This is a genomic window from Methylobacterium sp. 190mf (assembly GCF_900107945.1).
In the GTDB taxonomy this organism is placed as follows: Bacteria; Pseudomonadota; Alphaproteobacteria; order Rhizobiales; family Beijerinckiaceae; genus Methylobacterium.
Map to the genome: position 1 here is coordinate 223,767 of NZ_FNVI01000007.1, position 42,544 is coordinate 266,310.

The following is a 42,544-nucleotide window of genomic DNA, read 5'->3' on the forward strand; positions in this document are numbered from 1 at the left end:
AGCGGATGACCTCCTCGCCGCCCTCGATCGGGTCCTTCGAGTCGATGCGGATGCCGGTCCAGTCGCTGACCCAGTCGGGGGCGTTCGCCAGGAATCCGGTGGTTCCGTAGGTATCGGGCAGGATCACCAGCAGGTTGCCGCCGTAATCCTCCTGCCAGTCGGCGAGCACCGCGTAGGGCGCGGCGGCGAGCGCCGCGTCGTCCTCGGCGAGCGCCGCGTAGACCATCGGCAATTCGTGGGCGTTCGTCCCCACCGGCTCGACCTCCTGCCGGGCCGCGATCAGGCAGTTGGAGGTGCCGAGGAACGCGCCGTCCAGGCCCTCCGCCATGGCCTGGACGCACCAGTCCTGCCACAGGAATCCGTGGCGCCGACGCGTGCCGAAATCCGCCACCGACAGGTCCGGAAGCCTCTGCAGCCGCTCGATCTTCTCCCAGACCCGGGTCATGGCGCGGGCGTAGAGCACCTGCAGGTCGAGCTTGCCGAGGCCCCGCAGCACGGCCCGCGCCCGCAGCTCGTTCAGGATCGCGAGCGCCGGGACCTCCCACATGGTGGTCTCGACCCAGGGGCCGTGGAAAGTCAGCTCGTACTGGCCGTCATGGACGGCGAGCTCGTATTCGGGGAGCTGGAAGGTCGCGAACCAGGAGACGAATTCGGGGCCGAGGATGCGTCCCTGGCCGCGGAACACGTTGCCCCGCAGCCACGTGATCTCGCCCTTACTGAGGCGCAGCGTTCGGGCGTGGTCGAGCTGTTCCCGCAGCAGCCCGGCATCGACCTCGTCGGCGATCCGGATCCGGCGGGTGCGGTTGGTGATGCCGAAGGTGGTCTGGATGTCGGGGTGCCGGCGCAGGATCGTCTGCGCCATCAGGAGCTTGTAGAAATCGGTGTCGAGGAGCGACCGCACGATCGGGTCGATGCGGAAACTGTGATCGTAGACCCGTTTCGCCAGATCGAGCATTCGTCAGGCACTCTGCCGCGCTTGGAACGCGCAGAGCGCATGCCGGGACCGCACACGTCAAGAAGACGGGCGGCCTCCGCCCGGAGACCGCCCGCGAAAGCGCCGATCCTGACGACCGATCCTCAGGCGAGGTCGACCTTCTTGATCTCGGTCTTCGGGCTCTCGCCGGTGAGCGAGGCCTTCACGTAGCCGTAGAGGTGCAGCATCGTGCTGTTGGGGCTGTCCCAGTACTCGCCCTTCTCCGGGTGGACGCGGATCAGAGCGACCTCCGGGTCGTTCTTCCCGTTCGGGAACCAGGTCTTCAGGCTCTCATTCCACTTCGCGTCGATGATCGACTGGTCGCGGACGATCTCCGCCTTGCCGGCTACCGAGACGTAGTTCTGGCTCGACGGGTCGGAATAGGCGAGGTTGATCTGATTGTCCTTGCTGATCTCGGCCGTCTTGGGCGAGTGCAGCTTGGTGAAGAACCACAGGTCGCCGTTCTCGTCGGCGTCGTTGTTCCACATCGGGCGGCTGTTGAGCGTGCCGTCGGAGTCGACGGTGGTCATCATGGCGATCTTCACGTCCTTGATGAGCTCGAACAGCTTCTTCGCGCCCTCGTGGTCGCGGTGGTTGCCCTGATGCATGAAAGTGGTCTCCTACGCGTCGTTTCGGTCCCGGCGGGGTCTCCGGAGGGAGCCCCGCCCGAAGGCTGCCCCGACAACGGATCAGTCTCCGGTTGGTTCAGCTTGCCCGTGCGGTGAGGAGGTTCGGATGCGAGGTGTTCGGAGATTGGGGCGTACGGCCGCGGCGCTGGCGCTGGGCGCGCTCTGTCTCGGCGCTCGGCCGGCCGGCGCCGAGGTGCGCTTCGGCCCGGGCGTGCGCATCGGCGGCCACGACTTCTCGAACCGCCGCTACGGCAGCGTCCACATCGAGCGCGTGAAGCGCCTGCGCGGCCCCCTCGGCTGCCGTCGCCTGCGGCATGGGTTCTACCGGCGCGGCGACGGGACCGTGGTGCGCGGCCCGATGGAGGCGTGCAACCTCATCGCCCGGCCGCACTGACGCCGGCACGGTCCAGGCGGCGCCCCGCTCCGGCGCGGGATGGCCGCGGGGACGCGGGCCACCGGCGCGCGCCGATCTCGGGCCCGGGGTCTGGTGTTCTGGGCCCGCTCGGTTACATGCACTGGCATACCTGCTTGCCCCGGTGGAGAACGATTTTGGCGATCACCCGCGACGACGTGCTGAAGGCGCTCGCCGACGTCACCGTCGATGCCGCCGGCACCACCCTGCCCGGCTCGGGACGGCTGTCCCAGGTCGTGGTCGATCCGAACAGCCGCGTGATGTTCTCGATCCTCGTCGATCCCAGCGAGGCCGAGCGGTTCGAGCCGGTGCGGCGCCAGGCCGAGGGGCGCGTCCTGAAGATGCCGGGCGTCTCGGGCGTGTTCGCGAGCCTCACCTCCGAGCGGAACCAGAGCCACCCGGCCCAGAGCGGCGCCGCTCCCCGGCCCGTGACGCCGCCGCCGGTCGCGCCGCCGCGGCCCGGCGCGCCGCCGAACCAGGGCCCGCAGATCGCGGGCGTGCGCCACATCGTGGCGGTCGCCTCCGGCAAGGGCGGCGTCGGCAAGTCGACCACCGCCTGCAACCTCGCCCTGGCGCTCCAGGCGCAGGGGCTGAAGGTCGGCCTCCTCGACGCCGACATCTACGGCCCCTCCGTGCCGAAGCTGTTCGGGCTCTCGGGCAAGCCTAACGTCGTCGACAACAAGGCCATGGAGCCGATGGTCGGCTACGGCCTCAAGGTCATGTCGATCGGCTTCCTGATCGAGCCCGAGACGGCGATGATCTGGCGCGGCCCGATGGTGCAGTCGGCCATCACCCAGATGCTGCGCGACGTGCTCTGGGGCGAGCTCGACGTGCTGCTCGTCGACATGCCGCCCGGCACCGGCGACGCGCAGCTCACCATGGCGCAGGCGACGCCGCTCTCCGGCGCCGTGATCGTCTCCACCCCGCAGGATCTCGCGCTGATCGACGCGCGGCGCGGCGTGACCATGTTCAAGAAGGTCGCGGTGCCGATCCTCGGCGTGATCGAGAACATGGCGACCTTCGTCTGCCCGAATTGCGGCCACGCCTCGCACATCTTCGGGCACGGCGGCGCGCGGAACGAGGCGCAGCGGCTCGGCGTGCCGTTCCTCGGCGAGGTGCCGCTGAACATGACCATCCGCGAGACCTCGGATGCCGGTCGGCCGGTGGTGGCGACCGATCCGGAGGGGCCGCACGCCAAGGTCTACCGGGACATCGCCGCTCAGCTCTGGGCGAACCTGTCCGGCGCTCCGGCCGGGCGGACGGCGCCGAAGATCGTCTTCGAGTGATCCTGTGCCCTCCCCGCCTCTTCCGCCGCCGGTCCTGGGCCTGATCCTCGCCGGTGGGCGGGCGCGGCGGATGGGCGGGGGCGACAAGCCGCTGCTGCGGCTCGGGGGGCGGACCCTGCTGGAGCGGGTGGTCGAGCGGCTCGGGCCGCAATGCGGGGCGGGACTGGCGCTCAGCGCCAACGGCGACCCGGCGCGGTTCTCCGGCTTTCCCGGTCCGGTCCTGCAGGACCCCGTGCCGGATCAGCCGGGCCCGCTCGCCGGCATCCTCGCCGGGCTGGAGCACGCCGGCGCGCGGGGTATCGCGCGGGTGGTGAGCGTGTCGGGCGACGCGCCGTTCCTGCCGGAGGATCTGGTAGCGCGCCTCGGCGCGGCCGGACCAGAGACCGGCATCGCGCTCGCGGCCTCAGGGGAGCGGCAGCACTACACGATCGCGCTCTGGCCGACGGCTCTGAGCGACGCGCTTCGGGACTATCTCGAACGCGGCGAGCGGCGCGTCGGCGCCTTCATCGCGCGCCACGGGGCCGCGGTCGCGACTTGGCCGATCGAGCCGGTGGACCCGTTCCTCAACATCAATTCGCCGGCGGATCTGGCGGCGGCGGAAGCCCTGGACCGCGGGTGATGCGGCCCGCCGTCATCACGAGCGAAGCGAAGTGACCCAGGGCAGCGCGACGCGTGAAGACGCGGCGCTACTGGATTGCTTCGCTCCGCTCGCAAAGACGGTACAGCCGAAGCCATCGAGAGATGGCTTCGGCTGTGAGGCTTGATCCGAGCTCAGGCCGCCGCGACGGTCGCCTTCACGATCTTGTCCGGCGAGCGCGGCGGCTCGCCCTTGTTGATCGTGTCGACCACATCCATGCCTTCCACGACCTTGCCCCACACCGTGTACTGCTTGTCGAGGAAGCGGGCGTCGTCGAAGCAGATGAAGAACTGCGAGTTCGCCGAGTGCGGGAAGTTCGTCCGCGCCATCGAGCAGGTGCCGCGCACGTGCGGCTCGGCGTTGAACTCGGCCTTCAAGTCCGGCAGGTCGGAGCCGCCCGAGCCGGTGCCGGTCGGGTCGCCGGTCTGGGCCATGAACCCGTCGATCACCCGGTGGAACGGCACGCCGTCGTAGAAGCCCTGGGCGGCGAGCGTCTTGATGCGCTCGACGTGGCCCGGGGCGAGGTCGGGGCGCAGCGCGATCACGACGCGGCCCTTGGTGGTCTCCAGCACGATGGTCTCGTTGTCGGCCATAGTCTTTCCTTCCGGTTGGGGGAACTGTATCGGCGCGTGCCGGATCCGGCCAGCGCCCGTGTCGGTCTCGCCGGCGCTCAGGCCGGCGGGCGGTAGACGAAGCGGAGCGCCACCGGCCGCCCCGCGATCGCCCGGCCCAGACCCGGCGTGATGTGGACCGGGGTGCAGCGCGCGAGGGCGTCGAGGGTCCCGCGCACCAGGGTATTCCGCCGATCGCCCGCGACCCCCGCCGCGTAGGTGACGCGGGGCGGCCCGATCAGGCTGCCGTCGCGCCGCAGCGCGAGCCGCAGGGTGATCTCGATGTCGTCGGACCCGCCGCTCGGGCGGCCGAGGCCGCCCGGTGCCTGCCAGCAGGCGGCGAGCGCCGGGTAGAGCTCGGCCAGGGTGTCGGCGGGCTTGGTCGCCATCCGGGCGACCGGGACCGGGACCGTGGCGCGCAGGGTCTGGGGCAGGCTCAGCGGGTAGCCGCCCCCCGGCTCCTCGGCGTAGCCGTAGAACGGCGCGCCGTCATAGGCCGCGGCGGCCGCCGGGATCAAGCTCAGCAAGAGGATCGAGGCGGCGCGCCGGCCCGGCATGCGGCCGCTACTTGGCCTTCTCGGCGAGCGTCATGCTGACGATCTTGTCGGGATCCTGGACGGCCCCGCCCGGCGCGCCCGGGGCGGCCTTCTTGATCTTGTCGAGGACGTCGAGCCCGTCCGTGACGTTGCCGACGATCGTGTACTGGCCGTTCAGGAACGGCGCGTCGCCGAGGCAGATGAAGAACTGCGAGTTCGCCGAGTTCGGATCCTGCGAGCGGGCCATGCCCACGGTGCCGCGGCGGAACTGGGCCGACTGCGTGAACTCGGCCGGGATGTTCGGCAGGCTGGAGCCGCCGGTGCCTTTGCCCTTCGGGTCGCCGGTCTGGGCCATGAACCCGTCGATGACGCGGTGGAACTTGAGGCCGTTGTAGAAGCCCTGCGAGACAAGGGTCTTGATCTGCTTGACGTGCTTGGGCGCGATGTCGGGCCGCAGCTCGATGGTGATCCGCCCGTCCTTGGTCTGGAGATAGACCGTGTTGGCGTCGGCGGCCCGGGCCGCCTGAGCGGTGCCGAGCGTCAGGGCGAGCGCGAGGAGGGCGTGGCGTCGGTTCATCGAAGTCCTTCCAGGGTCGGGCCGGTGTCAGGAATGGGCGGCGAAGCGCTGCCGGAGGCGCGCGGCGACCGCCGCGGGCACGAAGGGCGAGACGTCGCCCCCCATGCCGGCGATCTGGCGCACCAGCGTCGCGGTGATCGGGCGGGCCTGCGTCGAGGCGGGCAGGAACACGGTCTGCACCTCGGGCGCCATGGCGCCGTTCATGCCGGCGAGCTGCATCTCGTAGTCGAGATCCGTGCCGTCGCGCAGGCCGCGGATGAAGATCGCGGCGCCGCAGCGCCGGGCGGCCGAGACGGCGAGATCGTTGAAGGTGACGATCTCCAGCGCCGCACCCTCGGCCTGGGCCACCGGCCCGCAGGTCTCGCTCAGCAGCGCCGCCCGCTCCTCGGCGGAGAACAGCGGGGCCTTGCCGGGGTGGACGCCGATGGCGATCACGAGGCGGTCCACCAGCCGGCAGGCCTGGCGGACCACGTCGAGATGGCCGTTCGTGACCGGATCGAACGAGCCGGCGTAGAGGGCAGTGCGGGTCATCGCGACCCGACCTAGAGCATTTTCGCGCCGGACGGAACCGGGCGGCGCCTCAGGCCTCCTCGCCGCCCTCGGGACCGGCCTCGGCGCCCTCGTCCTCGCCCTCGATGTGCTCCACCGAGACGACCTTCTCGTCCTTGGCGGTGTTGAACACCGTCACGCCCTGCGAGGCGCGGCCGACGATGCGGATGTCGTCCACCGGCACGCGGATCAGCTGGCCGCCGTCGGTGACTAGCATGATCTGGTCCGAGGCCTCGACCGGGAAGGACGCCACGAGGCTGCCGTTGCGGGCATTGACCCGCATCGCCGTGATGCCCTTCCCGCCGCGTCCCGAGGTCCGGTACTCGAACGACGAGGAGCGCTTGCCGAAGCCCCGCTCCGACAGGGTCAGCACGTACTGCTCGGCCGCGCCCATCTCGTTGTAGCGGTCGAGCGAGATCGCCGCCGCCTCGGCGCCGTCCTCGGGCTCCGCGTCGCCGTTCTCCTCGGCCTCGCCGGTCACGGCGCGGCGCATCTTCAGGTAGCCGGCCCGCTCCTCGGCGCTGGCGTCGAAGGCGTTCAGGATGGTCATCGAGATGACCCGGTCGTCCTTGGCCAGCAGGATGCCGCGCACGCCCGTGGAGTCGCGGCCCTTGAAGACGCGCACGTCCTCGACGGGGAAGCGGATGCACTGGCCGAGCGCCGTGGTCAGCAGCACGTTCTGGTCCGGACGGCAGATCTCGACGTGGACGATGTGGTCGCCCGGGTCGAGCTTCATGGCGATCTTGCCGTTGCGGTTCACCGTGGTGAAGTCCGAGAGCTTGTTGCGCCGGACGTTGCCGCGCGCGGTCGCGAACATCACGTCGAGCGTCTCCCAGGACGCCTCGTCCTCGGGCAGCGGCATGATCGTGGTGATGCGCTCGGAGGTGTCCTGCAACTGCAGGATATTCACCAGCGCCTTGCCGCGGGCGTTCGGGGCGGCCATCGGCAGCCGCCAGACCTTCTCCTTGTAGGCCTGGCCCTGGCTGGAGAAGAACAGCACCGGCGTGTGGGTGTTGGCCACGAACAGGCGGGTGACGAAATCCTCGTCGCGGGTCGCCATGCCGGAGCGGCCCTTGCCGCCGCGGCGCTGGGCTCGGTAGGTCGAGAGCGGCACGCGCTTCACGTAGCCGGCGTGCGACACGGTCACCACCATGTCCTCGCGGGCGATCAGGTCCTCGTCCTCGACGCTGCCGTCGAAGTCGACGATCTCGGTCCGGCGCGGGGTGGCGAACTGCTCGCGGACCTCGGCTAGCTCGCCCTTGACGATGCCCTGGATGCGGGCGCGCGAGCGCAGGATGTCGAGGTAGTCGGCGATCTCGTCGGCCAGCGTCTTCAGCTCGTCGCCGACCTCGTCGCGGCCGAGAGCCGTGAGGCGCTGCAGGCGCAGGTCGAGGATGGCGCGGGCCTGGGTCTCGGACAGGAGGTAGGTCCCGTCCTCGGCGACGCGGTGGCGCGGGTCGTCCACGAGCGCGATCAGCGGCGCGATGTCGTGGGCCGGCCAGTCGCGGGCCATCAGGGCCTCGCGGGCCGTGTTCGGGTCCGGCGAGGTCCGGATCAGGCGGATCACCTCGTCGATGTTGGCGACCGCGATCGCGAGGCCGCACAAGACGTGGGCGCGCTCGCGGGCCTTGCCGAGGAGGAACTTGGTCCGCCGGGAGACGACCTCCTCGCGGAAATCCACGAAGGCCTGGAGCAGGTCCTTCAGGTTCATCAGCTCGGGGCGGCCGCCGTTCAGCGCCACCATGTTGCAGCCGAAGGAGCTCTGCAGCGGCGTGAACCGGTAGAGCTGGTTCAGCACCACGTCGGCCATCGCGTCGCGCTTGATCTCGACGACGATGCGCATGCCCGTCCGGTCGGATTCGTCGCGCAGGTCCGAGATGCCCTCGACGCGCTTCTCCTTCACCAGCTCGGCGATCTTCTCGACGAGCGTCGCCTTGTTCACCTGATAGGGGATCTCGGTGAAGATCAGCGCCTCGCGCTCCTTGCGCAGCTCCTCGACATGCGACTTCGCGCGCATGATCACCGAGCCGCGGCCCGTCGCGTAGGCCTGCCGCGTGCCGGCGCGGCCGAGGATCATGCCGCCGGTCGGGAAGTCCGGGCCGGGCACGATCTCGGTGAGCTGCTCGATGGTCAGGCCCGGATCGTCGATCAGCGCCACGCAGGCGTCGATCAGCTCGCCGAGATTGTGCGGCGGGATGTTGGTCGCCATGCCGACCGCGATGCCGCCCGCGCCGTTGACCAGCAGGTTCGGGAAGCGGGCCGGCAGGACGGTCGGCTCCTCGCGCGACTCGTCGTAGTTCGGTCCGAAATCGACGGTGTTCTTGTCGATATCGGTGAGCAGCGCGGTGGCGGGCTTGGCCAGCCGCGATTCGGTGTAGCGCATGGCGGCCGGCGGATCGCCGTCCACCGAGCCGAAATTGCCCTGCCCGTCGATGAGCATGAGGCGCATGGAGAAGTCCTGCGCCATCCGCACGAGGGCGTCGTAGATCGATTGGTCGCCGTGCGGGTGGTACAGACCGATCACGTCGCCGACGATGCGGGCCGACTTGACGTATTTCCGCTCGGGCAGGTGCCCGGATTCGAAGGCGGAGTAGAGGATGCGCCGGTGCACCGGCTTGAGACCGTCGCGGGCGTCGGGAAGCGCCCGGCTCACGATCACGCTCATCGCGTAATCGAGGTAGGAGCGGCGCATCTCGTCGGTGATGGAGACGGGGCGGATGTCGCTGGCGGGCGGGGCGGCGCCAGTCGGATCGTTCTCGGCCAAGTCGGTATCCGTTCTGAAGCCCGGACGGGCGGTGCTCACGGCCGTTCCCGGGTGGCGCGCGATGCGCCGGAACGGCCTCTCGGAAGAGCAGTGATATCAGACGGTTAAATAAGGTTTTCCGAGGCCGCCCGCAAGGTCGCAGCGCGGCTGCCGGCGCGCGTCCCGGCAGGGATGCGCCCCGGCCCGATCGGGCCGGGGCGCGCAGGGCTGCGCTCAGTAGAACGTGACGTGCCGGTGGCCGTACGGACGGGCGTACGGGCGGCCATGCCAGACGTGGTGGCGGTGCCAGTGCCGGCGGAAATGGTGGTGCCGGTGCCAGTGATGGCGACGGTGCCAGTAGTGGCGGCGGTGGTGCCAGTGGCGGCGCCAGTGGTGGCGGCGGTGCCAGTGGCGGCGGTGGCGCCAGTGGGCCTGCTGCACCGCGGGGGCGGGCGCGGCGGCCTCGGCGCTCGCGGGGACCGGCAGGGGCGCCGCGCGCGCGGGCGCACTCGCCAGCCCGCCGAGCAGCGCGGCGAGGAGGACCAGGATCGGCCAGGGTCGCATCGTTTCTCTCCCGTGTGAGCGCCCGTCCGAGTCCAGCGGATCCGGGCCGGCACGAGGCTCGCGCCGTCGCCTGAAACGGCCAAGGTCGGCAAACGGTTCGATCCGTTCCGACTGCGCAGACGCGCCGCCCTCGCGCACCACCCTCGCGCACCACCCTCGCGCACCGCCCTTGCGCGGGGCCGGAAAGCGCCCAGTTTCCGGAGCAGGCGCTTCCGGGCCGTCTCCCGCCCGGCTTCCCGACGAGCCGCGTAAGACTCCCATGGCGTTCGCGTTCCCCGACACATTCCGCGCCCTCCTCCCGCGCCGCTTCCGGGACCGACGCCCGCGGGTCGCGGTGGTCCGGCTGTCGGGCACGATCGGGGCGGTCTCGCCGCTCCGGCCGGGGCTCTCGATCGGGGGCGTCGCGGGCAGCCTGGAGCGCGCCTTCGGGATGCCGGGGGTGAAGGCGGTGGCGCTGGTGATCAACTCGCCCGGCGGCTCGCCGGCGCAGTCGCACCTGATCCACCGCCGCATCCGGGCGCTGGCCGAGGAGAAGGGCGTGCCGGTGATCGCCTTCGTGGAGGATGTCGCGGCCTCCGGCGGCTACATGATCGCCTGCGCGGCCGACGAGATCGTCGCCGATCCGACCTCGATCATCGGCTCGATCGGCGTGGTCTCGGCCGGGTTCGGCTTCCACGGCCTCCTGGAGAAGCTCGGTGTCGAGCGCCGGGTGCACACGCAGGGCGAGGCGAAGTCGATGCTCGACCCGTTCCGCCCGGAGGATCCCGCCGACGTGGAGCGCCTGAAGCGCATCCAGGCCGACGTGCAGGACCTGTTCACCGGCCTCGTCACGGCCCGGCGCCCGGGCCTGTCGACGTCCGAGAACCTGTTCACCGGCGCGGTCTGGACCGGGCGGCAGGCGCTGCCCCTCGGCCTCGTCGACGCCCTGGGCGACGTGCGCACCGCGATGCGCGCGCGCTTCGGCGAGAAGGTCGACCTGCGCCTCGTCGCCGAGGCGCGCGGCGGCCTGCTCTCCCGCATCCTGCGCCGGGGCGGCGCGCCGGGCGGGATCGACCTGGCCGAGGGGGCGATGGCCGCGTTCGCGGAGCGCGCGGCCTTCGCCCGCTACGGGCTCTGAGGGCTCAGGCCGCGACCTGACCGAGGAAGCGCTCGATCTCGCCCTCGAGGTCGGCCGCGACCGCGTCGACGGTCTGAGCCGCCTCGGTGACCGTGGCGGCCATGCGGGCCGAGCGCCGCGCGGCGCCGGCGACCGTGGTCAGGCCGCCCGCGATGGCCTCGGTGGCGCCGGCCGTGTCGGCGACGTTGCGGGAGATCTCGGCGGTGGCCGCGCCCTGGGCCGAGACCGCCGACGCGATCCCGCCCGTGGTGGCGCTGACCGCCCGCATCCGCTCGCCCATCCGGCCGATGGCCGCCACGGCCGCCGTCGTCGAGGCCTGCACGCCGGCGATCTGGCTGCCGATCTCCTCGGTCGCCCGCGCGGTCTGCGACGCCAGCGCCTTCACCTCCGCGGCCACCACGGCGAAGCCCTTGCCGGCGGCGCCCGCCCGGGCGGACTCGATCGTGGCGTTGAGCGCCAGCAGGTTGGTCTGCTCGGCGATCTGGCGGATCAGCCCGACCACCGCGCCGATGCGCCCCGCGGCCTCGGCGAGCTCGCCGATCTCGGCGTTCATGGCGTCCGACTCCGCGGCGGCCGTGGCCACCAGGGCCTCGGCCTGGTCGAGCTGGGTCCCGATCTCCGCGATGGAGGCGGAGAGCTCCTCGGCGGCGCTCGCGACGGTCTGGACGCTGGCGGAGGTCTCGTGCGAGCCGCGCTCGGTCTCGGCGACGGCGGCCTCCGCCTCGGCGGAGCTGGCCGCCATCTCGCCGGCCCGGGCGCGCATCGCGCCGGTGCTGGCGGTCAGCGCGTCCTTCAAGCGGACGATCTGGCCCCGGAACGCCTCGATGGCGCGGTCGAGCGCGGCCCGCCGCCGCGTCTCGTCGGCCGCGCCCGCGCTCTGCAGGCTCTCGAGTTCCCGGATCCGCAGGCCGGAGACGCGCAGCACTTCGAGGGCGCGCGCCACCGTGCCGATCTCGTCGCCGCGCGCCGCGTGGGGGATCGCCGAGTCCAGGTCGCCGGCCGCGAGGGCCTCGATCCGCGCGGCGATCGTCGCGAAGGGCCGGAACAGTCGCGCCGCCGCCAGCCCCACGAGGGCGCAGGCCAGCACCGCGATGATCAGGGCGGCGACGCTGAGGCTCGTCATCGTCTGGGCGTGGGCGTCGAAGTACATCTCGATCGGCAGGCCGACGAACAGGATGCCGTTCACCTTGCCGGCGGCGTCGACCGTCGGCTGGTACACCGTGTGGTAGCGCCGCCCGAACAGGGTCGCCGGCCCCTCGTAGGTTCGCCCGGCGCGGATCGCGGCCTGGGCCGGGCTGTCGGCGGCGAGCGCCGTGCCGACCGCGCGGGTCCCGTCCTCCCGGCGCACGGTGGTCTGGCGCCGTACGAAGCTGTCGGAGGCGGGCTCGTAGCTGAACACCGTCGCCAGGCCGCCCGAGTAGGCGACGGCGTCGTCCACGACGCGGGCATCGGCGAAGCCCGACAGGCTCGGCGTCGACACCCGGGCGACGCGCGCGCCGTCGAGATCCGCCGCCGCGCCCTCGACCCGCGCCGCCAGGACGAGCGCCAGAGTTCTCAGGTTGCGCTCGCCGTTGGTGCGCTGGCGCACCTCCATCTGCGACCAAGTTTGTCGCGAGACCGTAATCCAGATGGCGCCGGCGGTGAGTGTCACGGCGAGCATCGCCAGCAGGATGACTTTCGTCGACAGAGTCATCCTGCGCAGCGAATAGGAATGTGTGCGCATCTATTGGTATCCGTGCCTATAGCCGGCCGGACACTCTGTCGTGAGGTTGAAATGACGGGTTAAGGTTCGCCAGAAAGGCGAGCCATTGCCGCAGATTTCAACCCTGCCCTGCGCGCCGGGCGGAGACGCGGGCGAGCGCCGCCAGATCCTTCTCGCCGTCGCCGTGGCTGATCGCCTCGATGAGACCGTCCCGCAGCACGCTGGCGAAGGGCATCGGCACCCCGGCGCCCTCGGCCGCCTGCAGGGCGAGCCGCACGTCCTTGGCCCCGAGCCTGAGGATGAAGCCCGGCGGCTCGTAGCGGTTCTGTGCGATCGAGGCGCCGTAGCCCTTGTAGACCGGCGAGGCGAACAGCGTGTTGGTCATCAGGTCGAGGAACTCGGCGCCCGGGACGCCGTGGCCCTCCGTCAGGGCGCAGGCCTCGGCCATGGCCTCGATCGCCGAGATCAGCATGAAGTTGCCGGCGAGCTTGACGGCGTTCGCCCGCGTCGGGTCGTCGCCGAAGCGCCAGGTCCTGGCGCCCATCGCGTCGAGGAGTGGGCCGGCGCGGTCGATGAGGGCTCCCTCTCCCGCCGCAACGATGTTGAGCTTCCCGGCCTCCGCCACGTCCGGCCGCCCGAAGACCGGGGCCGAGACGTAGGGGACGCCGGCCCGCGCGTGGACGGCGGCGAGCTGCTTCGCCAGGGCCACCGAGACCGTGCTCATCCCGATATGCAGGCCGGGGCGCTCCGGCCGGTCGAGGAGGCCGCCGGCCACGATCACGGCCTCGAGTGCCGCGTCGTCGGCCAGCATGGTGATCACGGCGTCCCCGGCGAACGCCTCGGCGGCGCTCGCCACGGGGGTGACGCCGTCGATGCCGCGCGCGGCCTCCGGCGAGCGGTTCCAGGCGCGCACCGTGTGGCCGGCCCGGGCGAGATTGGCCGCCATGGCGCGACCCATCCGCCCCATCCCGATGAATCCGACGTCCATGCCGTGCTCCTCGACGCGCTGTGCCGTCTGCCAACTGGGAAATCCCGGCCGGCGGTCAACGGCCCCGGCCGGATTTGCGGCGCTCGCACGGCGTGGCAAGCTCGATCCATGCTGCAGAATCGCATCACCGACATTCCCGGCCTGCGGGTCGGCCACGCCACCGACCTGCGGCTCGCCAGCGGCGTCACCGCGATCGTGTTCGATGAGCCGGCCATCGCCGCGGTCGACGTGCGCGGCGGCGGGCCGGGCACCCGCGAGACCGACCTGCTCGACCCCGAGCGCACCGTGGAGCGGGTCGACGCCTTCGTGCTCTCCGGGGGCTCGGCCTTCGGCCTCGACGCGGGGGCGGGCGTGGCGGCGTGGCTCGCCGAAGCCGGGCGCGGCTTCCCGGTCGGCGCCATGCGGGTGCCGATCGTCCCCGGGGCGGTCCTGTTCGATCTCCCCAACGGCGGGGACAAGGCCTGGGGCCGCTATCCGCCCTATCGCGAGCTGGGCTTCGAGGCCGCCGCGGCCGCGGCGGAGGATTTCGCCCTGGGCTCGGTCGGGGCCGGGACGGGCGCGCGCACCGGGCGACTGAAGGGCGGGATCGGATCCGCCTCGGCGCAGGTGCCGGGAACGGGCTTCCGCGTCGGGGCGCTCGCGGCCGTGAACGCCTTCGGCAACGCGACGATCGGCGCCGGGCCGCATTTCTGGGCGGCGCCCTTCGAAGAGGGCGACGAGTTCGGTGGTCTCGGCGCGCCGGTCCGGGTGCCGCCGGAGGCACTCGCCTTCCCGGCCCGGGCGCTGCCGGGCGCCGCCACGACGCTGGCCGTGGTGGCGACCGACGCGGCGCTGACCAAGGCGCAGTGCCGGCGCCTCGCGGTAGCCGCGCAGGACGGCCTCGCCCGCGCGCTCGTGCCGGCGCACACGCCCCTCGACGGCGACCTAGTCTTCGCCGCGGCGACCGGCGCCGTGCCCCTCGCCGAACCGGTGGTCGACCTCGCCCGCCTCGGCGACGTCGCCGCGCGCGTCCTGGCCCGGGCGGTGGCCCGCGGCGTGTTCTCGGCGACGAGCCTGCCCGGACACGCGCCGTCATTGCCCCTGGCCGGTACAGGGCTTCCACCGGCCTGGCGCGACCTGTTCGGCGCCTGATCGGCGGCCCCGCCCGCGCGCGGAACGATGCCGCAGGCCCGGGGTTACTGGCCGCGGCCGGAGGCCGCGACGCGGCCCGGATCGCACCGGGCCGCGCCCTGTGCTTAGCGGGAGAGAATCTCATGAGAATGACCGGCCTGATCGTCGCCGCGTCCGTCGCCCTGTTCGCCGGCGGAGCCCAGGCGATGCCCGTGGCACCGCTGACCGGCGGCGACGCCGCCGTCACCCTCGTCCGCGGCGGCTGCGGGTTCGGCGCCCATCGCGGGGCCTACGGCGGCTGCCGCCTGAATCGCGGCCCGCGCGGTGCGATCCGCCGCGCCGTCACCGGCGCTCCCCGCGGCTGCCCGCCCGGCCTCTATCGCGGCCCGCGGGGCGTCTGCCGCCGCTGAGTGACGGCGCTGGCGCCGCCCCCTGGGGTGGCGCCAGCGCGGGTTGCGGCTCTCGAGGGATGGCGGTCAGCGCAGGGGCGAGCGCCCCTGGGGGAGCGCGATCGTCGCGGTCGCCTCGGCGATCTGGTCCGGGCCGCCCTTCGGCGGCCAGATTCCCGCCTCGTAGGCGCGGGACCGCAGCGCGGCCCGCTCCTCGAGGCTCGGGAAACCCCAGATGTGCGTGATGCGCGGCGCGCCGTCGAGGGCGTACATGTTGACGACGAGGTGCTGCGTGTAGGCGCGTGCCGGCTCGATCGCGGCCTCCCAGGCCGCGAGGGTCGGCGGCAGGCCCCCCGGCTTCTGGCGATAGGTCCGGATCTCGTACACCCCGCCCCGGTCGCCCGTCCGGATCGGCGGCAGGAAGGGGAACGGGGCGTAGCTGTCCATCTCCAGCGCGGTGATCACGTGCCCGGCGTTGAACGGGTTGGCGCTGAGCAGGGCGCGCCGGCGCTCGGCGGTCATGTCCTCGGGCGCCGCGAAGCCGCGCAGCACGATCAGGCGCCCCAGCGTCCCGATCTCGGTGCGCCAGCAGCCGACCAGCTCGCCCTTGGCGTCGGGATCGTCCAGCCAGGCCTCGACGCCGGCCGAGACCTGACCCACCGCGAGCAGCGGGCACGAGAGGGTCGCGAGTTCGTACAGCATGGGCGCCTCGGCGACGTCGTCCCGTCGACGTCACGCCGTCAAAGCGGGAGATCGTCTTTCGTTGCCATCGGGACGCGCGGACCAGCTCCGCGCCGCCGGCCGAGCCTCACAGCTCGGCGCGGGCATCCTCCAGCAGCTGCGCCAGCCCGCTGTCGACCTCCTCGGCGAGCATCGTCCGCTCGGCGTCGGTGAGGTCCTTGGCCCAGGCGCCGCTGCCGAACCCGTCCGTGCAGCGCGCCCGCTCCGAGGCGATGTAGGCCTCGGTCTCGACCGGCCGGGTCTTCATCGCGTGGACGAAGCCGAACCACGCCGCCCGCTCCACCACCGCGAGCCGCGCCCGCAGCCGGATGGCCACCGCCTTCTCCGGATCGATCCCGTCCGCGCTCATCGTGGTTCTCCCGCGTCCTTCTCGGCCAGCCGATCCAGCAATCCCTGGAGCTGCCCCGGCACCGGCTCGGTCGCCGAACGCGCGTAGAGGACGCGCAGTTGCCGGCCGATCTCCGCGAGGCTCATGGAGCCCTTGGCGATCACCCGGTCGGCCTGCCGGTTCAGGCTCTCCTTCTCGGCCGCCGTGACCTCCTTGGCGGTGAGCACCACCACGGGCACGTCGCCGTCGGGCCGTGACCGCAGCGCCCGCAGGAAGCCGAACCCGTCCATCTCGGGCATCATCAGGTCGAGCAGGATCAGGCTCGGCCGCGCCTGGCTGACCCGCTCCAGGGCGATCCGGCCGTTCTCCGCCTCGTCGACGGTCCAGCCCTCGCGACCGAGCGAGCGGCGCAGGCGCTCCCGGGCATCCGCGTCGTCGTCGACTACGAGGACCCGCGCCTCGTTCGGCGCCGCGGGCCGGTAGCGCTCCATCAGGCCCTTGAGCCGGTCCCAGTCGATCGGCTTGACGAAGTAGTCGGTGGCGCCGAGCGCCTGGCCGAGCCCCTGCTCGGCCACCACCGAGGTCATGATCACCGGCGTCCCGGCGAGGTCGGGGTCGTTGCGGACCGCGTGCAGGACCGCCCAGCCGTCCATGCGCGGCATCTCGACGTCGAGCAGGATCGCCCGCGGCTTCAGGGCCCTGGCGAGCGTCAGGCCGGCGCGGCCGTCGTTGGCGCTGCGGACGTGGAAGCCCTCGCGCTCCAAAAAGCGCTGGAGCAGCTCGCGGGCGGCCGGGTCGTCGTCGACCAGCAGCACCGTCTCGTGCTCCTCGTGCGGCTCCACCGGCGTGTGCGCCTCGGCCTCGGTCGGCGGCGCGTCCTCCGGGCGCAGGGTCGCGGGCAGGCGGATCGTGAAGATCGCGCCCGCGCCCGGGGTGCTGGCGACGCCGATATCGCCGCCCATCGTCCGGCAGAACGCGCGGGTGATGGCGAGCCCGAGGCCCGTCCCCCCGAACTGCCGGGTGGTCGAATCGTCGGCCTGGACGAAGCGCTCGAACAGGCGGTCGATCTGGGCCTCGGTCAGGCCGATGCCGGTGTCGGCGACCGCGAAGGACAGCCAGTCGGCCCCAGCCTCGCGGTGCCGCCGCACCGTCAGGGTGATCGTCCCCCGCTCGGTGAACTTCGCGGCGTTGCCGATCAGGTTCAGCAGGCACTGGCGGATCTTGGTCTGGTCCTGGTGCATGGAGCCCAGGCCGGCCTCGCCCGCCGCGCCGGCGTCGAGGACGAAGCGGTTGCCCTTCTTCTCGACCAGGGAGCCGGTGGAGTCGGTGACGTCCCGGAGCAGGTCGGCCACCGTGAAGGTCTCGGCCGAGGCGGTCATGCGGCCGGCCTCGATCTTCGAGATGTCGAGGACGTCGTTGATCAGCGACAGCAGGTGACGGGCGGCCGCCTCGATCTTGCGCAGGTCCGGCAGCAGGGCGGCCTGGCCGATATCCTCCAGCTCCTCGCCGAGCATCTCGGAGTAGCCGATCACCGCCGAGAGCGGGGTGCGCAGCTCGTGGCTCATGTTGGCGATGAACTGGCTCTTGGCCCGGTTGGCCGCCTCGGCGGCCTGTCGGGCGCGCTCCACCGCCTCCTCGGCCTCCTTGCGCTCGGTGACGTCGACGCAGGTACCGACCCATTCCCGCAGGGAGCCGTCCTCGGCGAGAACCGGCACGCCGCGCACCTCCATGGCGCGCCAAGCCCCGTCGTGCCGGCGCAGCCTGTACTCGACCTCGTAGGTCGCGCGCGCCTCCACGCAGGCGGCCCAGGCATCGGCCGCGTGACCCCGGTCGTCGGGATGGACGGCGTCCAGCCAGCCCCAGCCCTGGTAGGCCTCCTCGGTCTGGCCGGTATAGGTGCTCCACCGGACCTGCGGCGGCATCAGCTCGCCCGCCGCATCCGTGTTCCAGATCACAGCCGCCGAGGCGTCCACCAGCGCCCGGAAGCGCTGCTCGGAATGGCGCAGGCGCTCCTCGACCGCGCGGCGGACGGTGATGTCGGTGTTGGTCCCGTACCAGCGCAGGATCCGCCCGGATTCGTCCCGGTAGGGCAGCGCCTTCGACAGGAACCAGCGGTAGCTTCCGTCGCGGCCGCGCAGCGGGAACGTGTCTTCCCAGGACCGGCCCAGCGTGATCGCGGCGCGGTAGCGCTCGGTCACCGACGCGACGTGGTCCGGGTGGTGGACCGTGCGCCAGCCCCAGCCCCGCATCTCGTCGAGGGAGGTGCCCGTGTAGTCGTACCAGCGCTGATTGTACCAGACGATGGTGCCGTCGGCCTCGGCGATCCAGGCGAGCTGCGGCAGCGTCTCGGCGAGGTTGCGGTAATCGGCATCCGTGACGGACCCTGGGCCGCTCTCAGTCTCGCTCATCGACCCGACGCTGTCCCGTCACCCGCCCCGCGGCGGCTTGAACCAGTATTCCTTATACACGCATCGCGTCCGGATCCGACCGCGGGGCCGCGGGGGCCGGCGGCCGGCGAAACCGCAGGGCGTCGATCGTGTAGAGCGCGAGCGCCACCCAGATCAGCGCGAGCATCAGCGCCCGATGCGGCTCGACGCGCTCGCCGTAGACGAGGACGCTCAGAACGAGCAGGCAGGTCGGCGCCACGTACTGCAGGAGGCCCAGGGTCGTGAGCCGCAGGCGCACCGCCGCGGCGGCGAACCAGATCAGCGGCAGCGCGGTGGTCAGCCCCGTGAGCATCAGCAGGGCACGGTCCCCCGGCGCGGCCGGCAGGAACGGCTCGGGCGACAGGACGAGCCAGACGATCGCCGCCGGCAGCAGCAGCAGGGTCTCGGCCAGGAACCCGACCAGCGCGTCGACGCCGACGATCTTCCGGGCGAGCCCGTAGAGGGCGAAGCTCACCGCCAGCGACAGTGACATCAGCGGCAGTTCCCCGGCCCACACCACCGCGACGGCGACGCCCGTCGCGGCGATACCGATCGCGACGGCCTGCGCCGGCCGCAGGCGCTCGCCCAGCACCACCCGGCCAAACGCCACGCTCACGAGGGGATTGATGTAGTAGCCGAGGCTCGCGTCGAGCAGGTGCCCGCCGCTGACGGCGTAGAGGTAGAGCAGCCAGTTCACGCCGATCATCGCCGCCGAGAGCACCAGCAGCGCGTGGCGCTTCCGGAGCGGCAGCGGCAGGTTGAGGCGGTGGCGGGCCGCGAGGATCAGCGCCAGCGCGCCGGCGAACACGCTCGACCAGACGATCCGCTCCGACAGGATGTGGTACGGCGTGTAGGCCCCGAGCATCCGGAAATGCACCGGGACCACGAGGCCCCAGCTCAGATAGGCGGCGAGCGCGTAGACGAGGCCCACGGAGTCCTCCCGGTCGACCCGGATGGGCGGCCGGGTCCGCGGGCTTTAGCCCGGACGGCCCGATCGCGACAGGCCGGGCGGTGCAGGGCTGCCATCTGGACCGGCGAGCCGACCCCGGGCGGCCCGGCTCGCGGACGGCGCTCCGGCTACGGCGCGATCCAGCCACCGGACCACCCGCCGGCCAGCCGATGCCAGGCGGCCCGGCGGTGTCCGCGGCGGTCGAGATAGAGGAAATCCAGCCGCTCGGCCCGAACCAGAACGGCGGCGAAGTGCGGCCGGCCGAGCGTCGCGGCCGCGGTCTCGTCCGGCAGGCTGTAGGCGTCCCCCGCCGGAAGCGACGTGCCGGGGCCGGGCTCGGCCCCGTAGCAGACCCGGCTCATCGCCCGGGACCCGGTCCAGGCCGCCTCGGCCAGAGCGTCGTCGGTGTGCAGCGCGGCGCGGCCCTCGACGCGGATCTGGATCTTCGCGGCCGCGTCGTAGGCGGCGAGGGCGCAGGCGGGGGCGGCCAGGATCTCGGCGGCCTTGTCGGAGCGGCGGTCGCAGTGGAACCGGAGCGTTCCCTCTCCCGGGTCGGCGGCGCGCAGGACCACGGTGCGCAGCCGCGGCCCGCCATCGGCCCCGAGCGTCGCCAGGGTCGGCAGGTGGACGCCGCCACGGCCATGGGCGGCCCCGTCCGCCAGCAGCCGCCAGAGTTCCGCGAAGGTGGCGTCGAGGTCGTCGTAGAAGGCGGGCAGCGGCGTCCGTGTCATGCGGCGCCCCGCTTCCTCCGCCGCTCGCGGAAGATCAGCGCGAGGTTGCGCAGGTAGATGCCGGTGGAGAGGCTCTGGCCGATGATGATCACCGGCTCGCGGCGCACGAACCCGTAGACCAGCGTCATCATCCCGCCGAGGATCGACAGGAACCAGAACGACAGCGGCATCACGCTCCGCCCGGCCCGCTCGCTCGCGATCCACTGCAGGATGAAGCGCGATCCGAACACCACCTGGGCGACGATTCCGAACACCAGCCAGAAGTCGAGCCGGGTGACGAACACGTCGTAGAAATAGGCCGGCAGATCGTGGGCGAGCTGGATCAGCATCCGACGTCCTGGTCCGCGGGTTGGCCGGCCGGCGGCTCCGCCGGCGCGCCGGCCGGGCCGGCGATCTCCTCGGGCCGCGGGTCCGCGCGCTTGCGCCGGATCAGCCACCAGACGCCGGCGAGGTCGAGGAGCCCGACCCAGAGGCGGTCGAACAGGCCGTAATTGGACACCCCCGTCAGCCGCGGCCGGTCGACCACGTCGCGGTGGACGACGGAGAAGCCCTCGCGGGCGACCAGGGCCGGCATGAACCGGTGCAGGGCGTCGAAATACGGCAGCCTGAGATACACGGCGCGGCGGAAGACCTTCAGGCCGCAGCCGGTGTCGCGGGTGGAATCGTTGAGGATCCGGCCGCGCACGCCGTTGGCGATCCGGGACTGGAGCATCTTGAAGCGGCCGTCCTTGCGGCCGCGCCGCTGGCCCTGGGCGAGACCGGCCCCCGGTCCCGCCGCCTCAAGGGCCTCGAGCAGCGCGGGGATGAAGGCCGGATCGTTCTGGCCGTCGCCGTCGAGGGTCGCGACGATCCCGCCGCGGGCCGCCAGGACGCCGCTGCGCACCGCCGCCGACTGGCCGCCGCTCCGCGCGTGGCGCAGCACCCGCAGCCAGGGGCGCCCCGCCCGGGCCGCCGCCAGGGCCGCCGGCGTGCCGTCGGTGGAGCCGTCATCCACGTAGATCAGCTCGAAGGCGAGGCCCGCGCAGGCGGCCTCGATCTCGGCCACCAGGGGCGCGATGTTGCCGGCCTCGTTCTTGACCGGAACGACGACGCTGAGATGGGGGGATCCGCTCACGGCGCCACCGCGTAGGCCGTCACGAAGACCCGGCGGCCGGTGTTGAGGTTGAAGCCCTCGACCTCCGCCAGGGGCGCGGGCGCGCCGCGTCCCACCGGCCAGGCCGCGTTGAAATCGTCGCGGTCCCGGGACTCCACGAAGAGCAGGCGGCAGCCGCCGCCCTCGAGGAAGGACCGGGCGGCGGCCCCGTCGGGCGGCAGGGCGAGGCCGGTGCCGACGAGGAAGACGAGGCTCGGCTCGCGGTAGCCGAGGCTCGCCACGAGCGGGTTCGGGCAGGGCATCCGCTCGCGCAGGGCCGCGAGCCGCGGCGAGACCTTCAGGGCCGGCAGCGAGCGCTGCGCCACGCCGAGCACCGCGGGCCCGAGCAGGGCGGAGGCCAGCACGCCGAGGACGAGCGCGCGCTCGGCCGACCCGTGCGCGAAGGCGAGCCAGGCCAGGAATGCGACCGCGCAGGCAGCGGCGAGCAGCGGGAGGGCCGGCCACGGGATCGTGTGGGCGTCCAGGCGCCAGCCGGCGAGGCAGAGGCCGAGGGTCAGGGCGACCGGGATCGCCGGCAGCAGCAGGGCCGTCAGGCGGGCGCCCCGCAGGCGCGGGTCCAGCGCACCCCGGTTCAGCGCCAGCACGGTCAGGATCGCGAGCCAGGGCATCAGCGGCAGCACGTAGTGGGGCAGCTTGGTCGGCACCGCCTCGAAGATCAGCCAGGCCGGCAGCACCGCGGCGATCAGGAAGATCACGGCGGGCTCCCGCCGCGCCCGCCACGCGAAGGGCAGGCTCATGGCGGCGAAGGCCGCCCCGGGCCAGAAGGTCGCGAAGAACACGAGCGCGTAGGCCCCGGGCGGTCCCCAGTGCCGCTCGGCCACCCCGCCGACCTTGCCGAGCATGTCGTGCCCGACCGCCTCGGCGTAGAACGCGCCGCCGCTCTTCCAGGCGATCGCCGCGAACCAGGGCGCCACCAGCAGGAGCGTCAGGGCGAGGCCCGGCCACGGCCGCAGGGGCAGCAGCCAGCGGCCGGACCGCGCGACGAGCGACAGGCCGAGCGCCGGCAGCGCGACGAAGAGCGGCACCATCGGCCCCTTCACCAGGATCCCGACCGCCATGCCGAGCCAGAACGCCGCGAAGGTCGGCCCCGAGACCGGCCTGCCGTCCCGCGGCGCCAGCCACGCGCGGGCGAGCGCGGCGAGGCTCGCGGTGGCGCAGGCGGCGAGCAGCGCGTCGGTCTTAGCGAGGTGGGCCTCGGCCGAGAGCATCAGGCAGGCGCCGTAGAGGGCGGCGGCGAGCAGCGCCGACCGTCGGGGCAGGAAGGCGAGCGCCCCCCAGTAGGCGAGCAGGACCGAGGCGACGGCGCCGATCAGCGACGGGATGCGGTACAGGGCGATCTGGGTGCGGGCGCCGGGCACGCCCAGCGCCTCGCCGGCCGCCACGGCGGCGGCCTGCGCCCAGTAGATCCCCACCGGCTTCTTGTGCCGCGCCTCGCCCTGGAAGCGGATATCCACGAGGTCGCCGCTCTCCAGCATCTGCTTCGAGGCCTGGGCGAAGCGGGGCTCGTCGCGGTCCATCGGCTGCAGCGAGATCTGGCCCGGCAGGAACAGGAGCAGGCACAGCGCCAGCAGGGCGGCGGCGGCCCTGGCATGGGTGAGGCTCAGCGCGTCGAGCCCGCGGCCGATCCGGTCGACGGGGGCAAGGCGCGGCGCGCCGCCGGCGGAGAGGCTCGTGGTCATGCCGGGCCGGTCAATCAGGAACGCGGCGCGAGGTCAAATACGGTGGTGCCGTCGCCGGTCGCGACGGCGCGCACGCACATCACGATGCGCGGATGTGGCGCCGCTCCCGCCGCGCGTCCCGGCCCTGAGGTTCGCCGGTCCCCGCCCGTCGGGGACGGGACCGCCCTACGACGCCGCCCGGAGGCGCGCGAAGCCGGCGTCGAGGTCGGCCTTGAGGTCGGCGGTGTCCTCGAGGCCGATGTGGAAGCGGAGCGCCGGTCCGCCGGGCGCCCACCGGGTCGCGGTCCGGTAGCCCGCGCAGTCGAAGGGGATCACGAGGCTCTCGAAGCCGCCCCAGGAGAAGCCCATCCCGAAGAGCTGCAGCCCGTCGAGCATGGCCGCCACCGCCGCCTCGGGCACCGGCTTGAGGATCACCCCGAACAGACCGGAGGCGCCCGCGAAGTCGCGCTTCCAGATCGCGTGGCCCGGATCCTCCGGCAGGCCGGGATGGAGCACCCGCAGCACCTCGGGGCGCGCCTGGAACCACCGGGCCATCTCAAGGCCGGCGCGGCCGTGCTCGCGCAGCCGCAGGTTCATCGTCCGCAGGCCGCGCAGCGCCAGGAAGATGTCCTCGGCGCCGGCGCACATGGCGAAATGGTCGAAGGTGCGGCGCACGGCCGGGTAGTAGCGCGCGTTGGCGGAGGTCAGGCCGATCAGCAGGTCCGAGCCGCCGCTCAGGTACTTGGTGCCGGCCTCCACGGCGATGTCGACCCCGCGCGCGTGCGGCGGGAACAGCAGCGGCGTCGCCCAGGTGTTGTCCATGATCACGCAGGCATCGTGGGCGTGCGCCACCTCGGCGATGGCCGGGATGTCCTGCATCTCGAAGCTCTGAGATCCGGGCGCCTCGACCAGCACGGCCCGGGTGTTCGGGCGCATCAGTTCCGCGATGCCGGCGCCGATGACCGGGTCGTAGTAGGTGATCTCGACGCCGTAGCGCGCCAGCACGCCGTCGCAGAACTGGCGGGTCGGCCGGTAGGCGGAATCGGTGACGAGGAGGTGGTCGCCCGCCGACACCGCGGCCATCAGCGCCACGGTGAGCGCCGCGAGGCCCGAGGGCGTCACGACGGTGCCGGCGGCGCCGGCGAGTTCCGTCCAGGCCCCCGTCAGCGCGTCCATGGTGGGCGTCGCCGAGGTGCCGTAATTGTAGCGCCCGCGCCGGTTCTTGATCGCGTCGTAGGTCGGGTAGAGGACCGTGGAGCCGCGGTAGATCGGCGTGTTCACGAAGCCGTGCTGCTCGCCCGGGTCGCGGCCCGCTTGGACGAGGCGCGTCGCGGGCGCGAAGGTCTGCGTGGCGTCGGGCGAGGGCTTCAGGGACATCGAGGCTCGGAGATCGCGTTGCGGTGCACCGCACGAAGCGCGCCGCGCCCGGCGAGGTCAAGCCGGACGCGCGGGCTCGCAGTGCCGGGCCGCCGCGTTTTCCGCCGTCACGGCTTCTCGGGCGGATCCGAGACCGCGGCCTCCTCGTAGGCCTCCATCCACGCGGCGCGCTCCTGGGAGCCCTCCGGATAGGGGCATTCGCTCACGGGCTTCCCGTAGAGGCGCGCGTTGCGGCCCTGGATGAACGGGCTGTCGCTCGCGGTGGCCTGGACGTTGGTCAATATCGCCTCCCGAAGACTTGGAGTGGGGCTTCGTTAACGGCCGCGCCGTAAATCTGTTGCCGTCTCAAGTCGCGTCCCGGGTGGTCGCTTGCGTATCCTGCGTTCCCTCCTCGGCGCCGTCCTCGTCCTCGTCTCGACGGCGACCGTCGCCCTCGTCAGCGCCGACCGGCTCGCCCATCTGGCGCCGGCGCCGGTGGTCCGTGCCGCCCAGGCCGAGCCGTCGGCGACGGGGTCGATCCCGCTTACGGCGAAGGCCGCACCGGCGCCGAAGCCGGCCGTGCCCAGCATCCCCAACGGGTTCGACACGGAGCGGCTGCACGCGCTGATGCGCGGCGACCCGATCCTGCCGGGCCGCTGAGAGCGGGCCGGAGCGCGCTCATCCCACCCTCCGCGTGATCCCGGGGCGCGCCGCGCGCACCTCGGGACCTGGGATGTGTTGGGATCGGCCGGGGATCGCCCTACCGCGCCGTCCGGAAGACCTGCAGGTCGAGGTCGCGGACCTTCTTGCGCAGGGTGTTGCGGTTGACGCCGAGCAGCTCCGCGGCCCGAATCTGGTTGCCGCGGGTGGCGGCGAGCGCCGCGCCGATCAGCGGGCCTTCGATCTCCCGCAGGATCCGGTGATACAGCCCGGGGGGCGGCAGCGTGTCGCGATAGCCGGAGAAGTAGTCCGAGAGGTGGCGCTCCACCGCGCTGGACAGGGTCTCCGACTCGCCGTTGGCCTTGCGGGCGGCGCCGTTGGCGGCCGGCGCCGCGGGTGTCGCCAGCGGCAGCGTGTCGAGCTCGGCCTCGATCACCGGGCCGGTGATCGTCTCCTGCGGGTAGAGGGCGGCGAGCCGCCGGACGAGGTTCTCGAGCTCGCGGACGTTGCCGGGCCAGCGGTAGCGCTTCAGCCGCTCCATGGCGTCGCCGTCCAGGGTCTTCCGGGTCAGGCCCTCGCGCTCGACCAGCACGAAGAAGTGGCGGACGAGGTCCGGCACGTCCTCGGAGCGCTCGCGCAGGGCCGGCAGCCGCAGCGGCACGACGTTGAGGCGGAAGAACAGGTCCTCGCGGAAGATGCCCTGCTGGATCGAGACCCGCAGGTCCTTGTTGGTGGCCGCGATGATCCGGACGTTGGTGCGGATCGGGACGCGCCCGCCCACCGTCGTGTACTCGCCCTGCTGGAGCACGCGCAGCAGCCGGGTCTGCGCCTCCATGGGCATGTCGCCGATCTCGTCGAGGAACAGCGTGCCGCCCTCGGCCTGCTCGAACCGGCCGGCGGAGCGCTGGAGCGCGCCCGTGAACGCGCCCTTCTCGTGGCCGAACAGCTCGGACTCGATCAGGTCGCGCGGGATCGCCGCCATGTTGACCGGCACGAACGGGCCGGTGCGGCGGCGGCCGTAATCGTGCAGCGCGCGGGCGACCAGCTCCTTGCCGGTGCCCGACTCGCCGGTGATCATCACGGTGAGGTCGGTCGGCATCAGCCGGGCGAGCGCCCGGTAGATCTCCTGCATGGCCGGCGAGCGGCCGACCAGCGGGATGTCCTCGTTCTCGGGGGGCGCCCCGGCCGGCGCCGCGCCGCGGGGGCGCGAGAGCGCCCGGCCGACGATGGCGATCAGCTCCTTCAGGTCGAAGGGCTTGGGCAGGTACTCGTAGGCGCCGCGCTCCGAGGCGCGGATCGCCGTCATGAAGGTGTTCTGCGCGCTCATCACGATGATCGGCAGTTCCGGCCGCACCCGCTTGATGCGCGGCAGCAGGTCGAACACGTTCTCGTCGGGCATGACCACGTCGGTGATGACGAGGTCGCCCTCCCCCTGCGCGACCCAGCGCCAGAGGGTGGCGCAGTTGCCCGTCGAGCGGACCTCGTAGCCCGCCCGGGACAGCGCTTGGTTCAGCACGGTGCGGATGGCGGCGTCGTCGTCGGCGACGATGATGTGGCCGTTCGGCATGACTCTCTACTCAGACCTCCGACGGGGGGCCGGATTCGGGGATCGACATCACGGATCGACCGCCGATTCGCGCCCGTCCCGGGCACTCGACATCGGCAGAAGGATGCGGAACGCCGTGCGGCGCGGGGCGGGATCGCACTCGACGATCCCGCCGTGATCGCCGACGATCTTGGCCACCAAAGCAAGACCCAGGCCGGAACCCTGCGCCTTGGTGGTGACGAACGGGTCGAACAGGTCGGGCAGCAGGTCGGCCGAGATGCCCGGGCCGTTGTCGCGCACCGCCACCTCGATCGGCAGGCTGACCCGCTCGCGGGAGCCCGGAACCTGCAGGCGCAGGCCGGTGCGGAAGGCGGTCGACAGGGTGATCTCGCCCTCGACCGCGTCCGGGCCGATCGCCTCGGCGGCGTTCTTCACGAGGTTCAGGATCACCTGGATCAGCTGGTCGCGGTTGCCGAGCACCGGCGGCAGCGACGGGTCGTAGGTCTCGATGAACCGGATGTGCCGGGCGAAGCCCGACTGCGCCGAGCGCTTCACCTGGTCGAGCACCCCGTGGACGTTGACGGCGCCGCGATCCGAGGGGCGCTCGTCGCCGAACAGCTCCATGCGCTCGACGATGCGGACGATCCGGTCCGACTCGTCGCAGATCAGGCGGGTGAGCAGCCGGTCCTCCTCGGCGCCGGTGCTCTCGAGGAGCTGCGCCGCGCCGCGGATGCCGGCGAGCGGGTTCTTGATCTCGTGGGCCAGCATCGCGCCGAGCGCCACCATCGAGCGCGCCGCGCCGCGATGGGTGAGCTGGCGGTTCATCTTGTCGGCGATGGTGCGCTCCTGGAGCATCATCACCACGGCCTCGCCGTCGTCGCCGAGCGGCGTCGCGAACACGTCGACGCTGCGCTCCAGGCCGAGGCGCGGCTGGGTCAGCTCGACCCGGTACTCGCTGACGCTGGCGCGGCGGCGGCGGACCTCGGCCACGAGCGCGATGATCGGCGAGGCGAACGGGATGATGTCGCGCAGGCGCCGGCGCTGCATCAGGCGCGCCGAGTAGTCGAAGAACGCCTCCGCGGCGTGGTTGCAGTGGAGAATCTGCTCGTCGGCGCCGATGGTCAGGACCGGCAGCGGCAGCGCGTTCAGGACGGCCTCGGCGGCCGTGTCGCGCCGGGTGCCGGGTTCGCGCGGGAGGGGCTCGTCGCTCACGCGGCCTCCTGCACGGGGTTCGCCGCACCCGCGAAGGCCCGGGCCAGCAGGTTGAGCGCGATCTCCGGGTCGGTGGTGGTGAGGAGGGTCGCGCGTTCCGCGGGACCCAGCGCGCCGCCGGTCTCGGCATAGGCGGCGAGGTGCTTGCGGGCGTGGCGCACGCCCATGTCGCGGCCGTAGAGCGACAGCAGCCCCGCGTAATGCTCGGCGGCCAGGACGGCCTGCGCGGCCCGGGACGGTTCCGCGGCCGGCCGGCCCGCGAGCGCCGCGGCGACTTGGCCGACCAGCCAGGGGCGGCCGGTCGCCGCACGGCCGATCATGACGCCCGCGGCGCCGGAGGCGTCCAGGCAGGCGCGGGCGCTGGCGAGGTCGGTCACGTCGCCGTTGGCGATCACCGGGATCGACACCGCCGCGACGACGGCCCCGATCGCCGACCAGTCGGCGCTGCCTTTGTAGAATTGCTGCCGGGTGCGCCCGTGGACCGTCACGGCGTTCAGGCCCAGCCGCTCGGCCCGGGCGGCGAGATCCACGGCGTTGCGGCTCGCGTCGTCCCAGCCGAGGCGCATCTTCACCGTCACCGGGACCGACACCGCGCCCCGGACCGCGGCGAGCAGGCGCTCGGCGTGGTCGAGGTCGCGCATCAGGGCCGAGCCCGAGGCGATCCCCGTCACGATCTTGGCCGGGCAGCCCATGTTCACGTCGATCACGTCGGCGCCCCCGGCCTCCGCGATCCGGGCGGCCTCCGCCATCGGGCCCGCCTCGCAGCCCGCGAGCTGGACCACGTGCAGGTCGACCCCGGAGCCCTCGGCGCGCATCGCGGCCTCGCCGGACCCGCGCGCGAGTTCCCGGGCCGCCACCATCTCGGAGACGACCGCGTCGGCGCCGCAGCGGCGGGCGATGCGGCGCATGTGCAGGTCGGTGACGCCCGAGAGCGGCGCGAGCAGGCAGAGCGGGGCGGGATCGGTCCCGTTTGCCCCCTCCGCGGTCGCTCCCGCACGGCGCAGCGCGCTCAAATATTGGTCAGTCGTCATTCTGCACAACAATGAGGCAAAGCCGGTCCGCTGGCAAGCGGGACCGCGCGTTGATTTCGGGCCCTCCCCCGCTTAAACGACGGGCACCCTCCGCGGCAGGGTCACGGCGGCACGCCTGGCCCGCGCGCTGGCCGCCATTCCGCCCCTCAGGACGTCACGAGCTCGTTGCCCATGCCCGCCACCGGCACGCCAGCCACCGGACCCGCCAGCGCGGGAGCCGGCGTCGCCGCGGTGGTGGTGGCGGCCGGACGCGGCATCCGCATCGGCGGCGGCACCCCCAAGCAGTACCGCCGAGTCGGCGGCCAGGCGGTCCTCACCCGCACCCTGGCGGCGCTCGCGGCGGACGACGCGATCGCGCGGATCCAGCCTGTGATCGCCGCCGACGCGGCGGAGTTCTTCCGCGACTGCCTGGAGGAACTCGCGCCCGCGATCCGCGCCAAGCTCGCGCCGCCGGTCGAGGGCGGCGCGACGCGCCAGCTCTCCGTGCGCGCCGGTCTCGAGGCCCTGGCCGCCGGCGACGCGCCCGAGATCGTGCTCGTCCACGATGCCGCCCGCCCCTACGTGGATTCCGCTTTGATCGCCCGGGCGATCGCGGCTGGCCGCGACCACGGGGCGGCCGTTCCCGGCGTGCCGGTCACCGACACGGTCAAGCGCGTCGTCGACATCGCGCCCGGCATCGGCCGGGTGCACGAGACCCCGCCGCGGGAGCACCTGCGCGCGGTCCAGACACCCCAGGCCTTCGTGTTCGGCCCGCTGCTCGGCGCCCACCGAGACGCCGCCGCGCAGGGCCTCGACGGTTTCACCGACGACGGCGCCCTCGCCGAATGGGCCGGCCTGCCGGTGGTGGTGTTCGCGGGCGACGTCGCCAACCGCAAGATCACCCAGCCCGCCGACCTGATCGAGGCGGACCGCGCCTTCGCGACCGAGACCACCGCATTGCCAGCGCCGGGAGCCCGCGCCATGACCACCTACGTGACCCGCCTCGGCACCGGCTTCGACGTGCACGCCTTCACCACCGGCGACCATGTCTGGCTGGGCGGAGTGAAGATCCCCGCCGACCGCGGCGTGCTCGCCCATTCGGACGGCGACGTCGCGCTGCACGCCCTGACCGACGCCCTGCTCGGGGCCATCGCGGACGGCGATATCGGCACCCACTTCCCACCCTCCGACGAGCGCTGGCGCGGGGCTTCCTCGGACCAGTTCCTGGCCCATGCCTGCGACCTCGTCCGTGCCCGCGGCGGCCGCATCGACCACCTCGACATCACCGTGCTCGCCGAGGCTCCCCGCATCGGCAAGCACCGCGAGGAGATCCGCGCGCGCATCGCCGCCATCGCGGGCGTTCCGCTCTCGGCGGTCTCCATCAAGGCGACGACCACCGAGAAGCTCGGCTTCGTCGGCCGGGCGGAGGGGCTCGCCGCCCAGGCGGCCGCGACGGTCCGGCTGCCCGAGGAGGACGGCCCCGCCCTCGACGCGCAGGCCGAGACGGCGATGCGGCAGGGCTGAGCGGCCAGGGCTGGGCGGCCAGGGCTGGGCGGCCAGGGCTGGGCGCGTCGCGCTCGGTGTCAGGCCACCCGCACCAGCAGCGCGATCGCCGCGACGCCCAGGACCGCCATCGTCAGCAGGATGCCGCCGCCCCGGCAGGCGAACTGGCGCGGCGAGTTCGGGGGCGCGAACATCCCGATCGGGTGCAGGATCCGGGCGACCAGCAGGGCGACCAGCAGCGCCCGGACGAGCCCGTGGCTGCCGCCGCTCGCCTCCAGCAGGCCGATGACGATCAGGGCCAGCGGCACGTATTCCGCGAAATTGGCGTGCGAGCGCACGCGCCTGAGGACCGTGTCGTCGCCGCCGTCGCCGAGCAGCACGTTCCCGGAGACGCGGGCCCCGATCACCCATCCCGAGAGGCCTAGGTACACGAGGGCGAGCAGCCCGGCGTAGAAGGCCGTGGTCGCGGGGAAGATCATGGAAGGGCTGTCTCCAGTCGGCGGCCGCCGGTCCTTGAGCCGGGCTCGGCCATGGGTCACAACAGGAGATAGGGCGGCGGCGCCCGAGGGGAGCCCGTTCGCGATGGTCGACGACGCAGAGCTTCTCGCCCGGGCCGAGGCGCTGGTGACCGCCTACGCGGCGGACGGGCGCACCGTCGCCACCGCCGAGTCCTGCACGGGCGGCCTCGTGGCCGGGCTGCTCACCGCGGTACCGGGCTCGTCGGCCGTCCTGGAGCGCGGCTTCGTCACCTACTCGAACGACGCGAAGGCCGAGGCGATCGGTGTGCCCATCGACCTGATCCGCCGGCACGGCGCGGTCAGCGAGCCCGTGGCGCGGGCGATGGCCGCCGGGGCGCTGGCCGCGTCGCGGGCCTCCGTCGCTGTCGCGATCACCGGCATCGCCGGCCCGGGGGGCGGGAGCGCCGAGAAGCCGGTGGGGCTGGTGCATTTCGGCCTCAGTCGGCGAGATGGCGAGACGCGCCACCTGGAGCGGCGTTACGGCGATCTCGGGCGCGCGGGCATCCGCCGCGCCGCCGTGGCCGACGCGCTCGGTCTGTTGGAGGACGCCCTCGGCGACTGATCGCGGCACGGGAAGGACGGCCCACGGGTACGGTGACGACCCGCCTCTGCCTCGTCGGCGGGGGCCCCGCCGGGACGATGGCCGGCCTGCTCTTCGTCCGCGCGAGCCTCGACGTCACCGTTCTGGAGACGCACGCGGACTTCCTGCGCGACTTCCGCGGCGACACCATCCACCCCTCCAGCCGATGGACGAGCCGGGCTTCACCGAGCGCTTCCGCGCCCTCCCCCATTCAGTCCCGCGTGATCGCCGCGTCGCTGGCGGCCGACGTGCCGCTCCGGGCGCCGCTGGCCCTGCGCCTCCTCGACGCCCTGCCGCGGCTTCAGGTCCTTCCGGCGCTGAGGATCGGGATGGATGTGCGGCCCGAGCACGTGCGCGTGTCGCTGCGGGCCTGACGCCATCCCTGCGCACCGTCTTTGCGAGCGCAGCGAAGCAATCCAGGGCAACGCCACATTCGGCGGCGTCCCATTTCCCTGGGTCGCTTCACGGTGCGCGCGAGGACGGCGGCTAAGCCCGCGCCCCGTACATCCGGTTCGCCCGCCCCTCGAAAGCGTCGGTGAACTTGCGGAAGGCGCGGTCGAACATCGTGCCCATGAGGAGCCCCAGGGTGCGGCTCTTGAACTCGTAGGTGATGAAGAAGTCGACGTTGCAGCCGCCGTCGGGGCCGTCCTTGAACAGCCAGCGGTTCTCCAAGTGCCGGAACGGGCCGTCGATGTACTCGGCGACGATCTTGAGACTCGCCGGATCGAGGGTGACCCGGGTGGTGAAGCGCTCGCGGATCGCCTTGTAGCCGACGCCCATCTCGGCGATCAGCACCTGGCCGCCCTCGGGCATGTCCTGCCGGCGGATCACCCGCAGGGATTCGCAGAGCGGCAGGAACTCGGGGTAGCGCTCCACGTCGGCGACGAGGTCGTACATCTGCTGCGGCGTGTGCTTCACCGCGCGGGTGACCCGGAAGGACGGCATGGTCTTCGGATATCCTCAGGCCGAGAGCGCGGGCGACAGTTTGGCCAGGCGCGCCGCCTGCAAACGCGCGAAATCCTCGCCGGCATGGTGCGACGAGCGCGTGAGCGGCGTGGCCGAGACCAGCAGGAAACCCTTGGCGTAGGCGGTGGTCTCGTAGGCCTTGAACTCGTCGGGGGGGACGAAGCGCACGACCTCGTGGTGCTTCTTCGACGGCTGCAGGTACTGGCCGACGGTGAGGAAGTCGACGTCGGCCGAGCGCAGGTCGTCCATGAGCTGGAGCACCTCGTTCCGCTCCTCGCCGAGCCCCACCATGATGCCGGACTTGGTGAAGATCGTCGGGTCGAGCTCCTTCACCCGCTGCAGCAGGCGCACCGAGTGGAAGTAGCGGGCACCCGGCCGCACCGTGAGGTACTTGGCCGGCACCGTTTCCAGGTTGTGATTGAACACGTCGGGCTTGGCGGCGACCACGACCTCCAGCGCCCCGTCCTTGCGCAGGAAGTCGGGCGTCAGGATCTCGACGGTCGTGCCGGGGCTCGCGAGCCGGATGGCCGCGATGGTCCGGGCGAAATGCTCGGCGCCGCCGTCCTTCAGGTCGTCCCGGTCCACCGAGGTGATGACCACGTGGTGCAGGCCGAGCTTGGCCACCGAATCGGCGATCTTGTCCGGCTCGCCCAGGTCGAGGGCGTCGGGCAGGCCGGTGCGCACGTTGCAGAAGGCGCAGGCCCGCGTGCAGGTGTCGCCCATGATCATGAAGGTGGCGTGCCGCTTCTCCCAGCACTCGCCGATATTCGGGCAGCCCGCCTCCTCGCAGACCGTGACCAGACCGTGCTCGCGCACGATTTTCTGCGTCTCGGACCAGGCCCTCGAACCCGGCGCCTTCACGCGGATCCAGTCCGGCTTCTTGGCCTGGACGGGCTGGTCGGGCCGGTGCGCCTTCTCGGGGTGGCGCAGGCGGACCGGCCGCGGATCGTTCTTCAGGGTGTCGAGGACGACGGCCATGGGTCGGGGGCACACCGCGGGCAAGCGCCCCAGGGGCGCGGTCGGGATCGTCCTGACTTAAGGCCCAAGGCCGCGCGCCGCAAACCGCCGCGACGCCGGGCCGCCCCGCGGTGGTTGAGGGTGCGGCCGTTCCGTCAGATCCCCAGCGCCCGGACGAAGAGCCCGGCCAGCACCGCCCCGACCAGGGGCGCGGCCACCGGGATCAGCGCGTAGCCCCAGTCGGAGCTGCCCTTGCCGGCGATCGGCAGCACCGCGTGGGCGACGCGCGGCCCGAGGTCGCGGGCCGGATTGATGGCGTAGCCGGTGGTGCCGCCGAGCGACAGGCCGATGCCCCAGACCAGCATGCCGACCATGTAGGGCGCGACGGCCCGCGGGATCGCGCCGGCCGAGCCCAGGGTGGTGGTCACGAGGGCGGAGATCGTCAGGATCAGGAAGAAGGTCGCGATGATCTCGGAGATCCAGTTGGCCTTCGCGTCGCGGATCGCCGGGCCGGTGCAGAAGCAGGCGAGCTTGAGGCCGGGATCCTGGGTCGCGCCCCAGTGCGGCAGGTAGTGGAGCCAGACGAGCACGGCGCCCACGAAGGCGCCGAGCATCTGGGCCGGGATGTAGACGGGGATCTTGCTGAAATCGCCGGAACTGACCGCGCCCGCCACGGTGACGGCCGGGTTGATATGGGCGTCGGCGCTGCCGGTGGCGTTGGCCACGAAGACGCCCGCGAGGACCGCGAAGGCCCAGCCCGCCGTGATGGCGATCCAGCCGGCATTCTCGCCCTTGGAATGCTTGAGCAGGGCGCCGGCCACGACGCCGTCGCCGAGCACGATCAGGGTCATGGTGCCCAGGAATTCGCCCAGGAAGGGTGATGTCATCGTCTCGTCTCCCCCGTTCGCTGCTTTTTGTGAAAGTTCAAAGCTTTGGCGAGCGCGTGAACGCCGGTGGCGGTCACCGAATGGTTACGCAGATCCGGGCCGGCACCCTCTCCTGCGGTACCGGAGCGCCCCGGAGGCCTCTTCGAAGGCCTCCGGGGATCCCGCGGCGATCTGGAGCCCTTCTTCGAGGCCGCCGCGCAGCGGCTCCGGATGCGGGCGCGAGTGGGACTGCGCGGGGCGTGTGCGCCCCGAGCCCGTCTCAATCCTCGTCGGTCTTCCAGTCGAAGGAGCGCTGCACAGCCCGGCTCCAGGCGGCGGCGATCTTCTCGCGCTGGCCGGCATCCATCTTCGGCGTCCAGCGCTTGTCGACGCCCCAGTTGCGCTTGAGGTCGTCGAGGCCCTTCCAGTAGCCGACCGCGAGACCCGCCGCGTAGGCGGCGCCGAGCGCCGTGGTCTCGGCCACCTTCGGGCGCACCACCGGCACGTCGAGCAGGTCGGACTGGAACTGCATCAGGGTGTTGTTGGCGACCATGCCGCCGTCGGCCCGCAACTCCTTGACGGGGATGCCAGAATCCTTGGCCATGGCCTGCAGCACCTCGCGGGTCTGGAAGGCGGTCGCCTCCAGCACCGAGCGGGCGATGTGGCCGCGGTTGACGTAGCGGGTCAGGCCGATGATCAGGCCGCGGGCGCCCTCGTTCCAGTGCGGCGCGTAGAGGCCCGAGAAGGCCGGCACGAAGTAGACGCCGCCGTTGTCCTCGACCGTCGTGGCGAGCGTCTCGACCTCGGCGGAATCCTTGATCATGTGCAGGTTGTCGCGCAGCCACTGCACCAGGGCGCCCGTGATGGCGATCGAGCCTTCGAGCGCGTAGGCCGGCTTCTGGCCGTCGAGGCGGTAGGCCAGCGTGGTGACGAGGCCGGCCTTCGACGGGACCGGCTCCTCGCCGGTGTTCATCAGCGCGAAGCAGCCGGTGCCGTAGGTGTTCTTGGCCTCGCCCGGCGCGAAGCAGGTCTGGCCGAACAGGGCCGCCTGCTGGTCGCCCAGGATGCCGGCGATCGGAACGCCCGCGAACGGAGCGCTGGTCTCGCCGTAGACCTCGCTCGACGAGACGATCTTCGGCAGCATCGCCCGCGGGATGCCGAAGGTCGACAGCATGCCCTCGTCCCAGTCGAGGGTCTTCAGTGACATGAGCTGCGTGCGGCTGGCGTTGGTCACGTCGGTGACGTGGAGGCCGCCCTCGGTGCCGCCGGTCAGGTTCCAGACGAGCCACGTGTCGATGTTGCCGAACAGCACGTCCCCGGCCTCGGCCTTCTGCCGGGCGCCCTCGACGTGGTCGAGCAGCCAGCGCAGCTTGAGGCCGGAGAAGTAGCTCGCCAGCGGCAGGCCGGTGAGGTCGCGGAACCGGTCGCGGCCGCCGTCGCGGGCGAACTCGCCCACCAGCCGGTCGTTGCGGGTGTCCTGCCAGACCAGGGCGTTGTGCAGGGGCTTGCCGGTCGTCCGGTCCCAGATCAGCGTGGTCTCGCGCTGGTTGGTGATGCCGACTGCCGCGAGGTCGGAGGGCTGGAGCCCGCCCTTCTCCAGGGCCTCGCGCATCACGCTCTGGGTCTTCGTCCAGATCTCGGTGGCGTCGTGCTCGACGTGGCCGGGAGCCGGGTAGATCTGCGCGTGCTCGGCCTGGGCGAGTGCGATCACGCTGCCCTCCCGGTCGAACACGATGAAGCGGCTGCTGGTTGTGCCCTGGTCGATGGCCCCGACGTAACGGCTCATCGTTCCCTCCCCTAGATGGCCCGAGCGGTCTGTCGCCGGATCGGGTTCGAAAGCGTCAGGCGGCCTCGGCCCTGCGGTCGAGGTAGGCGGCGAGGCGCGCGGCGCTCTCCGCGCCGGTGCGCAGACCGAGCTTGGAGCGCCGCCACAGGATGTCGTCGGCGGTGACCGCCCACTCCTCGGTGCGCAGGTAGTCGACCTCGGCCGCCGTGAGGCCGCCGTCGAAGGCCTCGCCGAGATCCGCCAGGGACTGCGCCGTCCCGACGATGTCCCGGGCCCGGGTGCCGTAGGCGCGGGCGAGGCGGCGGGCGGTCTCCTCCGGAAGGAACGGCGTCTCGGCCCGCAGCTTGGCGAGGAACTGGTCGAAATCGGCGTCCTTCATGGCGCCGCCCGGCAGGACCGCGTCGCCGGTCCAGGACTTCCCGAGGTGCGGGAAGTAGGGCTTCAGCTTCTCGAGCGCGTGCTCGGCGAGCCGCCGGTAGGTCGTGATCTTGCCGCCGAAGACCGACAGCACCGCAGCCGCCCCGCCCTGGTCCTCCACGTCGAGGACGTAGTCGCGGGTCACGGCCGACGCGTTCTCGGCCGCGTCGTCGTAGAGCGGGCGCACGCCCGAGTAGCTCCAGACCACGTCGGCCGGGGTGATCGTCGTGTCGAAGGAGCGGTTGATGCAGCCGCAGAGGTAGTCGGTCTCGCTCTCGGAGATCGAGACCGGGCCGGGCTCGCCCTCGTAGGGGACGTCGGTGGTGCCGATCAGCGTGAAGTCGCGCTCGTAGGGGATCGCGAAGATGATGCGCTTGTCGGGCTGCTGCAGGATGTAGGCCTGATCGCCCGCGAACAGGCGCTTGACCACGATGTGGCTGCCCTTGATCAGCCGCACCGCCGCGCGGCTGTTGATGCCGAGCGTGCCGCCGAGCGTCTCGCTGACCCACGGGCCGGCGGCGTTGACGACGGCCTTCGCGTGGACCGTCCGCTCGGTGCCGCCGCGCTCGTCGCGCAGCGTCGCGACCCAGCCGTCACCCTCGCGCCGGGCCGAGACGACGCCGGTGCGGGTCATCACCGTGGCGCCGCGCTCGCGGGCGTCCATGGCGTTGAGCACCACGAGGCGGCTGTCCTCGACCCAGCAGTCGGAATAGACGAAGCCGCGCGTCAGGCGCCGCTGCAGCGGCGCCCCGTAGGCGGAGCTGCGCAGGTCGACCCCGTGCGAGCCCGGGAGCGTGCGCAGCCGCGCGAGGTGATCGTAGAGGAACAGGCCGAGCCGCAGCATCCAGGCCGGGCGCAGGCCCTCGTCGTGAGGCAGGACGAAGCGCAGGGGCCAGATCACGTGCGGGGCGAGCCGCAGCAGCCGCTCGCGCTCGGCGAGCGCCTCACGCACGAGGCGGAACTCGTAGTATTCGAGGTAGCGCAGGCCGCCGTGGATCAGCTTCGTCGACGACGAGGAGGTGAAGCCGGCCAAGTCACCGCGCTCGGCCAGCAGGACCGACAGACCCCGGCCGGCCGCGTCCCGGGCGATGCCCGTGCCGTTGATGCCGCCGCCGATGATCAGGAGATCGTAGGCGTCGGACGGCTCGCGCTGTCGCGGTGCAGCCGCCATGATTCCTCCTGGGCCGCCTTGGTGGCGGTTCGGCACTATATTGACGCGGCGGTCGGCTTTCGCAAGCGAAAAATTGATGTTCGTTACGGTTCGTCCGCGCTGTCGGCGACCGCCAAGTTTACGCCCAGGCGCTCCATGAGCGCGACGATCTCGGCCGGTGGCGCCCGGTCGGTGAAGAAGGTGTCGACCTGCTCCAGGCGCCCGACCTGGACCATGGGCCGCCGCGTGAACTTGGTGTGGTCGGCCACCAGGAAGGTTTTCCGGGCATGGGCCAGGATGGTCTGGGTCGCCCGCACCTCCTCGTAATCGTAGTCGAGGAGCGCCCCGTCGCCGTCGATGCCGCTGATGCCGATCACCGCCACGTCGACCCGGAACTGGCTGAGCGTGTCGCAGGTGAGCTGACCCAGCACCGCGCCATCGCGGTTCCGCACGGTGCCGCCCGCCACGACGATGCGGAACTCGGTCGTCTCGGCGAGCGAGATCGCCACGTTGAGGTTGTTGGTGATGATGCTGAGATCGTCGTGTCGGGTCAGCTCGCGGGCGACGGCCTCCGGTGTCGTGCCGATGTTGATGAAGACCGAGCAGTGCGACGGGATACGGCTCGCCGCGAGGCGGCCGATCCGGCTCTTCTCCGGCAGCAGGGTCACCCGCCGGTCGGCGTAATCGATGTTCTCGACGCTGGAGGGCAGGCCGCCGCCGCCGCGGTAGCGCTCCAGCCGCCCCTCGGCGCTCAGCTCGTTGAGGTCGCGCCGGATCGTCTGGACGGTGACGCCGAACTGCGCCGCCAGGGCCTCGATCGTCACGAAGCCGCGCTGGCGGACCGAGGCGACGATCGCGCTGCGCCGCCCCTCGACACCGGTCGCCTCGATCCTGTCGTCGGATCTCCGGTCGAGCGGTCGTGACATCGATACTCCCTCGCCTTCGTGAGGCCGTCGCACCGCTGTACTGATTGCCGGACGATGTTCGTTTGCGAACATGTTCGGGCGTAGCGGCTTTCGCACAACTCTGGACCGCGCCGCGCCGGCCGGCAACAGTCGGACGGCACGCGTCGACCGGACTGCACTATGCTTCAGGCCCGCACGACCGGCATTTCGCCTGCGACCGGGCATAAAAAAGGCCTGCCGCGGGTGCGACAGGCCGAGCCACCCGGACGACGCCTGCGGCGCGTCCCGGTGTTCGCCACTCACATGTGGTGGCGCATCCGGCGATGATGCTTCATCCGCTTGTGCTTCATGCGCTTGCGCATCATCGGACGCGCGGCCGGAGCGGCTCCCTGCTCCATCGCGGCCGCCTCGCCGGCGCGCTCCAGGCCGCCGCGCGGGCCGCCGGCCTGCGCGCCCGAGGCGTTGTAGGGCGAGTTGCCCTGGGCGTAGGCGGAGCCCGCGAGGAGCGTCAGCGACGCGGCGGCCAACAGAAGTTTCCTCATCGTCAATCCCTGGCGTAGACCGGCGCAGGCAAAGCGCCGCGCCTCGTCAGGCGCGTTGCCGCTGCGTCGGAAAATAAGCGGCTCAGGCGAGACTTGGTTCCGCGTCATCGCGCCCGTGCGGCGCACAATTGCCGGCAGCGTTAACTCGGCCTATGTCGCGACCCGTCCCGGCCCGGCCGCGACCGAGCAACAGGGGAGCGGGTGGCGGTGGCCAGCAGCGGTTCGGCCTATCTCCTGCTGGATGTCGCAGGCACGGCCTGCGCCCTGCCCCGCGGCGCGGTCGCCGAGATCCTGCCGCTGCCGGATCTGCACGCGCCGCCCGCTTCCGGCAGCTGGCTCACCGGATTCCTCAATCTCGGCGGCACGCCGGTCCCGGTCGTCGACCTCGCGGCGCTGCTCGGCCTGCGCCCGGCCGGCGCGACGCCCGGTCTCTACGCCCATCTCGCGCTGATGCAGGGCGAGGCCGTCGCGTACCTCGTCGATCGCGTGGCGGACCTCGCGACCGTCCCGGATTCCGCGGTCCGGCCGGCCGAGGCGGCCGACACGCTCAACGGCTGCGTCGCGGCCGAGCTCGTCCTCGGCGAGCGCCTCGTCCACGCTCTGGCGCCGGAGCGCCTCCTGACCGTGCAGGAACGGGCCCGCGTCGACGCCCTGGCCCGGGCGGCCGCCGAACGTCTCGCCGCGCTGCCGCACGCCGTCTGACCGCGCGATGGCCCGACCGGGGAATCCCCGTCCCGACCTGAGTGCCGATCCCGCCTACGCGCCGCTCAAGGCGCGGATCATCGCGCGCACCGGCCACCACTACTACACCGACAAGGACGAGCTGCTGATCGAGCGGCTGCACCGCCGGTTCCGCGCCGCCGCCGTGGCCGATTGCGCCGCCTACGCGGCCCTCCTGTCGAGCGGCGCGGAAGGCGAGGCGGAATGGGCCCGGCTGGAAGCTGAGATCACCGTCGGCGAGACGTTCTTCTTCCGCTACGCCGAGCAGTTCAGCGCGCTGCGCGCGACGATCCTGCCGGCGCTGATCGCGGCGCGGGCGTCCGAGCGCGTCCTGCGGATCTGGAGCGCGGGCTGCTCCACCGGGGCCGAGGCCTATTCCCTGGCGATCCTGGTGCACGAGCTGCTCGGCGACGCCCTGCCCGAGTGGCGGGTGGCGATCCTCGGCACCGACATCAGCGTCGAGGCGCTCGCCACGGCCCGCGCCGCCGAGTACGGCCGCTGGGCGCTCCGGACCATGCCGCCGGAGGACCGGCTCCGCTACTTCACCCGGCTGCCGCCCGCGCCGGGCATCCGGCGCGAGGGCGGCTACGCCCTCCGGCCCGAATACCGCGGTCCGGTCCGGTTCGAGCGCGGCAACCTGCTGAGCCTCGTCGAGCCGGGGCCGCCGCAGGGCGAGCCCTTCGACCTGATCCTCTGCCGGAACGTGCTGATCTACTTCGATGCCCGGACGGTCGCCGCGGTGGTGCGCGGGCTGGGCCGAAGGTTGCGGCCGGAGGGCTGGCTGCTCCTCGGCCACGCCGAGCCGAGTCCCGCCTTCGCGAGCTTCCTCGACGCCGTCAGCCTGCCGGGGACCGTGGCCTACCGACCGCGCGCCGAGGCGCCGCCGGTCGCGCCATCGGTCGACCTGTCCGGTGCGCCCGCACCGGACCCCGTCCCTCCGGCGCGACAGGCGACGGAGCCGCCCCCGGCGGATCCTGGCCCGGGCCAGTCCGGGGCCGCAGAGGCCGACGCCGCGGCCGTTCCCTCCCCGGACCCGGTCGCCGCACCCGGCACCGGTCCGGCTCCCGCAGCGCCCGAGACCCGGGAGGACCGGCCGGAAGAGGAGGACGCCGTCGACCTCGACCGGATCCGCGCGCTGGCCGATTCCGGCGAGACCGGAGCGGCCTGGCGGGCGCTGCGGGGCGCCCTCGACCGCGATCCGACCGACACCGCCCTGCGCTTCTACGAGGGTCTCCTGGCCCGCACCCTCGGACGCGACGCCGAGGCCGAGCGGGCGCTGCGGGCCGCGCTCTACCTCGACCGCGGTTTCGTGATGGCCCACTACCACCTCGGCCTGCTGCTGATCGCGCTGCGACGGCCGCACGAGGCGCTCCGCGCCCTCGACAACGCCGTCGCCTTGAGTCAAGCCCTCGGGCCGGACACGGCGCTGCCCGAGGGCGACGGCGCCTCCGCGGGCGAGATCGCGGCCAGCGCGGCCGCGGCCCGCGCCGCGCTCGGCGGCGCCGGCAGCAGGAGGTCCTGATGGGCGCAGGCCCGAGTGCACAGGGCGGCCGTCCGCGGCCGGAGCGGGACCTGCGCGCCGAGCGCGCCGCCGCCCTCGCCCGGCGCGGTGCCGCGGCGGCCGCGACCGATTCGGGCGTCGATCACCTCGTCTGCGCCTGCGGCGGCGAGCGCTACGGCGTGCCGCTGGCGGCCGTCGCCCAGGTCCTGCCGTCGCGCCCCGCCACGCCGATGCCCGGGGCGGTGCCGGCGCTGGACGGTCTCGTCGCCCTGTCCGGGCGGATCGTCGGCGTGCTCAGCCTCGCCCGGGCCCTCGGCCGGCCGGATCCCGCGTCCGACGCCGACGCGGCGGCCCACATGATCGTGCTGCGCGGCGTCCACCCCCAGCCCCTCGCCCTCGCGGTGGACCGGGTCCTGGGCATCGCCCGGGCCCCTGGCGCGGTCGCCGCGGCCGGCGCCGGGGCGGCCGATCCCGACCGCTTGGGCAACGAGGCCGCCTCGGTCTATGCCCCGGCCTCCGGGGCGGCGGGCGACGGCCGTCCCGACTTCGTCGTCATCGACCTCCCCCGCCTCCTGCGCCGCGCGCTGCCCTGACCGGGCCGCCTGCCCCAACCGGAGCCATCCCCGCCCGTGTCGCTCTCGATCGGAAAACGCATCCTCCTCGGCTTCTTCGCCATCACGGTGGTGGTGGTGGCGCTCGGCCTCTACGCCCTGGAGCAGATCGGCGCCGTGCGCGACACGACCGACGCGATCGTCCGGCGGGACATGACGATCCTGCGCCAGCTCGACGATCTCGGGAACGACGCGCGCGACCTCGGTCTCCTGCGCCGCACGGCCGTGATCACGATGCTGATGCAGGCCCAGGGGCGCGCGACCCAGGCCGGCGACACCCTGGCGACCTGGCGCCAGACCGCGGCCCAGGTCGAGAACCGGCTCGCCACGACGATCCAGCTCGCCACCCAGTACCGGACGCAGGTCGTATCCGCCGAGCGCGTCGCGGCCTGGGACCGCATCGCCGCGGCGGCGACCGCGGTCCAGGGCTCGTTCCGCGAGGTCAGGGCGCAGGGCGAGGCGCAGTTCGCCGCCATCGCCCAGCAGGACGTCGCGGCGGTCGAGGCCCGCAACGCGGAGATCGCGCGGCTGCAGGCACCCTTCCTCGAGGGGATCAAGAACCTCCGCTCGCAGCTCGACGGCGGCATGGCGCTGGGACAGCGCGCCGCGCAGGAGGTCTACGAGCGCTCGCGCCTCTCGATCTACCTGACCCTGGCCGCCGCGGTGCTGCTGGCGGTCCTGATCACGTGGCTGATCAGCCGCGCGGTGGTGCGGCCGCTCGAGACGGTCATGGCTTTCGTCGGCCGCGTCGGCGAGGGCGACCTGTCTGGCCAGCTGGCGGCGGGCGGGCGCGACGAGATCGGCCGTCTGAGCACGACGCTGAACACGATGGTCTCGGGTCTGTCGGACCTGGCGCGGACGAACCGGGCGGCGACGGCGGACCTGAACGCGGCCGCGGCCGAGATCCGCGCCTCGGCGCAGGAGCAGGC

The 42,544-nt window shown here is 72.7% G+C and carries 44 protein-coding genes and 1 pseudogene (1 of these 45 running past the window's edge); 14 read left to right on the forward strand and 31 right to left on the reverse strand.

Annotated elements, in window-relative coordinates:
- On the reverse strand, nt 1-955 hold the 5' portion of the coding sequence (locus C4T42_RS10775) for a nicotinate phosphoribosyltransferase (RefSeq protein WP_103985090.1). It extends 338 nt beyond the left edge of the window; only the first 955 of its 1,293 coding nucleotides appear in the window; its start codon is at nt 953-955; the stop codon falls past the left edge of the window.
- 122 nt (nt 956-1,077) lie between these two features.
- Nucleotides 1,078-1,581 carry a pyridoxamine 5'-phosphate oxidase family protein gene (locus C4T42_RS10780; protein WP_020095385.1) on the reverse strand — a complete coding sequence of 168 codons (504 nt, stop codon included), beginning with the start codon at nt 1,579-1,581 and terminating at the stop codon, nt 1,078-1,080.
- Nucleotides 1,582-1,708: 127 nt separating this feature from the next.
- On the opposite strand from C4T42_RS10780, the gene C4T42_RS10785 reads away from it, so the two are divergent.
- The 3 genes from C4T42_RS10785 (at nt 1,709) to mobA (ending at nt 3,919) form a co-directional block, all read left to right on the forward strand.
- Nucleotides 1,709-1,996: a hypothetical protein gene (locus tag C4T42_RS10785; protein ID WP_026605283.1), complete on the forward strand. Its 288-nt coding sequence runs from the start codon at nt 1,709-1,711 to the stop codon at nt 1,994-1,996.
- A 155-nt stretch (nt 1,997-2,151) separates the two neighbouring features.
- Nucleotides 2,152-3,300, forward strand: coding sequence for an iron-sulfur cluster carrier protein ApbC (apbC, locus tag C4T42_RS10790; protein WP_020095387.1), 1,149 nt, complete (start codon nt 2,152-2,154; stop codon nt 3,298-3,300).
- Between the two features lie 70 nt (nt 3,301-3,370).
- Nucleotides 3,371-3,919 carry a molybdenum cofactor guanylyltransferase MobA gene (gene mobA / locus C4T42_RS10795; RefSeq protein WP_020095388.1) on the forward strand — a complete coding sequence of 183 codons (549 nt, stop codon included), beginning with the start codon at nt 3,371-3,373 and terminating at the stop codon, nt 3,917-3,919.
- Nucleotides 3,920-4,071: 152 nt separating this feature from the next.
- Here mobA and C4T42_RS10800 read toward each other — a convergent pair whose 3' ends face one another.
- The 6 genes from C4T42_RS10800 to C4T42_RS10825 all read right to left on the reverse strand — a co-directional run bounded on the left by C4T42_RS10800 (nt 4,072) and on the right by C4T42_RS10825 (nt 9,517).
- Complete coding sequence (locus C4T42_RS10800) at nt 4,072-4,530, reverse strand: peptidylprolyl isomerase (RefSeq protein WP_010686120.1); 459 nt, start codon at nt 4,528-4,530, stop codon at nt 4,072-4,074.
- A 77-nt stretch (nt 4,531-4,607) separates the two neighbouring features.
- On the reverse strand, nt 4,608-5,105 hold the full coding sequence (locus tag C4T42_RS10805; RefSeq protein ID WP_020095389.1) for a hypothetical protein: 498 nt from the start codon (nt 5,103-5,105) through the stop codon (nt 4,608-4,610).
- A 7-nt stretch (nt 5,106-5,112) separates the two neighbouring features.
- Nucleotides 5,113-5,661 (reverse strand): peptidylprolyl isomerase, encoded by a 549-nt coding sequence (locus C4T42_RS10810; protein ID WP_103985091.1) that lies wholly within the window; start codon nt 5,659-5,661, stop codon nt 5,113-5,115.
- Nucleotides 5,662-5,688: 27 nt separating this feature from the next.
- Nucleotides 5,689-6,192, reverse strand: a complete 504-nt coding sequence (gene coaD, locus C4T42_RS10815) for a pantetheine-phosphate adenylyltransferase (protein WP_020095391.1) — start codon at nt 6,190-6,192, stop codon at nt 5,689-5,691.
- A gap of 49 nt (nt 6,193-6,241) precedes the next feature.
- The gene (gene gyrA / locus C4T42_RS10820; protein WP_020095392.1) at nt 6,242-8,974 is read right to left on the reverse strand and encodes a DNA gyrase subunit A; all 2,733 of its coding nucleotides are present in this window, start codon (nt 8,972-8,974) and stop codon (nt 6,242-6,244) included.
- Between the two features lie 213 nt (nt 8,975-9,187).
- Nucleotides 9,188-9,517 carry a hypothetical protein gene (locus C4T42_RS10825; protein ID WP_020095393.1) on the reverse strand — a complete coding sequence of 110 codons (330 nt, stop codon included), beginning with the start codon at nt 9,515-9,517 and terminating at the stop codon, nt 9,188-9,190.
- A 259-nt stretch (nt 9,518-9,776) separates the two neighbouring features.
- Here C4T42_RS10825 and C4T42_RS10830 point away from each other — a divergent pair, with 259 nt between their 5' ends.
- Nucleotides 9,777-10,634, forward strand: a complete 858-nt coding sequence (locus tag C4T42_RS10830; protein WP_020095394.1) for a S49 family peptidase — start codon at nt 9,777-9,779, stop codon at nt 10,632-10,634.
- A gap of 4 nt (nt 10,635-10,638) precedes the next feature.
- On the opposite strand, the gene C4T42_RS10835 is transcribed toward C4T42_RS10830, so the two are convergent.
- Nucleotides 10,639-12,357: a methyl-accepting chemotaxis protein gene (locus C4T42_RS10835; RefSeq protein WP_103985092.1), complete on the reverse strand. Its 1,719-nt coding sequence runs from the start codon at nt 12,355-12,357 to the stop codon at nt 10,639-10,641.
- A gap of 97 nt (nt 12,358-12,454) precedes the next feature.
- Nucleotides 12,455-13,480 (reverse strand): NAD(P)-dependent oxidoreductase, encoded by a 1,026-nt coding sequence (locus tag C4T42_RS10840; RefSeq protein ID WP_326491901.1) that lies wholly within the window; start codon nt 13,478-13,480, stop codon nt 12,455-12,457.
- Between C4T42_RS10840 and C4T42_RS10845 the strand changes: the two genes are divergently transcribed.
- Both C4T42_RS10845 and C4T42_RS10850 read left to right on the forward strand, forming a co-directional pair.
- Nucleotides 13,433-14,455: a P1 family peptidase gene (locus tag C4T42_RS10845; RefSeq protein WP_020095397.1), complete on the forward strand. Its 1,023-nt coding sequence runs from the start codon at nt 13,433-13,435 to the stop codon at nt 14,453-14,455. The genes C4T42_RS10840 and C4T42_RS10845 overlap by 48 nt on opposite strands.
- 122 nt (nt 14,456-14,577) lie before the next feature.
- Nucleotides 14,578-14,844: a hypothetical protein gene (locus C4T42_RS10850; RefSeq protein ID WP_100252347.1), complete on the forward strand. Its 267-nt coding sequence runs from the start codon at nt 14,578-14,580 to the stop codon at nt 14,842-14,844.
- A gap of 66 nt (nt 14,845-14,910) precedes the next feature.
- Here C4T42_RS10850 and C4T42_RS10855 read toward each other — a convergent pair whose 3' ends face one another.
- The 10 genes from C4T42_RS10855 to C4T42_RS31925 form a co-directional block, all read right to left on the reverse strand.
- A complete protein-coding gene (locus tag C4T42_RS10855) occupies nt 14,911-15,525 on the reverse strand; it encodes an NIPSNAP family protein (RefSeq protein ID WP_020095399.1) in 615 nt (204 codons plus the stop codon).
- A 106-nt stretch (nt 15,526-15,631) separates the two neighbouring features.
- A complete protein-coding gene (locus C4T42_RS10860; protein WP_020095400.1) occupies nt 15,632-15,913 on the reverse strand; it encodes a hypothetical protein in 282 nt (93 codons plus the stop codon).
- Entirely contained in the window at nt 15,910-18,300 is a 2,391-nt protein-coding gene (locus C4T42_RS10865) for a response regulator (protein WP_020095401.1), read from the reverse strand. Before C4T42_RS10865 ends, C4T42_RS10860 begins: the two co-directional genes overlap by 4 nt.
- Before the next feature lie 52 nt (nt 18,301-18,352).
- Nucleotides 18,353-19,249 (reverse strand): EamA family transporter RarD, encoded by an 897-nt coding sequence (gene rarD, locus C4T42_RS10870; RefSeq protein ID WP_020095402.1) that lies wholly within the window; start codon nt 19,247-19,249, stop codon nt 18,353-18,355.
- Nucleotides 19,250-19,395: 146 nt separating this feature from the next.
- Nucleotides 19,396-19,998 (reverse strand): pyridoxamine 5'-phosphate oxidase family protein, encoded by a 603-nt coding sequence (locus tag C4T42_RS10875; protein WP_020095403.1) that lies wholly within the window; start codon nt 19,996-19,998, stop codon nt 19,396-19,398.
- Complete coding sequence (locus C4T42_RS10880) at nt 19,995-20,327, reverse strand: lipid-A-disaccharide synthase N-terminal domain-containing protein (RefSeq protein ID WP_020095404.1); 333 nt, start codon at nt 20,325-20,327, stop codon at nt 19,995-19,997. Before C4T42_RS10880 ends, C4T42_RS10875 begins: the two co-directional genes overlap by 4 nt.
- Nucleotides 20,321-21,112 carry a glycosyltransferase gene (locus C4T42_RS10885; protein WP_020095405.1) on the reverse strand — a complete coding sequence of 264 codons (792 nt, stop codon included), beginning with the start codon at nt 21,110-21,112 and terminating at the stop codon, nt 20,321-20,323. The genes C4T42_RS10880 and C4T42_RS10885 overlap by 7 nt, the downstream gene beginning before the upstream one ends.
- Nucleotides 21,109-22,830 (reverse strand): glycosyltransferase family 39 protein, encoded by a 1,722-nt coding sequence (locus C4T42_RS10890; protein ID WP_020095406.1) that lies wholly within the window; start codon nt 22,828-22,830, stop codon nt 21,109-21,111. Before C4T42_RS10890 ends, C4T42_RS10885 begins: the two co-directional genes overlap by 4 nt.
- Before the next feature lie 165 nt (nt 22,831-22,995).
- A complete protein-coding gene (metC, locus tag C4T42_RS10895; protein ID WP_103985093.1) occupies nt 22,996-24,186 on the reverse strand; it encodes a cystathionine beta-lyase in 1,191 nt (396 codons plus the stop codon).
- A gap of 107 nt (nt 24,187-24,293) precedes the next feature.
- Nucleotides 24,294-24,467 (reverse strand): Rmf/CrpP family protein, encoded by a 174-nt coding sequence (locus C4T42_RS31925; protein WP_020095408.1) that lies wholly within the window; start codon nt 24,465-24,467, stop codon nt 24,294-24,296.
- An 88-nt stretch (nt 24,468-24,555) separates the two neighbouring features.
- On the opposite strand from C4T42_RS31925, the gene C4T42_RS10900 reads away from it, so the two are divergent.
- Complete coding sequence (locus tag C4T42_RS10900; protein WP_020095409.1) at nt 24,556-24,825, forward strand: hypothetical protein; 270 nt, start codon at nt 24,556-24,558, stop codon at nt 24,823-24,825.
- Between the two features lie 100 nt (nt 24,826-24,925).
- Here C4T42_RS10900 and ntrC read toward each other — a convergent pair whose 3' ends face one another.
- From ntrC to dusB, 3 genes are read right to left on the reverse strand one after another with little or no spacing between them, the layout of a single operon-like run.
- A complete protein-coding gene (gene ntrC, locus C4T42_RS10905; protein ID WP_012319142.1) occupies nt 24,926-26,392 on the reverse strand; it encodes a nitrogen regulation protein NR(I) in 1,467 nt (488 codons plus the stop codon).
- 48 nt (nt 26,393-26,440) lie between these two features.
- Nucleotides 26,441-27,583, reverse strand: coding sequence for an ATP-binding protein (locus C4T42_RS10910; RefSeq protein WP_020095410.1), 1,143 nt, complete (start codon nt 27,581-27,583; stop codon nt 26,441-26,443).
- Nucleotides 27,580-28,614 (reverse strand): tRNA dihydrouridine synthase DusB, encoded by a 1,035-nt coding sequence (dusB, locus tag C4T42_RS10915; RefSeq protein ID WP_026605285.1) that lies wholly within the window; start codon nt 28,612-28,614, stop codon nt 27,580-27,582. The genes C4T42_RS10910 and dusB overlap by 4 nt, the downstream gene beginning before the upstream one ends.
- A 171-nt stretch (nt 28,615-28,785) precedes the next feature.
- Here dusB and C4T42_RS10920 point away from each other — a divergent pair, with 171 nt between their 5' ends.
- Complete coding sequence (locus C4T42_RS10920) at nt 28,786-30,117, forward strand: bifunctional 2-C-methyl-D-erythritol 4-phosphate cytidylyltransferase/2-C-methyl-D-erythritol 2,4-cyclodiphosphate synthase (protein ID WP_020095412.1); 1,332 nt, start codon at nt 28,786-28,788, stop codon at nt 30,115-30,117.
- A gap of 59 nt (nt 30,118-30,176) precedes the next feature.
- Here C4T42_RS10920 and C4T42_RS10925 read toward each other — a convergent pair whose 3' ends face one another.
- A complete protein-coding gene (locus C4T42_RS10925) occupies nt 30,177-30,575 on the reverse strand; it encodes an MAPEG family protein (protein WP_020095413.1) in 399 nt (132 codons plus the stop codon).
- A gap of 103 nt (nt 30,576-30,678) precedes the next feature.
- Between C4T42_RS10925 and C4T42_RS10930 the strand changes: the two genes are divergently transcribed.
- Together C4T42_RS10930 and C4T42_RS31345 are read left to right on the forward strand one after the other, a co-directional pair.
- A complete protein-coding gene (locus tag C4T42_RS10930) occupies nt 30,679-31,176 on the forward strand; it encodes a CinA family protein (protein ID WP_020095414.1) in 498 nt (165 codons plus the stop codon).
- Nucleotides 31,177-31,253: 77 nt separating this feature from the next.
- Nucleotides 31,254-31,402, forward strand: a pseudogene (locus tag C4T42_RS31345) (FAD-dependent oxidoreductase); the annotation flags it as partial.
- A gap of 278 nt (nt 31,403-31,680) precedes the next feature.
- Here C4T42_RS31345 and C4T42_RS10935 read toward each other — a convergent pair.
- From C4T42_RS10935 to C4T42_RS10965, 7 genes are all read right to left on the reverse strand, one after another.
- Nucleotides 31,681-32,139 (reverse strand): type II toxin-antitoxin system RatA family toxin, encoded by a 459-nt coding sequence (locus C4T42_RS10935; RefSeq protein WP_020095415.1) that lies wholly within the window; start codon nt 32,137-32,139, stop codon nt 31,681-31,683.
- 15 nt (nt 32,140-32,154) lie between these two features.
- Nucleotides 32,155-33,138, reverse strand: a complete 984-nt coding sequence (lipA, locus tag C4T42_RS10940) for a lipoyl synthase (protein WP_020095416.1) — start codon at nt 33,136-33,138, stop codon at nt 32,155-32,157.
- 134 nt (nt 33,139-33,272) lie between these two features.
- Nucleotides 33,273-34,004, reverse strand: a complete 732-nt coding sequence (locus tag C4T42_RS10945) for an MIP/aquaporin family protein (protein ID WP_020095417.1) — start codon at nt 34,002-34,004, stop codon at nt 33,273-33,275.
- A 259-nt stretch (nt 34,005-34,263) separates the two neighbouring features.
- On the reverse strand, nt 34,264-35,769 hold the full coding sequence (gene glpK, locus C4T42_RS10950) for a glycerol kinase GlpK (RefSeq protein WP_020095418.1): 1,506 nt from the start codon (nt 35,767-35,769) through the stop codon (nt 34,264-34,266).
- A gap of 55 nt (nt 35,770-35,824) precedes the next feature.
- Nucleotides 35,825-37,357, reverse strand: coding sequence for a glycerol-3-phosphate dehydrogenase (gene glpD, locus C4T42_RS10955; RefSeq protein ID WP_020095419.1), 1,533 nt, complete (start codon nt 37,355-37,357; stop codon nt 35,825-35,827).
- Nucleotides 37,358-37,440: 83 nt separating this feature from the next.
- On the reverse strand, nt 37,441-38,262 hold the full coding sequence (locus tag C4T42_RS10960; RefSeq protein WP_020095420.1) for a DeoR family transcriptional regulator: 822 nt from the start codon (nt 38,260-38,262) through the stop codon (nt 37,441-37,443).
- Between the two features lie 278 nt (nt 38,263-38,540).
- Nucleotides 38,541-38,783 (reverse strand): hypothetical protein, encoded by a 243-nt coding sequence (locus C4T42_RS10965; protein WP_026605287.1) that lies wholly within the window; start codon nt 38,781-38,783, stop codon nt 38,541-38,543.
- Between the two features lie 207 nt (nt 38,784-38,990).
- Between C4T42_RS10965 and C4T42_RS10970 the strand changes: the two genes are divergently transcribed.
- The 4 genes from C4T42_RS10970 to C4T42_RS10985 all read left to right on the forward strand — a co-directional run.
- Nucleotides 38,991-39,485 (forward strand): chemotaxis protein CheW, encoded by a 495-nt coding sequence (locus C4T42_RS10970; protein WP_026605288.1) that lies wholly within the window; start codon nt 38,991-38,993, stop codon nt 39,483-39,485.
- A 7-nt stretch (nt 39,486-39,492) separates the two neighbouring features.
- A complete protein-coding gene (locus C4T42_RS10975) occupies nt 39,493-41,025 on the forward strand; it encodes a protein-glutamate O-methyltransferase CheR (RefSeq protein ID WP_020095423.1) in 1,533 nt (510 codons plus the stop codon).
- Nucleotides 41,025-41,597: a chemotaxis protein CheW gene (locus C4T42_RS10980; protein ID WP_020095424.1), complete on the forward strand. Its 573-nt coding sequence runs from the start codon at nt 41,025-41,027 to the stop codon at nt 41,595-41,597. Before C4T42_RS10975 ends, C4T42_RS10980 begins: the two co-directional genes overlap by 1 nt.
- A 36-nt stretch (nt 41,598-41,633) precedes the next feature.
- On the forward strand, nt 41,634-42,544 hold a 911-nt coding region (locus C4T42_RS10985; protein ID WP_146073994.1), incomplete at its 3' end, for a HAMP domain-containing protein.

Coding starts and splice junctions, on each gene's coding strand:
- C4T42_RS10780 (WP_020095385.1), bottom strand. CDS start 1,581: ATGCATCAGGGCAACCACCGCGACCACGAGGGCGCGAAGAAGCTGTTC.
- C4T42_RS10785 (WP_026605283.1), top strand. CDS start 1,709: ATGCGAGGTGTTCGGAGATTGGGGCGTACGGCCGCGGCGCTGGCGCTG.
- mobA (WP_020095388.1), top strand. CDS start 3,371: ATGGGCGGGGGCGACAAGCCGCTGCTGCGGCTCGGGGGGCGGACCCTG.
- C4T42_RS10800 (WP_010686120.1), bottom strand. CDS start 4,530: ATGGCCGACAACGAGACCATCGTGCTGGAGACCACCAAGGGCCGCGTC.
- C4T42_RS10805 (WP_020095389.1), bottom strand. CDS start 5,105: ATGCCGGGCCGGCGCGCCGCCTCGATCCTCTTGCTGAGCTTGATCCCG.
- C4T42_RS10810 (WP_103985091.1), bottom strand. CDS start 5,661: ATGAACCGACGCCACGCCCTCCTCGCGCTCGCCCTGACGCTCGGCACC.
- coaD (WP_020095391.1), bottom strand. CDS start 6,192: ATGACCCGCACTGCCCTCTACGCCGGCTCGTTCGATCCGGTCACGAAC.
- C4T42_RS10825 (WP_020095393.1), bottom strand. CDS start 9,517: ATGCGACCCTGGCCGATCCTGGTCCTCCTCGCCGCGCTGCTCGGCGGG.
- C4T42_RS10830 (WP_020095394.1), top strand. CDS start 9,777: ATGGCGTTCGCGTTCCCCGACACATTCCGCGCCCTCCTCCCGCGCCGC.
- C4T42_RS10835 (WP_103985092.1), bottom strand. CDS start 12,357: ATGCGCACACATTCCTATTCGCTGCGCAGGATGACTCTGTCGACGAAA.
- C4T42_RS10845 (WP_020095397.1), top strand. CDS start 13,433: ATGCTGCAGAATCGCATCACCGACATTCCCGGCCTGCGGGTCGGCCAC.
- C4T42_RS10850 (WP_100252347.1), top strand. CDS start 14,578: ATGAGAATGACCGGCCTGATCGTCGCCGCGTCCGTCGCCCTGTTCGCC.
- C4T42_RS10855 (WP_020095399.1), bottom strand. CDS start 15,525: ATGCTGTACGAACTCGCGACCCTCTCGTGCCCGCTGCTCGCGGTGGGT.
- C4T42_RS10860 (WP_020095400.1), bottom strand. CDS start 15,913: ATGAGCGCGGACGGGATCGATCCGGAGAAGGCGGTGGCCATCCGGCTG.
- C4T42_RS10865 (WP_020095401.1), bottom strand. CDS start 18,300: ATGAGCGAGACTGAGAGCGGCCCAGGGTCCGTCACGGATGCCGATTAC.
- C4T42_RS10875 (WP_020095403.1), bottom strand. CDS start 19,998: ATGACACGGACGCCGCTGCCCGCCTTCTACGACGACCTCGACGCCACC.
- C4T42_RS10880 (WP_020095404.1), bottom strand. CDS start 20,327: ATGCTGATCCAGCTCGCCCACGATCTGCCGGCCTATTTCTACGACGTG.
- C4T42_RS10890 (WP_020095406.1), bottom strand. CDS start 22,830: ATGACCACGAGCCTCTCCGCCGGCGGCGCGCCGCGCCTTGCCCCCGTC.
- metC (WP_103985093.1), bottom strand. CDS start 24,186: ATGTCCCTGAAGCCCTCGCCCGACGCCACGCAGACCTTCGCGCCCGCG.
- ntrC (WP_012319142.1), bottom strand. CDS start 26,392: ATGCCGAACGGCCACATCATCGTCGCCGACGACGACGCCGCCATCCGC.
- dusB (WP_026605285.1), bottom strand. CDS start 28,614: ATGACGACTGACCAATATTTGAGCGCGCTGCGCCGTGCGGGAGCGACC.
- C4T42_RS10920 (WP_020095412.1), top strand. CDS start 28,786: ATGCCCGCCACCGGCACGCCAGCCACCGGACCCGCCAGCGCGGGAGCC.
- C4T42_RS10925 (WP_020095413.1), bottom strand. CDS start 30,575: ATGATCTTCCCCGCGACCACGGCCTTCTACGCCGGGCTGCTCGCCCTC.
- C4T42_RS10930 (WP_020095414.1), top strand. CDS start 30,679: ATGGTCGACGACGCAGAGCTTCTCGCCCGGGCCGAGGCGCTGGTGACC.
- C4T42_RS10935 (WP_020095415.1), bottom strand. CDS start 32,139: ATGCCGTCCTTCCGGGTCACCCGCGCGGTGAAGCACACGCCGCAGCAG.
- lipA (WP_020095416.1), bottom strand. CDS start 33,138: ATGGCCGTCGTCCTCGACACCCTGAAGAACGATCCGCGGCCGGTCCGC.
- C4T42_RS10945 (WP_020095417.1), bottom strand. CDS start 34,004: ATGACATCACCCTTCCTGGGCGAATTCCTGGGCACCATGACCCTGATC.
- glpK (WP_020095418.1), bottom strand. CDS start 35,769: ATGAGCCGTTACGTCGGGGCCATCGACCAGGGCACAACCAGCAGCCGC.
- glpD (WP_020095419.1), bottom strand. CDS start 37,357: ATGGCGGCTGCACCGCGACAGCGCGAGCCGTCCGACGCCTACGATCTC.
- C4T42_RS10960 (WP_020095420.1), bottom strand. CDS start 38,262: ATGTCACGACCGCTCGACCGGAGATCCGACGACAGGATCGAGGCGACC.
- C4T42_RS10965 (WP_026605287.1), bottom strand. CDS start 38,783: ATGAGGAAACTTCTGTTGGCCGCCGCGTCGCTGACGCTCCTCGCGGGC.
- C4T42_RS10975 (WP_020095423.1), top strand. CDS start 39,493: ATGGCCCGACCGGGGAATCCCCGTCCCGACCTGAGTGCCGATCCCGCC.
- C4T42_RS10980 (WP_020095424.1), top strand. CDS start 41,025: ATGGGCGCAGGCCCGAGTGCACAGGGCGGCCGTCCGCGGCCGGAGCGG.